The sequence below is a fragment of the Oerskovia turbata genome, assembly GCF_000718325.1.
GTDB classification, from domain to species: domain Bacteria; phylum Actinomycetota; class Actinomycetes; order Actinomycetales; family Cellulomonadaceae; genus Oerskovia; species Oerskovia turbata.
Genome location: NZ_JOFV01000001.1, coordinates 113449 through 171119 on the forward strand (window position 1 = coordinate 113449; position 57671 = coordinate 171119).

Annotated in this window: 44 protein-coding genes and 1 pseudogene (2 of these 45 only partly in view); 33 read left to right on the plus strand and 12 right to left on the minus strand. The window is 73.7% G+C overall.

Annotated elements, in window-relative coordinates; translation table 11 throughout:
• Window positions 1-2421, plus strand: the 3' portion of a protein-coding gene (locus tag IE95_RS0100545; protein WP_206053273.1) for a glycosyl hydrolase family 18 protein. Its footprint begins 249 nt before the window's first position; only the last 2421 of its 2670 coding nucleotides appear in the window; its start codon lies beyond the left edge, outside the window; its stop codon occupies window positions 2419-2421.
• Between the two features lie 230 nt (window positions 2422-2651).
• Window positions 2652-3353 (plus strand): hypothetical protein, encoded by a 702-nt coding sequence (locus tag IE95_RS0100550; RefSeq protein ID WP_129429452.1) that lies wholly within the window; start codon window positions 2652-2654, stop codon window positions 3351-3353.
• Between the two features lie 105 nt (window positions 3354-3458).
• Here IE95_RS0100550 and IE95_RS0100555 read toward each other — a convergent pair whose 3' ends face one another.
• Window positions 3459-4160 (minus strand): hypothetical protein, encoded by a 702-nt coding sequence (locus IE95_RS0100555; RefSeq protein ID WP_030144020.1) that lies wholly within the window; start codon window positions 4158-4160, stop codon window positions 3459-3461.
• Between the two features lie 183 nt (window positions 4161-4343).
• Entirely contained in the window at window positions 4344-6173 is a 1830-nt protein-coding gene (locus IE95_RS0100560; protein WP_051702532.1) for a DUF4012 domain-containing protein, read from the minus strand.
• Window positions 6174-6317: 144 nt separating this feature from the next.
• Here IE95_RS0100560 and IE95_RS0100565 point away from each other — a divergent pair, with 144 nt between their 5' ends.
• The 9 genes from IE95_RS0100565 (at window position 6318) to IE95_RS0100605 (ending at window position 16502) form a co-directional block, all read left to right on the plus strand.
• Window positions 6318-6923 carry an RNA polymerase sigma factor gene (locus IE95_RS0100565; RefSeq protein ID WP_129429451.1) on the plus strand — a complete coding sequence of 202 codons (606 nt, stop codon included), beginning with the start codon at window positions 6318-6320 and terminating at the stop codon, window positions 6921-6923.
• Between the two features lie 56 nt (window positions 6924-6979).
• On the plus strand, window positions 6980-8452 hold the full coding sequence (locus IE95_RS0100570) for a hypothetical protein (protein ID WP_030144023.1): 1473 nt from the start codon (window positions 6980-6982) through the stop codon (window positions 8450-8452).
• A 436-nt stretch (window positions 8453-8888) separates the two neighbouring features.
• On the plus strand, window positions 8889-10109 hold the full coding sequence (locus tag IE95_RS0100575) for an inositol-3-phosphate synthase (RefSeq protein ID WP_051702533.1): 1221 nt from the start codon (window positions 8889-8891) through the stop codon (window positions 10107-10109).
• Window positions 10106-11092, plus strand: a complete 987-nt coding sequence (locus IE95_RS0100580; protein WP_030144025.1) for an SCO3242 family prenyltransferase — start codon at window positions 10106-10108, stop codon at window positions 11090-11092. The genes IE95_RS0100575 and IE95_RS0100580 overlap by 4 nt, the downstream gene beginning before the upstream one ends.
• The gene (locus IE95_RS0100585) at window positions 11089-12030 is read left to right on the plus strand and encodes a sugar phosphate isomerase/epimerase family protein (RefSeq protein WP_240666189.1); all 942 of its coding nucleotides are present in this window, start codon (window positions 11089-11091) and stop codon (window positions 12028-12030) included. Before IE95_RS0100580 ends, IE95_RS0100585 begins: the two co-directional genes overlap by 4 nt.
• Window positions 12027-12788 carry an EboA domain-containing protein gene (locus tag IE95_RS0100590; protein WP_051702535.1) on the plus strand — a complete coding sequence of 254 codons (762 nt, stop codon included), beginning with the start codon at window positions 12027-12029 and terminating at the stop codon, window positions 12786-12788. Before IE95_RS0100585 ends, IE95_RS0100590 begins: the two co-directional genes overlap by 4 nt.
• Window positions 12788-13666: a TatD family hydrolase gene (locus tag IE95_RS0100595; RefSeq protein ID WP_030144028.1), complete on the plus strand. Its 879-nt coding sequence runs from the start codon at window positions 12788-12790 to the stop codon at window positions 13664-13666. The genes IE95_RS0100590 and IE95_RS0100595 overlap by 1 nt, the downstream gene beginning before the upstream one ends.
• On the plus strand, window positions 13666-15099 hold the full coding sequence (gene eboE / locus IE95_RS0100600; RefSeq protein WP_051702536.1) for a metabolite traffic protein EboE: 1434 nt from the start codon (window positions 13666-13668) through the stop codon (window positions 15097-15099). The genes IE95_RS0100595 and eboE overlap by 1 nt, the downstream gene beginning before the upstream one ends.
• Window positions 15096-16502, plus strand: a complete 1407-nt coding sequence (locus IE95_RS0100605) for an alkaline phosphatase family protein (RefSeq protein WP_030144030.1) — start codon at window positions 15096-15098, stop codon at window positions 16500-16502. The genes eboE and IE95_RS0100605 overlap by 4 nt, the downstream gene beginning before the upstream one ends.
• Window positions 16503-16783: 281 nt before the next feature.
• Here IE95_RS0100605 and IE95_RS0100610 read toward each other — a convergent pair whose 3' ends face one another.
• Window positions 16784-20413 carry a S8 family peptidase gene (locus IE95_RS0100610; protein WP_084689648.1) on the minus strand — a complete coding sequence of 1210 codons (3630 nt, stop codon included), beginning with the start codon at window positions 20411-20413 and terminating at the stop codon, window positions 16784-16786.
• Between the two features lie 334 nt (window positions 20414-20747).
• Between IE95_RS0100610 and IE95_RS0100615 the strand changes: the two genes are divergently transcribed.
• Entirely contained in the window at window positions 20748-21437 is a 690-nt protein-coding gene (locus IE95_RS0100615; RefSeq protein ID WP_129429450.1) for a beta/gamma crystallin family protein, read from the plus strand.
• A gap of 86 nt (window positions 21438-21523) precedes the next feature.
• On the opposite strand, the gene IE95_RS0100620 is transcribed toward IE95_RS0100615, so the two are convergent.
• Window positions 21524-24259 (minus strand): cation-translocating P-type ATPase, encoded by a 2736-nt coding sequence (locus IE95_RS0100620; RefSeq protein ID WP_051702538.1) that lies wholly within the window; start codon window positions 24257-24259, stop codon window positions 21524-21526.
• A gap of 210 nt (window positions 24260-24469) precedes the next feature.
• On the opposite strand from IE95_RS0100620, the gene IE95_RS0100625 reads away from it, so the two are divergent.
• Together IE95_RS0100625 and IE95_RS0100635 are read left to right on the plus strand one after the other, a co-directional pair.
• Window positions 24470-24787, plus strand: a complete 318-nt coding sequence (locus IE95_RS0100625; protein ID WP_030144034.1) for a YbjQ family protein — start codon at window positions 24470-24472, stop codon at window positions 24785-24787.
• A gap of 239 nt (window positions 24788-25026) precedes the next feature.
• Window positions 25027-25467 carry an OsmC family peroxiredoxin gene (locus IE95_RS0100635; protein WP_030144035.1) on the plus strand — a complete coding sequence of 147 codons (441 nt, stop codon included), beginning with the start codon at window positions 25027-25029 and terminating at the stop codon, window positions 25465-25467.
• 28 nt (window positions 25468-25495) lie between these two features.
• On the opposite strand, the gene IE95_RS0100640 is transcribed toward IE95_RS0100635, so the two are convergent.
• Window positions 25496-26536, minus strand: a complete 1041-nt coding sequence (locus IE95_RS0100640) for an NAD-dependent epimerase/dehydratase family protein (protein ID WP_030144036.1) — start codon at window positions 26534-26536, stop codon at window positions 25496-25498.
• A 395-nt stretch (window positions 26537-26931) separates the two neighbouring features.
• Here IE95_RS0100640 and IE95_RS0100650 point away from each other — a divergent pair, with 395 nt between their 5' ends.
• Window positions 26932-27495: a dihydrofolate reductase family protein gene (locus IE95_RS0100650; protein ID WP_030144037.1), complete on the plus strand. Its 564-nt coding sequence runs from the start codon at window positions 26932-26934 to the stop codon at window positions 27493-27495.
• 279 nt (window positions 27496-27774) lie between these two features.
• Entirely contained in the window at window positions 27775-30627 is a 2853-nt protein-coding gene (locus tag IE95_RS0100655; protein WP_030144038.1) for an FAD-binding and (Fe-S)-binding domain-containing protein, read from the plus strand.
• Window positions 30628-30700: 73 nt separating this feature from the next.
• Here IE95_RS0100655 and gadC read toward each other — a convergent pair.
• Window positions 30701-32371: pseudogene (gene gadC, locus IE95_RS20950) on the minus strand (glutamine/gamma-aminobutyrate antiporter GadC); the annotation flags it as partial.
• Here gadC and IE95_RS0100665 point away from each other — a divergent pair.
• Window positions 32286-32993: a nitroreductase family protein gene (locus tag IE95_RS0100665; RefSeq protein WP_030144040.1), complete on the plus strand. Its 708-nt coding sequence runs from the start codon at window positions 32286-32288 to the stop codon at window positions 32991-32993. The pseudogene gadC and the gene IE95_RS0100665 overlap by 86 nt on opposite strands.
• A 151-nt stretch (window positions 32994-33144) precedes the next feature.
• On the opposite strand, the gene cofC is transcribed toward IE95_RS0100665, so the two are convergent.
• The 5 genes from cofC to IE95_RS0100690 all read right to left on the minus strand — a co-directional run bounded on the left by cofC (window position 33145) and on the right by IE95_RS0100690 (window position 38420).
• Window positions 33145-33981, minus strand: coding sequence for a 2-phospho-L-lactate guanylyltransferase (gene cofC, locus IE95_RS0100670; protein WP_084689650.1), 837 nt, complete (start codon window positions 33979-33981; stop codon window positions 33145-33147).
• On the minus strand, window positions 33978-34910 hold the full coding sequence (gene cofD, locus IE95_RS0100675) for a 2-phospho-L-lactate transferase (protein WP_240666190.1): 933 nt from the start codon (window positions 34908-34910) through the stop codon (window positions 33978-33980). Before cofD ends, cofC begins: the two co-directional genes overlap by 4 nt.
• 66 nt (window positions 34911-34976) lie before the next feature.
• Window positions 34977-35690, minus strand: a complete 714-nt coding sequence (locus tag IE95_RS0100680; RefSeq protein ID WP_030144043.1) for a maleylpyruvate isomerase N-terminal domain-containing protein — start codon at window positions 35688-35690, stop codon at window positions 34977-34979.
• Between the two features lie 80 nt (window positions 35691-35770).
• Window positions 35771-36982, minus strand: a complete 1212-nt coding sequence (gene metX / locus IE95_RS0100685) for a homoserine O-acetyltransferase MetX (protein ID WP_036570265.1) — start codon at window positions 36980-36982, stop codon at window positions 35771-35773.
• Between the two features lie 73 nt (window positions 36983-37055).
• Entirely contained in the window at window positions 37056-38420 is a 1365-nt protein-coding gene (locus IE95_RS0100690) for a bifunctional o-acetylhomoserine/o-acetylserine sulfhydrylase (RefSeq protein ID WP_030144045.1), read from the minus strand.
• 448 nt (window positions 38421-38868) lie between these two features.
• Between IE95_RS0100690 and IE95_RS0100695 the strand changes: the two genes are divergently transcribed.
• The gene (locus tag IE95_RS0100695; RefSeq protein ID WP_051702539.1) at window positions 38869-40335 is read left to right on the plus strand and encodes a C40 family peptidase; all 1467 of its coding nucleotides are present in this window, start codon (window positions 38869-38871) and stop codon (window positions 40333-40335) included.
• Window positions 40336-40458: 123 nt separating this feature from the next.
• Here the strand turns inward: IE95_RS0100695 and IE95_RS0100700 are convergent, their stop codons facing one another.
• Window positions 40459-40962 carry an inorganic diphosphatase gene (locus IE95_RS0100700; protein WP_030144047.1) on the minus strand — a complete coding sequence of 168 codons (504 nt, stop codon included), beginning with the start codon at window positions 40960-40962 and terminating at the stop codon, window positions 40459-40461.
• A gap of 224 nt (window positions 40963-41186) precedes the next feature.
• On the opposite strand from IE95_RS0100700, the gene dacB reads away from it, so the two are divergent.
• The 15 genes from dacB to IE95_RS0100785 all read left to right on the plus strand — a co-directional run.
• Complete coding sequence (dacB, locus tag IE95_RS0100705; protein WP_338068432.1) at window positions 41187-42641, plus strand: D-alanyl-D-alanine carboxypeptidase/D-alanyl-D-alanine endopeptidase; 1455 nt, start codon at window positions 41187-41189, stop codon at window positions 42639-42641.
• 94 nt (window positions 42642-42735) lie between these two features.
• Window positions 42736-43857: a zinc-dependent metalloprotease gene (locus tag IE95_RS0100710; protein ID WP_030144049.1), complete on the plus strand. Its 1122-nt coding sequence runs from the start codon at window positions 42736-42738 to the stop codon at window positions 43855-43857.
• Window positions 43858-43864: 7 nt separating this feature from the next.
• The gene (gene tilS / locus IE95_RS0100715; protein WP_030144050.1) at window positions 43865-45034 is read left to right on the plus strand and encodes a tRNA lysidine(34) synthetase TilS; all 1170 of its coding nucleotides are present in this window, start codon (window positions 43865-43867) and stop codon (window positions 45032-45034) included.
• A 5-nt stretch (window positions 45035-45039) separates the two neighbouring features.
• The gene (hpt, locus tag IE95_RS0100720) at window positions 45040-45594 is read left to right on the plus strand and encodes a hypoxanthine phosphoribosyltransferase (protein WP_030144051.1); all 555 of its coding nucleotides are present in this window, start codon (window positions 45040-45042) and stop codon (window positions 45592-45594) included.
• Between the two features lie 235 nt (window positions 45595-45829).
• Window positions 45830-47884, plus strand: a complete 2055-nt coding sequence (gene ftsH / locus IE95_RS0100725; protein WP_030144052.1) for an ATP-dependent zinc metalloprotease FtsH — start codon at window positions 45830-45832, stop codon at window positions 47882-47884.
• A 1-nt stretch (window position 47885) separates the two neighbouring features.
• Window positions 47886-48497 carry a GTP cyclohydrolase I FolE gene (gene folE / locus IE95_RS0100730; RefSeq protein WP_420819374.1) on the plus strand — a complete coding sequence of 204 codons (612 nt, stop codon included), beginning with the start codon at window positions 47886-47888 and terminating at the stop codon, window positions 48495-48497.
• A 79-nt stretch (window positions 48498-48576) separates the two neighbouring features.
• Window positions 48577-49542 (plus strand): dihydropteroate synthase, encoded by a 966-nt coding sequence (folP, locus tag IE95_RS0100735; RefSeq protein WP_084689685.1) that lies wholly within the window; start codon window positions 48577-48579, stop codon window positions 49540-49542.
• On the plus strand, window positions 49539-52154 hold the full coding sequence (gene folK, locus IE95_RS21205) for a 2-amino-4-hydroxy-6-hydroxymethyldihydropteridine diphosphokinase (RefSeq protein ID WP_276319044.1): 2616 nt from the start codon (window positions 49539-49541) through the stop codon (window positions 52152-52154). The genes folP and folK overlap by 4 nt, the downstream gene beginning before the upstream one ends.
• Entirely contained in the window at window positions 52154-52663 is a 510-nt protein-coding gene (locus IE95_RS0100750; protein ID WP_030144055.1) for a DUF3180 domain-containing protein, read from the plus strand. Before folK ends, IE95_RS0100750 begins: the two co-directional genes overlap by 1 nt.
• 57 nt (window positions 52664-52720) lie before the next feature.
• Window positions 52721-53341, plus strand: a complete 621-nt coding sequence (locus tag IE95_RS0100755) for a PH domain-containing protein (RefSeq protein WP_084689651.1) — start codon at window positions 52721-52723, stop codon at window positions 53339-53341.
• Window positions 53338-54999 (plus strand): PH domain-containing protein, encoded by a 1662-nt coding sequence (locus IE95_RS0100760; protein WP_084689652.1) that lies wholly within the window; start codon window positions 53338-53340, stop codon window positions 54997-54999. The genes IE95_RS0100755 and IE95_RS0100760 overlap by 4 nt, the downstream gene beginning before the upstream one ends.
• Complete coding sequence (locus tag IE95_RS0100770) at window positions 54992-55951, plus strand: Rossmann-like and DUF2520 domain-containing protein (RefSeq protein ID WP_030144058.1); 960 nt, start codon at window positions 54992-54994, stop codon at window positions 55949-55951. The genes IE95_RS0100760 and IE95_RS0100770 overlap by 8 nt, the downstream gene beginning before the upstream one ends.
• A 5-nt stretch (window positions 55952-55956) precedes the next feature.
• Complete coding sequence (gene panC, locus IE95_RS0100775) at window positions 55957-56982, plus strand: pantoate--beta-alanine ligase (protein ID WP_051702575.1); 1026 nt, start codon at window positions 55957-55959, stop codon at window positions 56980-56982.
• A gap of 53 nt (window positions 56983-57035) precedes the next feature.
• On the plus strand, window positions 57036-57464 hold the full coding sequence (gene panD / locus IE95_RS0100780; protein WP_030144060.1) for an aspartate 1-decarboxylase: 429 nt from the start codon (window positions 57036-57038) through the stop codon (window positions 57462-57464).
• Window positions 57461-57671: the start of an L-aspartate oxidase gene (locus IE95_RS0100785; protein WP_084689654.1), read on the plus strand. 1553 nt of this gene lie beyond the right edge of the window; 211 of the gene's 1764 nt are visible here — the first part of the coding sequence; the start codon lies at window positions 57461-57463; the stop codon falls past the right edge of the window. Before panD ends, IE95_RS0100785 begins: the two co-directional genes overlap by 4 nt.

Genomic DNA, 57671 nt, shown 5'->3' on the forward strand with positions numbered 1-57671 from the left:
TCCCAGGGGGCGTGCGGGACGACGGGTGGCACGACCGGCGGGACGACGGGTGGCACGACGGGTGGCACGACCGGCGGGACCACGGGTGGCACGACGGGTGGCACGACGGGTGGCGCGACCGGCGGGACCACGGGTGGCGCGACCGGCGGGACCACGGGTGGCACCACGAACCCGGAGACCCCTGCGACGGGCCACGAGGCGTGCCGTCCGGACGGCATGTACAAGACCCCGGGCGTCGACGTGCCCTACTGCGACGTCTACGACTCGGCGGGCCGTGAGAAGCTCCCCAACGGGCTGGACCGCCGGGTGATCGGCTACTTCTCGAACTGGCGCACGGGGGCCAACGGTCAGCCGCGCTACCTCGCGAGCGACATCCCCTGGAACAAGCTGTCGCACATCAACTACGCGTTCGCGCACGTTGGCCCCGACAACAAGATCTCGGTCAACGCCCAGGCCGCGGGCAACGCGTCGACCGACATGACGTGGCCCGGGGTCGCCGGGGCCGAGATGGACCCGACCCTGTCCTACGCGGGGCACTTCAACCTGCTCGCCAAGTACAAGAAGGCGAACCCGGGCGTGAAGGTGATCCCCGCCGTCGGGGGCTGGGCCGAGACCGGTGGCTACTTCGACGCCGACGGCAAGCGCGTCGCGTCGGGCGGCTTCTACACGATGACCGAGTCCCAGGCGAAGATCGACACGTTCGCCGACTCGACGGTCGCTTTCATCCGTCAGTACGGGTTCGACGGCATCGACATCGACTACGAGTACCCCACGTCCAACAAGGGCGCTGGCAACCCCGACGACTTCGCGTTCTCGGACGCCAAGCGCGGGCAGCACTTCCAGGGGTACGTGAACCTCCTCAAGACGCTCCGCGAGAAGCTCGACGAGGCGGGGGCCGAGGACGGCGAGTACTACATGCTGACGACCGCGACGCCGTCGTCCGGGTGGCTGCTGCGTGGCATGGAGGCCTTCCAGGTCGTCCAGTACCTCGACTACGTCAACCTCATGTCGTACGACCTGCACGGCGCATGGAACGAGCACGTCGGCGGCAACTCGCCGCTGTTCGACGACGGCAAGGACCCCGAGCTCACGGCCGCCGGCGTGTACACCGCGTACAAGGGCATGGGCTATCTCAACGGCGACTGGGCCGCGCACTACTTCCGCGGCGCCATGCCTGCGGGCCGCGTGAACCTCGGTGTCGGCTTCTACACGCGCGGGTTCCAGGGCGTCCAGGGTGGCACCGACGGCATGGGCGGCAAGGCCGTCCCGCCCGCGGGCTTCACGTGCCCGGCGGGGACCAACGGCAAGTGCGGCTACGGCGCCGAGGGCGTCGACAACCTCTGGTTCGACTCCGACCCCATGGGCAACGCCGTCCCGGCAGGCGTGAACCCGATCTGGCACGTGCTGAACCTGCAGAAGGGGATCGCGGGCGACTACGCGGCGTCGTACAAGGTCCCGACGACCGTCTCGGGCTCGTACGTGCACCACTTCGACCCGGTCACCAAGAACGAGTGGTGGTGGAACGCGAGCAAGAAGGTCTTCCTGTCCGGTGACACGACGCAGGCGATCGGCGCGAAGACGGACTACGTGGCCGACACGGGCCTCGGCGGCGTCATGATCTGGGAGCTCGCGGGCGACTACGGCTACAACCAGACGAAGGGCCAGTACGAGATCGGCCAGACCATGGTCGACCTCATGCACTCGAAGCTCAGCACGACGACCGCGTACGGCGCGACCAAGGCGAACGCCGACCGGGTCATGCCGAAGCAGGCGATCGACATGAGCATCGACTACACGCAGTTCGCGCTCGGCGACAGCAACTACCCGATCAACCCCAAGGTCGTGTTCACCAACAGGTCGAAGACCGCCATCCCGGCGGGCGCGACCATCTCGTTCCAGTACGGCACCACGGACACGGGCGAGATGAGCGACTGGTCGGGCATGAAGACGACGACGACCACGCAGGGCCACACGGGTCCGAACGTCGGCGGCCTCCAGGGCGACTTCCACACCGCCGAGTTCACGGTGCCCCTCGGCGGGATCCCCGCGGGCGGGAGCATCACGAACCAGCTCAAGTGGACCATGCCGATCGCGCAGTTCTCCAACGTGATCGTGACGATCGGCGGGGCGTCCTACTCGACGACCTACGACTTCCCGCGTGGCGTCACCGTCGTCGAGCCGACGGGTGGGACCGGCGGCACCACGGGTGGCACGACCGGCGGCACCACGGGTGGTACGACGGGCGGGACCACGGGCGGCACAGGTGTCTGCACCGCGACGGCCTGGTCCGCCACGGCGACGTACACCGGCGGCGCGCAGGTCAGCCACGCAGGGCGCACGTGGACGGCGAAGTACTGGAACCAGGGGGACACCCCGGGGGCTCAGCAGTGGGGGGCCTGGACCGACGGAGGTGCGTGCTGACGCCTCGTGACCACTGACCTCCGTGGGGTGGGCGGGCGGGCGCCTCGGCCGCCCGCCCGCCCCACGGACGTCGTCGGGTACGGGATTACCCGTACCTCCCCGGCAAGGATGTGGGATTCCCTCATCTCTCTTTCCGGCAGCCATCAGTAGCGTGAAATCGTCCGAGGCCCCGGCGCGACCCTCCCCAGTGGGTCACGTCGGGGCCGACCTACATGAGTGAGGCAGTACCCGTGCACCAGCACCGTGTGATCCTTTCTTCGGCCGCAGCAGCGGCGGATTCCCCGCAGGCCCGACGGCGTGGCGCCGCACGTGCGCGTCTGGTCCCGTTCGTCGGGGTCGTCCTGGGAGTGGGGCTCCTGGCCTCGGCGTGCTCCGGTGGTGGAGCGACGGACAAGGGCACCGCGAGCACCGACCCGTCCGGTTCCGGACCGGCGGCCGCCGACACCCACGACGAGCACGAGGGGCAGCACACGAACACCGTGGACGTCGGCCCCCTGGCTCTCTTCGCAGCCGACTACTGGTCGGTCGTGCAGCCCTCCGAGGGGCTCACGCAGGTGCGTGCGGGCGGGTGCCCCGAGTCGGAGGCGTGCCCGAGCTTCGACGTCCTGAACGGCGACCCGGTCGCCGACGTCGACACGACCCAGGCCTACGTCCCCGAGGGGGCCTTCTGCCCCGGGACCGGCAAGTTCACGGTCGGCGCGTCCACGGAGACGAGCAAGCTGGACGTCGAGATCGACGGGCAGCCCGCGACCCTCACGCGCTTCGAGCTGAGCTGCGTCGACGCGTCGGGTGCCGAGCAGATGACGGTCGAGCAGATGCAGTGGTTCGTGCCGGACTCACCCAACGGGCCCACGCTCATCGCGGACCGCTGGGCCTTCGAGGGGCTCGAGCAGCGCCTCTACGCCGCGACGTGGGCGACCGCCTCGGCCTAGCGTTCGTGGTGCCGCGCGGAATGACCGGCGCGTGAGCTCCGCCGCACAGCACGAAGGCCCCGGTGATCCTCACCGGGGCCTTCGTGCTGTACGGGGCGCAGTCCGTCAGGCGTTGCTCTTGCGGCCACGACGCGCGACCAGCACGAGCCCGCCACCGACCAGCAGGAGCGCGGCGCCGACGCCGACGAACGTGCCGACCGTCGCGCCCGTCGCGGCGAGCCCGCTCTCCTCGGCGCCTGCCTTGTTGGAGACGGTCGTGGCCTTGCCCGGAGGCGTCGTCTTGCCCGGAGGGTTCGTGGCGCAGCTGGGGGTCGACGGCGGGTAGTCCACCGTGACCGTGGCCTCGGGGTTGACCTGGAAGAGGACGTCCACGGTCGGGCGGACCCAGCCGAAGGTGCCACCCTCGACCCACTCGCCGTCCTCGAAGACCCAGCCGGGCCAGCCCGTGGGGTTGCCGGCGGCGTCCACCGTGGCTCCGGGCCACAGGACACGACCGGAGAGCGGCAGCCCGGCCTGGACGACGTTCGCGCCCGACGGGTTGAGCCACGTGATGGTGACGGTGTCGTTCGGGGTGCCCGTCACGTCGACGTCGTACTCGAGGTAGGGCACGTCGCCGTCGCACACGGGCTGGAGCACCGTGAGCTCGATCGTGGGGGGAGGCGTGGTGGGGACGTAGTCCCCGCTCGTCTCGGTCGGTTCGGGGGTGTCGACGGTGGCGGTCGCCGCGGGGCCGACGAGAGCCGTCGCGCCCACGAGCCCTGCGACGAGGAGCCCCCGCGCCCAGAGTGTGGTCCTTGAAGTGCTCATGGCGTCTTCACCAGTCTTGGTCGTGGCGGTCGATGAACGGGAGGGTCGAAGCCTCGGCGTGCCTTCGTACCGTCACTGGACCCTGAACTTTTGAGGGTAGCGACTATCGGTCGCGATGTGGACGGTTGTCCGGGTGAAAAGACATTCCTGGGAAATCGTTGTCTCGCCGTGATTCTTCGGCGGTCATCCGCAGGCGGGGACCTCGAACGTCGTGAGCCCCGGCTGGTCGACGGTCGGGGTCGACCAGAGGTCGATCCACCGGGTGCCCGACGGGTCGCCGTCGCCCGTGGTCGCGACCGTGAACGTCACGCTCGTGCTCTGCCCCGGGGCGAGCTCTCGCGGGAGCGTCGCGACGGCCCGGCCCTGGTTCTCGACGACCTCGCTGCCCGTGAGCGTCCCGTCGGCCGTCACGTTCAGGATGCGCCCACCGCGGGGTGGGTACAGGAACAGGTCGGTGCGGATGTTCCCCGGCGGGGTCCCGGCGATCCCGCCACCGGTCACGTACCAGGGCAGGTCGGTCGCGGCGTCTGCGGGGGCCGTCGACGTGAGGTCGACGCGGAAGGTGTCGGCGCGTCCTGACGCCGTGCACTGGCTCCCCTCGTGCGTCACGGCCGTGTCCAGGTAGTAGCTCATCTTGCCGGCGGTCGCGTCGTTGAAGAAGACGCCGACGGCGTCCGCGGCGCGCTCGGACGACGAGATGTCCCCCGAGACGACGGTGTCGGCGAGCATCGACTGCTCGTCCTCGTGCCTCGACCACACCAGGGCGCGGTGCTCGCTCGTCGCACGCTGGACCGCGCCGAGCAAGCTCTGCGGGTCCGTGTCGCCCGACAGCGCGGTGGTGAGGACCTGCGCGGCCACCGCGGCGAAGAACGTGTCCGTCTCGGGACCGGGCTCGAGCTCCGCATAGGCGTCGGAGAGCAGGACGTCGACCGCGTTGCCGGCGTCGATCGGCACGCCGGCGACGTCGATCGGGCCGGTGGCCTCGAGCAGGTACGAGAGCGCGACGGGGTCGAGCGTCAGGACCCCGTCGACCCCCTGCCCCTTCGAGGCCTCCCACATCGCGGCGGCCAGGGGGGCTGCGGTGGGGAAGTCGGGCGTGTACACGGTGTCCTGGACGTAGACGGCCATGTTCGGGCCGAAGAGCTCCTCGTCGGCCGGGGCCAGGGGGGAGATGCCCTCCGGGAACGGGCCCACGTCCTGCGTCGAGGCCTGGTCGAGCAGCGTGATGCGCCCCGCGTCGGTGCCGATCACGGCGAACGACCCGGGGATACCACCGGGGGAGCGGAGCTCGGCGCTGTTGAGCGCCATGACGAGGTACGTCCGTGGCCCGTCTGCCCCGAGCATCGCGGGCAGGAGCGTCGTCGCGCGGTCTGCGGTCGCCACGAGGCCCTCGAGCGTCCAGACCTTGTCCTGGAGGTCGGAGACCGGGCCGGCGAGCGCGTCCTGCAGCGCGGTCACGTCGATGTCGCCGACGCGCCCGACGACGGTCGACATGGTGTCGGCGGCCTCGGCGACCGCCGGCGCGGCCGCGGTGAGGGGGGCGAGGTCGACCGTCCCGCCCTGGACCTGGATCCCGCCCTCCGAGACGAGCGTCGCGGCCCCGGTGAGGGGAGGCAGGACGTCCTGCGTGATCTCGTCGACCGCCCAGGCCGCGGTCGAGAACGCGCTCACGTCGGCGCCGACGAACGGCAGACGGCCAGCCACCCACCACAGGGGGCCGTCGGTGTGCCTGCGAGCGTCGGCCGTGAGGGGCTGGACCTCGGCCAGCGCGGCCTCCGCGGCGGCGCCGTCACCGGCGCGCAGCGCCTCCTCGACCGCGGGCAGCCGGTCGATCGCGTCGGTCAAGGACGAGCGGGCGGCGAGCGCGTCGCGCACCAGGAGGCCCGCGCACACCAGCAGACCGACCAGGACCAGGAAGATCGTGAGGACGATCCAGCCGGCGCGACGCCCCGTGCGACGCGGACGGCGCGAGGTCGGTGGCGTCGTCGGGCCTGCGTCGTCGGTGGCGCTCATGGCATCAGGGTAGAGGCATGATCGGAGCAGCACGCGCAGGCGCGGGCCGCGCGGGCCGACGGTGGTCCGCGGCGCTCCTGCAAGGATCGACGGTGCCACGACACAGGGAGGTTGACGATGCCGGCCATCCCACCTGGAGCCTCAGTGACGCCCCCGACCCGCGACGACGCCTGGTTCGAGGCGCTCTTCACCGCGCACACGACCGCCGTCTACCGCTACTTCCGGCGCAGGCTCCCCGCAGGTGCGGGAGGCGCGGCCCCCGACACGGAGGACCTCACCGCCGAGGTCTTCGCGACGGCCTGGCGGCGCCGGGAGGACGTCCCCGAAGGAGCCGAGCTGCCGTGGCTCTACCGCACGGCCGGCTTCGTCCTCGCCAACCACCGGCGCAAGATGCGCCCCGTCCTCGTGGCCGACGTGCCCGAGGAGGCCGACGACGTCGACCCGCAGTCCCTCGCGCTGTCCGACGACCACGTGCGCCGCGTGCTCGGCGTGCTCGCCCCGCGCGACCGGCGCATCCTGCTCCTCAACGCCTGGGACGGCCTCACGGGCGACCAGCTCGCGCAGGTGCTGGGCGTGAGCCGCGGCGGCGCGGACGCAGCCCTGTCCCGGGCGCGCTCCCGCCTGCGGGACGCCTGGGCTGCGCAGGCGCGCGCCGGCGACACGGGCGAGGTACCCGTCGCCCAGGTCCGCGCCCGCGCCGTCGTGCAGCCCGTACCTCCGTCGCGGCCCGTGCAAGAGACCGGGCCGTGACGACACAGACGGGGTAGAGGATCCGGGCCCCCGGATCGACGAGCTGGAGGCTCCCGATGAGCACCGACGACCAGGCCCCTGGAACCGCACCCGACGCCGGTCGGACCCCGGACGAGGCGTACGAGCGCGTCCGTGACGCGGACCCGGCCGCGACCGTGACCCCCGACCTCGCGGCCATCGCCGCGAGGGACGCGACCGTGCGGGCGCACCTGGGCGCCGCCGTGGCCCCCGTCACCGACGACGGGGGAGAGCACGCCCTCGCGACCGGAGCGACGCCGTCGGGCCAGGACGAGGACGGGCCCGACGAGCTCGCCGTGCACCGCGAGCGCAGGCGACGCCGCGTACCACTGGTCGGCGCCGTCGCGGCGGGTGTCGCGGGCGTCCTCGCGTTCGGCGTCGGCGGGTACGCGCTCGGGAGCGCGGGCGGCTCAGGAGGTGGGGCCTCGGTCGCGACCGCGGACGCGCCCATCACCCTCCAGGACTTCTCGGCGGGCAGCCAGGGGGGCGCACCCGAAGGGGTGACCATGGGAGCCGCCGACGCGAGGATGTCCAGCATGCCCGGTTTCTGGGGGCGGACCGTGTTCACGTCCGCAGGGCTCGGGACCGAGGGCACGTCGGCCCCCGCGTGGGCGTACGACGCCGCAGGCACCTTCTCGGCCGAGACAGCGGCGAAGGTCGCCGCGGCGCTGGGCGTCGCGGGAGAGCCGCGGCAGGAGTACGGGTCGTGGACGGTCGGACCGAACGACGGGCAGGGGCCGACCGTGAGCCTCCAGCCCGACGGGACGACGAGCGTCTCGTTCAACGACCCGGGCAAGGACCCGTGGGCGTGCACGGTCGTCGCGACCCCCGGGAGCGACACGGCGACCACCGAGGAGATGGCGATCGACCCGCAGGCCGGGTGCGGTCAGCCGGACCTCGGGCCGGCGCCCTCGCCCGACGCCGCGATCGCGACGAGCAAGGACGTGCTCGGCTCGCTGGGCCTCGAACCGGCCGGCTACGAGTACGCGACCGAGTCGTACGACGACGCCGCCGCGATCCTCGCGGTCAGCGCGTCCCAGGTGGTCGACGGCCAGCGGACCGGGGTCGTGTGGAGCCTGACCTACTCGGGCGCGGGACTGTCGTCGCTCTACGGGTCGCTCGCGCCGGCCGTGCCCATCGGCGACTACGACGTGGTGAGCCCCACCGCGGCCGTCGAACGCCTGGGCGACCCGCGCTTCGGGAGCCCGGGGGTCATCGCGTACGCGCGCGACGGGCACGCGATGACGATGCTGGAGGGGGCCACGACGGACGTCGCCCCGGTCGAGCCCGAGGTGCCGACCGTCCCGCCGACCGTCGGCGAGGGCGCGGCCGTCTCGTGGCCCGTGGACGAGGTGACCATCACCTCGGCCCGCCTCGGCTGGGCCGTGCACCACCAGGCCGACGGCGGAGCGGTGCTCGTGCCGTCGTACGAGCTGAGCGACGCCGAGGGCAGCACGTGGTCGGTCATCGCGGTGGCCGACGACGAGCTGGACTTCTCCCCGGCCGGCTGACGCCCGGCCCGGCCCTGCCCCGCCCGGCCCTGCCCCGCCCCGCCGAGGGTGACGTCCCGCCCCGCCGAGGGTGACGTCCCGCCCCGCCGAGGGTGACGTACCGGGGTGCCGAGGGTGACGTACCGGGGTGCCGAGGGTGACGTACCGGGGTGCCGAGGGTGACGTACCGGGGTGCCGAGGGTGACGCGTGAGCGTTGCCCTCGGCACCTTTCTTTTGTCGTCGATCCCGAGAGTCGGAGTAAACCCCCTCCGGCTTTTGATTGACCATCGACAGAAGGGCGGTTAGGGTCGCTGCACGGCCACCAGCCCGGCGGGACCGGGCACGCCTCGTTCACGCGAGCGTGCCCGCCACGGGACGGAGCCCGTCGAGGGCGACGAGGCCCCCGACTCCGCACTTCGGTCCTGCCAGCGGGGACCGACGGGACCAGGAGCGACGATGCACCTTTCACCCCACCAGCCCACCTGGGACCACGGCCGCACCGGCATCTGGTTCGTCGGGGCACGAGGATCCGTCGCGACGACCGCCACGCTCGGCCTGGCCGCGATCGCCTCAGGGCTCAGCGCCCCCACGGGCTGCGTCACCGTGCAGCCGCCGCTCGACACGGTCGCCCTCCCGGCGTTCACGGACCTCGTCGTCGGCGGACACGACATCAGCGACACCCCGCTCGGCAAGCGTGCCGAGATGCTCGTCGAGGCAGGCATGATCCCGTACCGCCTCCTCGAGGCCGTACGCCCCCAGCTCGACGCGGCCGACGCCGAGATCAGGCCCGGCTACGACCCCGCCCACCGCACGGGCTCCCAGGCCGCCGCGGCGCAGCGCCTCGCCGCCGACATCGTCGACTTCCGCGAGCGCCACGGCCTGGCCCGCGTCGTCGTGGTCGACCTCGCCTCGACCGAGCCCCTGCCGGACCCGTCCGCCGAGCTCGACGACCTGGAGCTGCTGCGTGCCGCGATCGAGGACCCCGAGCGCGAGGTCCTGCCCGCGAGCTCGGTCACCGCGTACGCGGCGCTCCTCGCGGGGGCACCGTACGCAGGCTTCACGCCCTCGGCGAGCATGAACCTGCCCGCGCTGCACGCCCTCGCGGCCGAGCGCGGCGTGCCGTTCGCGGGGCAGGACGGCAAGACCGGTCAGACGTGGCTCCGCTCGGTCCTGGCCCCGGCGCTCGCGGCCCGCGGGCTGCGCGTGCTGTCCTGGGCCGGGTCGAACCTCCTCGGTGGTGGCGACGGCGCGACTCTCGCGGACCCGCACGCGGTCCAGAGCAAGCTCGTCTCGAAGAACCGCGGTCTGCAGGACCTGACGGGGACGAGCGTGACCCCGCTGCACATCGACAACGTCCCCGACCTGGGTGACGTCAAGGTCGCGTGGGACCACATCCACGTCGAGGGCTTCCTGGGGTCGCGCCTGACCCTGCAGACCACGTGGACCGCGTACGACTCGATGCTGGCTGCCCCGCTCGTGCTGGACCTGGCGCGTCTGCTGGCGCTCGCGGACGCGGCGGGCCTGTCCGGTCCCGTGCCGGAGATGGGCTTCTTCTTCAAGGACCCGTGGGGTTCGCACGTGCACGCGTTCGCGGAGCAGACGCGCGAGCTGGGGGTGTGGGCGCACCGGACGAGCGCGCAGGCCGACCAGGCACGGGCCGGGGTCGACGAGCCGTGACGCTGCGCGACTACCTCGACCTGGTCCGGGCGCCGGCGGTCCTGTCGGTCCTGGGGGACACTCTCGCCGGCGCGGCGGCTGGCGGGCGGCTCGGCCCCGCACGCCGCTCGGCCGGGCCCGGGGCCGACGTGAGGCCGTGGCGCCTCGCCCTCCTGCCGTTGTCGTCCGCGTGCCTGTACGCGGGCGGGATGGCCCTCAACGACTACGCGGACCGTGAGCTCGACGCGCTCGAGCGCCCGGAGCGCCCGCTGCCCTCGGGGCGGGTCTCGCCCGCGCAGGCGCTCGGGGTCGCGTCAGGGCTCACGGTCGCGGGGCTCGCGCTCGCTGGGGTCGGGGGCGGGCGTCGTTCGTTCGCGCTCGCCGTCCCGCTCGCGGCGAGCGTGTGGACGTACGACCTGGTCGCGAAGAACCATGCGACCGGTCCTGTCGTCATGGCGGCCTGCCGGGGACTGGACGTGCTCATGGGGGCGGGTGCGGGACGGGTGCGCGCGGCGCTCCCGGCGGCGGCAGCCCTCACGGTGCACACGGCCGGGGTCACGGTCCTCTCGCGCGGCGAGGTCCACGGCACGACGCAGCCCGTCGCGGCCGCGGTGGCCGCGGGCACGGTGGGCGTGGCGGTCTCGGTCACGGTGGGTGCGCTGCGTTCGCTGCGCCCGCGCCCGACGGCGGGTGGCACGCCGGTCCCGGCAGGCCGGGCACGCGCCGTCGTCCCGGCGGCGGCCGCGCTGGTCTCTGCGGGGGTCTACGTGGCGTCGTGCCTGCCGAAGCAGGTCTCGGCCGTCGCGCTGCCAGACGCGGCCGGCGCGTTCACGGCGACCAAGGCCGGCATCCGGGCGATGGTGCCGCTCCAGGCCGCTCTCGCGGCGCGGGGCGGCAGCATGGGGGTGGTCGCGGTCCTCGCTGGCGTCGAGGTCGCAGGCCGTGCTCTGCGAGCCCGAGGGCGGCGCAGGGTGAGCCCGAACCCGGGCCTGAGCGAGTCATGACCGAGCCCCTTGCGCCGTCCCAGCCGGTCACCTCCGCCCCTCGCATGCCGTTCACCCTCGGCTACGGCACCAACGGCTTCACCGACCACCCGCTCGACGTGACGCTCGACGTCCTCGCGCACGAGGGGTACGGCGCGGTGGCGCTGACGCTCGGGCACCCGCACCTGGACCCGTTCGCGGACGACGCGGACGTGCAGGTCGCCCGCCTGCGCGGTCGGCTCCAGGACCTGGGGATGCGGGTGGTCGTCGAGACGGGCACGCGCTTCCTGCTCGACCCGTTCCGCAAGCACCACCCGACGTTCCTCGACCCCGACGAGGCGCTCGCGGACCTGCGGGTCCGCTTCCTGTGCCGCGCGGTCGAGGTCGCGGCGGGCCTTGGCGCGGAGTGCGTGTCCTTCTTCTCGGGCGTCCTGCCCGCGGGCACGACGGCGGAGCAGGGGTGGGATCGTCTGCTCGCCCGGGTGCCGCGCGTCGTGGCCCACGCCCGCGACCACGGCGTCCGGCTCGCGCTCGAGCCCGAGCCGGGGATGCTCGTCGAGACCGTCGCCGACGCGCTGCGGCTGCGCGAGGACGTCGGGTCCCCCGCCGAGCTGGGGGTGACGGTCGACCTGGGGCACTGCGTCGTCGTCGAGCCCGACGGGGTGCGCGGCGCGCTGCTCGCCGCGGCCCCGCACCTGCTCAACGTGCAGGTCGACGACATGCGTCCCGCCGCGCACGAGCACCTGCCCTTCGGGGACGGCGAGCTCGACCTGGCGCTGGCGCTGGGCACGCTCGGCGAGATCGGGTACGCGGGGGTCGCGGCCGTCGAGCTGCCCCGGCACTCGTACGACGCCCCCGGGCTCGCGCACCGCAGCATGGCCGCGATGACGGGTGCCTGGGCCGCGTGGCACCAGACCACCGCAGGTTCCGCATCCACACCCCAGGAGGCACTCCGATGACCACCCCCGACCTGACCGACGCGCCGGGCGCCGCAGCGACGACGAGCCCGCCCGCCGCCGGCCACCCCGGTGCCCTCGTGGGCCTGCTCACCGACGAGCAGGCCGCCTGGCTGGCCACGGCCTGCGGCGAGATCGCCGCGGACCCGGGCTCCGCCGTCGGGCACCTGGCACGCGCCGGGCGGGCCGTGGGGCGCACGTCCCTCGACCCCGTCGCGGACCCCGCCGGGGTCCTGCACGGGACGCTCGACGACGCCGCGCGCGCCCGCCTCGTCGTGGCGCTCGCGGGCGCCCTGCCCGCCGACGGCGAGTCCCTCGCGACGCGGCTGACCGAGACCTACCAGCGCGGGGACACACCCGAGCGGCGGGGTGTGCTGCGCGGGCTCGACGCGCTGACCCTCGCCGGGCCGCCCGGAGAAGCCCTGCCGCCTCCCGTGGCCCGCGCCGGGACAGCGCTCGCGGCCGACGCGCTGCGCGCCAACGACCAGAGCCTCGTGGCCGCCGCGGTCGGACCGTTCGCGGCCGCGCACCTCGACGACCACGCGTGGCGCCACGCGGTGCTCAAGCTCGTGTTCATGGGCGTGAGCCTCGGCGCGGTCGCCGGGCTCGACGACCGCGCCGACGACGAGCTCGCGCGCATGGCCCGCGACTTCGCGGCCGAGCGCCGGGCGGCGGGGCGCGTCGTGCCCGACGACGTCGCGCGCATCGCGCCGGGCCCCCCGTCCGCAGAATCCCCGACCATCGACGGCAAGGACGCCTGATGCGCATCTTCGACCCCCACATCCACATGACCTCCCGCACGACCGACGACTACGAGGTCATGTACGCCGCGGGCGTCCGCGCGCTCGTCGAGCCCGCGTTCTGGCTCGGGCAGCCGCGCACGACCGTCGGGTCGTTCCTCGACTACTTCGACGCGCTGCTGGGGTGGGAGCGGTTCCGGGCCACGCAGTTCGGGATCCGCCACCACGCGACCATCGCGCTCAACCCCAAGGAGGCCAACGACCCGCGCTGCACCCCGGTGCTCGACGAGATCCCGCGCTACCTCGCCAAGGACGGTGTGGTCGCGGTCGGCGAGGTCGGCTACGACTCCATGACGCCCGCCGAGGACGAGGCGTTCACGCGCCAGCTCGCGATGGCGATCGACGCCGAGCTGCCCGTCATGGTCCACACCCCGCACCGCGACAAGCTCGTGGGGACCCGCCGCACGCTCGACGTCGTGCGCGAGTCGGGGATCGCCCCCGGGATGGTCGTGGTCGACCACCTCAACGAGACCAACGTCGCGCTCGTCAAGGACGCCGGAGCCTGGATGGGCTTCTCGGTCTACCCCGACACCAAGATGGACGAGCACCGCATGGTCGCGATCCTGCTCGAGCACGGCACCGAGCGCGTGCTCGTCAACTCGGCCGCGGACTGGGGACGCTCCGACCCGCTCAAGACGCTCAAGACCGGGCGGGCCATGCTCGCGGCCGGGTTCAGCGACGACGAGGTCGACCAGGTCCTGTGGCGCAACCCCGTGGCGTTCTACGGGCAGTCGGGGAACCTGCTGCTCGACCCCGTGCCCGGGTTCGTCGAGGGCGAGGCCCCCGCCGCGACCGCGAGCTACGAGGGCAGCTCGGTGCTGCGCGGGGCCCGGGTCTGATGCAGCTCTCGTACTGCACCAACGTCCACCCCGCCGAGGACCTCGACGGCGTGGTCGACCAGCTCGCCCGGTACGCCGGGCCCGTGCGCGAGGCCGCCGGGCTCGACGTGCTCGGGGTCGGGCTGTGGCTGCCGGCGTCGCTCGCGCACCGCCTCTCGGCGTCGCCGCGCGCAGCCGAGGACATGGCCCGGCTGCGGGCGGCGCTCGACGAGCACGGCCTCCAGGTGCACACGCTCAACGCGTTCCCCTACGGCGGGTTCCACGACGACGTCGTCAAGCTCGCGGTCTACTCGCCCACCTGGGCCGACGCCGAGCGCCTCGCCTACACGCTCGAGTGCGCCGAGGTCCTCGCGGCCCTCCTGCCCGACGGCGTGGACGGGTCCATCTCGACGCTCCCGCTCGCCTGGCGCGAGCCGGACGGGGTCGCGTGGTCGCCCGCCCAGGACGCCGCGGCGACGCGCGCGTTCGAGGACCTCTCCGCGGGGCTGCGCGACCTCGCCGCCCGTACGGGCAAGGTCGTGCGCGTCGCGGTCGAGCCCGAGCCCGGCTGCGTGCTCGACACCGTCGAGGACGTCGTGACGTGGCTCGAGTCGCGGCTCGCGTCCGACCCGGCCGGTCGGGGCGACGACCCGGCCGGTCGGGGCGACGACCCGGCGAGGGAGCAGGTCGGCGGCGGCATCGATCCCGCGTTCGTGGGCGTCTGCCTCGACACGTGCCACCTCGCGGTCTCGTTCGCCGACCCGGCCGCCGCCGTCGAGCGGATCACGGGGGCCGGCCTGCGCGTCGTCAAGGTGCAGGCCTCGGCCGCGCTGCACCTCGCCGAGCCGTCCGCGCGGGGGGCGCGCGACGCCGTCGGGCAGTTCGTCGAGAAGCGCTACATCCACCAGGTGCGCGAGCTCGCGCCGGGCGGTGACGTGCTGCCCGCCGACGACCTGCCCGACGCCCTGGGCGCGGGCGCGGCACCCGGGCTACCGGGGGAGGGGCCGTGGCGCGTGCACTTCCACGTGCCCCTGCACCACGAGCCCGCCCCGCCGCTGACCGCGACGACCGACGTGCTGCGCGACGCCGTCGCGGCCGTGCGCGCCGCCCCGCACGGCGACGAGGCCCACCTCGACGTCGAGACGTACACGTGGGCCGTGCTGCCGCCCGGGTCGCCGGCATTCCCGGCCCCGTCGCCCTCGGCGGACGAGGCGTCGCCCTCGTCGGGCGAGTCCGTCACCCTCGGCGGGCCGGGGCGTCACCCTCGGCGGGCAGAGGCGTCACCGTCGGCGGACCGGCCGGGGCCGCCGGGGTGGCAGGCCGAGCCGCTCGTCGCCGGGATCGCCGCCGAGCTGCGGTGGGCCACCGAGAACCTGCTCGGGACCGTGCCCGCCGCAGGGCCCGCCGCCGTGCCCTTCACCCGCACCCCTCAGACCTCAGGAGTCCCCGCATGAAGCCCGTGCTGCTGCTCGACGTCGTCGGGCTCACCGCCAAGGCCCTCGCCCACATGCCCCGCCTGCGCCAGATGGCCGCGGGCGGCTGGCAGACCCAGCTCGCGACCGTCCTGCCCGCGGTCACGTGCACCGTCCAGGCGACCATGACGACGGGCCTCGCCCCCGCCCAGCACGGCGCCGTGGGCAACGGCTGGTACTTCCGCGAGCTCGGCGAGGTGTTCCTCTGGCGCCAGCACGACAAGCTCGTCTCGGGCGAGAAGATCTGGGAGGCCGCCCGGCGCGCGAACCCCGACCACCGCACCGCGAACGTCTGCTGGTGGTACGCCATGGGCGCCACGACCGACGTCACCGTCACGCCCCGCCCGATCTACCACGCCGACGGGCGCAAGTCGCCCGACGCGTACATCCGCCCGCCCGCCCTGCACGACGAGCTCACCGGGCGGTTCGGCGAGTTCCCCCTGTTCACCTACTGGGGTCCGACCGCGGCGATCACGTCCTCGGCCTGGATCGTCGAGGCGACCAGGCACGTCCTGCGCACCCACTCGCCCGAGCTCACCATGGCCTACGTGCCGCACCTCGACTACGACCTCCAGCGGTTCGGCCCCGACGCCCCCGAGGCCGACGCCGCCGCGGCCGAGCTCGACGCCGTCCTCGCCCCGCTGCTCGACGACGCGGCCAACAACGGCGTCGCGGTCGTCGTGGTCTCCGAGTACGGCATCGCCGAGGCGAACCGGCCCGTGCACCTCAACCGCATCCTCCGCCGCGAGGGCCTGCTCGAGGTCTACGTGCAGGACGGCAAGGAACAGCTCGACCCCTGGACGTCCAAGGCGTTCGCGGTCGCCGACCACCAGGTCGCGCACGTGTACCTCGACGACCCGTCCCGCCTCGCGCGCGTGCAGGACCTGCTGCGCAGCGTGCCCGGCGTCGACGAGGTCCTCGACCGCGAGGCGCAGGCCCGCTACGGCCTCGACCACCAACGCTCGGGCGATCTCGTCGTGGTCGCCGAGCCCGGCGCCTGGTTCACCTACTACTACTGGCTCGACGACGCCCGCGCCCCCGAGCACGCACGCGGCGTCGACATCCACCGCAAGCCCGGCTACGACCCCGCCGAGCTCTTCTTCGACCCCGCCGACCCGCTCGCCAAGGCCAAGGCCGGCATGAACCTCGTCAAGAAGAAGCTCGGGCTGCGCTACGCCATGAGCACCGTCCCGCTCGACGCGTCCCACGTGCGCGGCACGCACGGTCGGCTGCCCGACTCCTCGGCCGACACGCCCCTGATCCTGTGCTCGGAGGCCCAGATCCCGGCGTCGGTCGCCGCCCTCGTCGAGCGCGGGGGACAGGTGCCCGCCGCGGCGATCAAGGGCCTGGTGCTCGAGATGCAGAACCTCGGAGCGAGGGTCTAGGTCGGCCGCCCGCCCGGGCGGCACAGAGCTGTCAGAACGAGCGTGAACATGGGGCCACGCTCGCTCTGACACGGTTCCCCCGGTGCCCCGCGGGCATCCGGGGAAGCCAGAAGGGCGCGACCCGTGGGTCGCGCCCTTCGTCGTCCCGTTCGACCCGTGGGTTGTCAGAACGAGCGTGATCTCCGGACCACGCTGGTTCTGACAGCCCCAGGCCCCAGGAGTGGTGTCAGAACGAGCGTGGCCCCATGCTCACGCTCGTTCTGACACGTCTTGCCGAGGCGTCAGCCGCAGCTGATCGCCTCGTACCCGGCTTCGTAGGGCGTCGTGACCGTGATGCCGTCGACGACCGCGGTGCCCGTGACCGTCGCCGCACCGGCGTCGACCGCGGTCGTCCGCGCGCTGAACGACTGCGAGGCCGACCTGCCCGGCGCGACGTTCTTGAACGTCTTGGACCCGAACGGTGTCTCGACCACGACGTCGGCCTTCACGTCGCCGTCGTTGACCGCCCGGACCGCGACCTGCGCCTTGCCCGCGACGCAGCGCGACTGCGCCGTGACCGTGAGCTCGACCGACGCGTCCAGGGTCGACACCCCGACCGTCTGCCAGCGCTTGCCCGCGCTCGCGTTGTGCAGGTGCAGGACGAGCAGCTCGCCCGTCCCGGCCTCGGCCGCGGCAGCGGACCGGTTGACCGTGACCGGGGCGTCGTCGGCGCCCACGAACAAGAGCTGACCACCGCCGCTGAACCAGTACGCGGGGTCGTACGGGTCGCCCGTGAACGGGCCGACCCGGTCGATCGACTGGTCGGGCTGGATGCCGTAGTACGAGTACGTCGCGACCGTGAACGACGGCACCGTGCCCGGCTCGATGCCGAGCTCGCCGATCGCGACCGGCACCACGAGCACGTTGCTGTCGAAGACCGACGTGTCGACGTCCGCCCAGACCGAGTTGACCGGCTCGAGCAGCACGCCCTCGCCCGCCCCGTACTCCTCGCCGTCCGGACCGGTCCAGTCCTTGAGCGTGTACGTGGTCGCCAGGGTCAGGTCCGACTCGTTGTACTTGCGGACCACGGTCTCGAACTCGGCCGACCCGTCGCCGTCCACGTCGGTCTCGACCGACGGGAACATCACGGCGCCGAGCGAGGCCCAGTCGCCGTCCACGGCCACGCCGATGCCGATCCGACCGTCGCCCGGATCAGCGCCTGCGGCCGCGTACTGCGGCGCGCTCGACGTGAAGCCGACCGCGCGGATGTCACCCGACGCGACCGCCGAGGCCGACGAGCCCTCGGCAGCGTCCGCCTCGAGCCGCGGGCTCGTCGCCTTGAGCTCGAACGGCGCCACGAGCGACGTCCAGCCACCCGAGGCCACGCCGCGTCCGTCGAGGTCGAGCTCGGCCGACGTGTCCTGGTTCAGGAAGGTGACGTCCTTGCCCGTCAGGTCGCTCACGAGCCTCGGCGCGGCCTGGACCGGGACGCGCAGCTCGCTGCCCGAGTCCGGCGTCAGGACCAGGCGCCCCGTGAGCATGCCGACGAAGTCGCGCGGCACGCCCGAGGTGGTCTCGGCCGACGTCGGGTCGAGCTGCTTCGCGAGCGTCGCCGGGTCGGCCGTGAGGGTCAGCGTGACCGTCCGGGTCTGCCCCGCGGGGATCGTGAGGTTCGCGGGCGAGACCGTGATGCTCGCGCCCCCCGCGGAGCTCGACGTCGTGAACGCCGCCGCGTACTTCACGGTCTGCGAACCCGTGTTCTGCACGTCGACCGTGCGGCGCTCCTTGACGGTCTTGTCCGCCACGGGCACGAGCCCGTACGACACCGAGACGAGCTCGGAGTCCTGCGCCGAGAAGGCGAGGGTCGAGTTCTTCACCGCGTCGACCGCGTCCACGCGACCCGACCCGACCCGCTCGGGGCCGTACGCCGTGCCCGTGCCGCCCTGGCCCGTCCACACGTCGTGCGAGGCCGTGTTCATGACGGCCGTCTTGACCTGCTGCGCGCTCCAGCCCGGGTGGGCCTCCTTGACGAGCGCCGCGATGCCCGCGACGTGCGGGGTGGCCATCGACGTGCCCGACTTGATGCCGGGCTGCGTCAGACGACCCGAGGCCACGGAGGAGATCCCCGTGCCCGGTGCGGCGACGTCGGGCTTCACGACGCCCAGCGAGCCGTGCACCCCGCGCGACGACCCCGCGTTGAGCGTGTCCCCGATCGCGGGGATCTCGACGAACGACGAGTTCGCGAGCGACGGGCCGAGCGTCAGGACGACGCCGCCCGCCTCGATCGCCGGACGCAGCGCGTCGTGGCTCGGGCCCGTGAGCTGCGCGCCCGGGATGCCCGCGTTGCCCGCGATCCCGGCCGCGAAGACCTCGAGCTCGGACGACAGCAGGACGCCGACCGCGCCCGCGGCCTGCGCGTTGTTGAAGCGCGTCGCGCTCCCGCACGCCCGCGTGGCGTCGTCGTCGTCCCAGTAGAGGAATGCGATCCTGCCCGCCGTGGCGGAGGCCTGGGCCGGCGTCAGGGGCGTGCACCCGCTGACCGTGGCGCCCAGGAACGCGACCTCCGCGGTCACGTCGGTCGAACCCGTGTAGCTCTGCGAGTTCTGCGCGGGGTAGGAGCCCGCGACGCCGGCAGGGGCCGTGACCTCGACGCCGTCGAACGTCTGGGTGTTGCCCACCGAGTTCGCGACCGTGAGAGCGGTGCGCGCGTTGCCGGGCGAGCCGCCGACGTCGGTCACGTCGCCCGCGTTGCCCGACGCGACCACCGCGAGCGTGCCCAGCCGCGAGAGCTGGTCGATGAACAGGTTCTCCGGGTCGTCGGCCGGGCTGTTGTCCGAACCGAGCGACAGGTTGACGATGTCGAGACGGTCGGACAGGTCGCCGTCACCGTCGGGGTCGGCCGCGAACTCCAGCGCGTCGACCACGACGCTCGTCGAGCCGCCCAGGTCACCGAAGACCTTGAGCGCGTACAGGCCCGACTCCGGGGCCGAGCCCGGCCCGACCGTCCAGTCGGAGATGTCCGTGAGGGTCGTGTAGTCGCCGTCGAACGTCGTCCCGTCGGCCAGGACGCCGTAGCCGCCCGTCGTGCCGGCGACGTGCGAGCCGTGACCCGAGCCGATCGAGTCGAGCGAGTCGATCGGGTTCTCGTCCGGCGTCGGGATCAGCGACGTGCCCGGCACGGTGCCCGACGCGTCGTAGTCGTACCCCGCGAAGTCGTACCCGCCGAGGTACTTGGCGTCGTCGAACGTCCCCGCCGGGACAGGGCCCTGACCCTTGACGCCGTACGCCTCGTCGTACGCGGCCTGCGTACCCGGGCCGCCGAACCCGGCGTGCGTGTAGTCGATGCCCGTGTCGATGATCCCGATCCGGACGCCCTGCCCCGTGTGGCCCGTGCTCTGCCACGCCTCGAGGGTGCGCGTGAACGCGTCGGTGCCCTTGTTCGACGGCTTCTTGGGGATGATGCGGTAGACCGTGACGACCTTGTCGTCGGCGGCCAGGGCCCGCACCTGCTCGGCGTCACCCGTCACGACGACGCCCGGTACGAGCCTGCTCGTGACCGACACCTGCTGGGGTGCGCCCGCGGCGCGAGCACTGCGGGCGTTCGTCTGCGCGGGGACGACGGTGTCCGCGAGGCGCTCGACGACGGCCTGGTTGTCCTCGACCTGGGCCGGGCTCGCGCCCTGGTCCGCGAGGTCCGCACCGGACGGGGTGTCGAGCTGGACGAACGCGGTCACGGTCCCCGAGGACTCGGCGAGCGACGGGGCGACCTTGCCCGCCTCGCTCTCCGTGGGGGACAACGAGGTCGCGGACCTCGACGTGAGGTCTGGGCCGGACGGGCCGGCGGGATCGGACGGCAAGGACGCGGCGGGCAGCGTCGATGCTGCGACCACCGCCAGTCCTGAGAGAGCAGCTAACAACGAACGGCGCTTCATCGACACTCATTTCCCCGGTACGGACCGGTGGCGTTGAAGGTGCGTGGTGGTTCCCCCCGTGGTGGTCGCCGACGGCTGTGTGCAGACGACCGTGCCTGCACGCTATAGGTGAAGTCCGACGCCCGCGCGCTGCGCGAACGTCATCGAACCAGGACCGACCGGTCAGGGGCCCCGGACCGAGGCAGCCGGGACAAACCAGGACAGGGCGCGCTGCGCCCCCTACGATCGGTCCGGGGGCGCGGAACACCGGGGTTTCGCAGACGGTCCTCACCCACGTGTCGACGTCGTCCGCGGGGCAGCGGTCGACCCGGCCCACGCTGTGAAGGAGCACCACATGTCACGTCGAACGACCCGTATCGCAGCCGTCTCCGCGGCGATCCTCGTCGCCGGGGCGTTGAGCGCGACGCCCGCGCTCGCCGACGGCCCCGAGGGCCCCGACCTCACCTCGAAGTCGTTCACGGCCGAGGAGGAGGTCTGCTCGGTCATCGCCCAGCCCACCCCCGCGGGCCAGGACGTCGCCTTCACGCCCGCACCGACGGTCCAGTGCTTCGACACGTTCGGCGAGGCCATCGAGTCCGCCACGGGAGTGCCCGTGACCGACCCCGCCGTCGAGGCCGGGGAGCCCGAGGCCCTGCGCGCCTTCGCCCAGGACCTGGCGGACCAGGCGCAGTCCCGCGTCGCCGACCCGGGGGCCAAGGCCGCCGCACCGGGCACCACCATGATGCTGGGGGTCGCGTACAAGGGCGCCAACCACACCGGGGGGAACAAGGTCTTCTGGAGCAACGGCGGCTACGGCTGCATGACGGGCAACACGTACGGGTTCCCCAGGCTGTCGCCCTACCTGATGAACAACAACATCAGCTCGCTGAACGCCTACGCCGGGTGCTGGGCGACCCTCTACGACCTCGAGAACTACGTCAAGGGCACCTCGACGAACTGCGTCCCCTTCTGCGCCACGCTCGGCTCGATGAACGACCGCGCGTCCTCGATCGTCTTCCGCCCCGCAGGCAGCGGCATCGACTGACCCCTGCTGGCTCGCGCCGGCTCTCGCCCGCGCCGGCCGTCGGGCACGTCGCTCCTCGAACGGCGTGCCCGACGGCGCGTCAGGCCTCAGCGCTGTCGGGTCCGGCCGAGCGCCTTGGCGGCCTCGACCAGCAGGAAGACCACGATCGCCAGCCCGAGCGTGATGCCCCACTCACGCAGCCCGATCGGCGCGGAGCCGAACCACGAGTGCATGAAGGGCGCGTAGACGAACACGGCCTGGAGAGCGAGCAGCGAGCCGGCCGAGTACCAGATCGCCCGGTTGCCCTGGAGCACCGCGGGCGTGATCGACGAACGGTCCAGGAACCGGCAGTTGAACAGGTACGCGAGCTGGCCGAGGGCCAGCATCGTCACGGCCGTCGTCTGCGCCTCGGCCACGCCCATGCCCTGGTCGCGCTCGATGAAGTACACCGCCATGGTCGCGCCGCCGATCAGGACCGAGACCAGCAGGATGCGACGCAGGTAGGCCGCGGTGAGGATCGAGGCCTTGGCGTCACGAGGAGCACGGGACATGACGTCGGGCTCGGCACGCTCGTTCGCCAGGGCGAGCGACAACGTCACGGCCGTGACCATGTTGATCCACAGCACCTGCACCGGCTGGAGGGGCAACGCCCACCCGAGCAGCACCGCGACCAGGATCACGAGCGACTGCGCCCCGTTGGTCGGCAGCAGGAACAGCACCGACTTGCGCAGGTTGTCGTAGATCCGCCGCCCCTCCTCGACCGCACGCTCGATCGTGGCGAAGTTGTCGTCGGCGAGGACGACCTCGGCGGCCTCCTTGGTCGCCTCGGTGCCCTTGATCCCCATCGCGACCCCCACGTCGGCCTGCGTCAGCGCCGGGGCGTCGTTCACGCCGTCCCCCGTCATCGCCACGACCTGCCCGTGCGACTGGAGCGCCGAGACGATCCTGATCTTGTGCTCGGGGCTCGTGCGCGCGTAGACGTCGACGTCCTCGACGACCGCGCGCAGCTCCTCGGTGCTCATGGCCTCGAGCTCGGAGCCCGTGAGGACCTTGGTGGCAGCGGGTGCGTCCCCGTCGCGGACGATGCCCATCTCCCGCGCGATCGCGAGCGCGGTGCCCGAGTGGTCGCCCGTGATCATCTTGACCGTGATCCCGGCGTCCTGGCACTGCGCGATGGCCTCGACGGCCTCGGGTCGAGGAGGGTCGACGATCCCGACCAGGCCGACCATCTCGAGGCCCGCGTCGACGTCCTCCGGTGCCAGGTCCGTGCTTCCCGGTGCCGCCGACGTCCGTGCCGCGGCCAGCACGCGCAGGCCCTGTGCGCCGATCTCGTCGACCTGGGCCGACCAGAAGTCACGGTCGAGCGGCTCGGGAGCCCCGTCAGGACCCGTCTGGGTCGAGCAGCGGTCGAGCACCCGGTCGGGGGCTCCCTTGACGAGCACGTGAAGACCCCCCTCGGGGTCCTCGGTGAGCGTCGCCATGTACTTGTTCTCGGACTCGAACGGGACGAGCGCGACACGCCGCCACCCGGCCGGGTCGAGGCCGGCCTTGAGGCCCAGGGTCCGCAGCGCGCCCTCGGTCGGTTCGCCCACGAGGCGCCAGCCGTCGCCCTCCCCGGCGGGATCGTGGACGATGCGTGCGTCGTTGCACAGCATCATGACCTCGGTCAGGCGCCGCAGGTCCGGGTGCTCGGGGAGCGGTGCGGGGGACCCGTCGAGGCTGACCTCGCCGTCCGGGGCGTAGCCGATCCCGGTCACCGCGAACTCGTGCCCGGCGGTGCGCACGGTGCGGGCCGTCATCTCGTTCTTGGTCAGCGTCCCGGTCTTGTCCGAGCAGATCGTGGTCACCGAGCCGAGCGTCTCGACGGCGGGCAGGCGACGCGTGATCGCCCGCCGTCGGGCCATCTGCTGCACACCCAGGGCGAGCGTGATCGTCACGAGGGCCGGCAGGCCCTCGGGGACGGCCGCGACCGCGAACCCGATCGCCGCGGACACGAGCTCGGGGGTCTCGAACCCGTGGAACACGCGCCCGATCACGACCATGACCACGGCCATGACGAGGATGATGACCGCGAGCTTCTTCCCGAACGCGTCGAGCGTGCGCGACAGCGGGGTCTCGAGCGAGTGGACCTCGGAGATGAGGGTCTGGATGCGGCCGATCTCGGTCGTCTCGCCCGTCTCGACGACGACCCCCGTCCCGGTGCCGGCCGAGACGAGCGTGCCCGAGAACAGCATGCTCGACCGGTCGCCCACGCCGGCCTCGGCGGGTACCGCGTCGACCGACTTGGACGCGGGCACGGACTCGCCCGTGAGGGCCGACTCGTCGACCCGGAGATTGACCCCCGTGAGCAGGCGCAGGTCGGCGGGGACGCGGTCACCCGAGCGCACCCGCACGACGTCACCGGGAACGAGGTCGTCCGCGTCGACCTGGGCCCACGCCCCGTCGCGGCGGACCTGGGCGTGGACCGAGAGCATGCCCCGGATGCCGTCGAGGGCCTTCTCGGCGCGCCCCTCCTGGATCAGCCCGATCGCCGCGTTGATGACCGCGACGGCGAGGATCACGGTGAAGTCGATCCAGTCGCCCACGATCGCCTTCAGGACCGCGGACACGAGCAGGATGTAGATGAGGACGTCGTCGAACTGCGAGAGCACGCGACGCCACCACGGGGTGCGTGCGGCCGGGGCCAACCGGTTGGGGCCGACCTCGGCGAGCCGGGTCCGTGCCTGCTCGGCCGTGAGGCCGGCGTCGCTCGACCCGACCTCGTCGAGCACGGACTGAGGCGGGAGCGCCCAGGGTGTCTGGTCGGCAGTCGCGGGGACGAGAGGGGTGTCCGAGGCTGTCATGCCTCTCATTCAACGCCCGCTCGTGGTCGAGCACCCGGCGAGGCGCCGAGGTGGGACGAACCGTTCCATCCTGACCGAGCGCCGTGCGGTCGCGGTGCGGTTGCCGCGCGGTCCGGCGCGGCCGGGCCGCGTACGCCGGGCGCGGGCACCGAGGTCCTCCTACCGTGAGGAGTGGCCGCGCAGGGTGTGCGACCGTGAGGAGGACGTACCGTGCTGGTCTCCACCATGAACGATGTCCCGGGCCGGACCGTGCAGCAGGTCGTCGGCGAGGTGACCGGCCTGACCGTCCGGTCGCGCAACGTCGGCGCCCAGATCGGCGCGGGGCTCAAGTCGATCGTCGGCGGCGAGCTCAAGGGGCTCACCAAGCAGCTGCAGCAGTCCCGAGACGAGGCCGTGGCCCGCATGGTCGAGGAGGCCACCGCGCAGGGGGCCAACGCGATCCTCGCGATGCGCTACGACAGCGACGAGGTCGGCAACGGCTACCAGGAGATCGTGGCGTACGGGACGGCCGTGGTGCTCGCGCCCTGACGGGCCCGGGCCGGCGGGGCCTCGGCAGCGCAGTGGCCCGGCGCCCGGTGCTCGACGACGCCTGGACGCTCGCCGCACGGCTCACGGCCGAGGTCGGGTTCCCGGTCGAGGTGGAGGTCGTCGCGTCGCGCTGAGCGTCGTGGGACGCCGCTGCGGGCCCGCGACCTCCGGGTTACGGTCGAGAAGGTAGCCGACGGCTACCTTCTCGAACCCCCGAACCCGCACGAAGGAGCCACATCATGGCAGTCCGCACCGCCCGCACCGCGTGGAACGGCACGCTCATGGAGGGCACCGGTCAGGTCGAGCTCACGAGCTCGGGGACCGGCACGTTCGACGTCAGCTTCCCGCGCCGTACGGCTGACGAGGCCGAGGGCATCACGAGCCCCGAGGAGCTCATCGGCGCCGCGCACTCCTCCTGCTACGCGATGCAGCTCTCCGGGGTCATCGGCGAGGCGGGCGGCACGCCGGTCGCGCTCGAGGTCAAGGCCGACGTCACGCTGTCACCGGACCCGGCCGGTGGCCTGCGCATCTCGGCGGTCGCGCTCACGGTCCGCGGCGAGGTCGAAGGCCTCGACGAGGCCGGCTTCCTCGCGGCGGCCGAGAACGCCAAGGCGACGTGCCCGGTGTCCAAGGCGCTGACCGGCGCGACGATCACGCTGGACGCCGCCCTGGAGTCGTAGCGGTCCGGAGGGCCGTCCGGCTTCCGTGTCAGGCCGGCAGCAGCGGTGGGCTCTGCGCGCCCGCGCCCTCGACGAGGCCACCGACGACCTCGGTGACCGTGGCCCGGGCGTCGTGCACCGGGGCCCACCGCAGCAACCTCCTGGCCCGCGCCGTGTCGAGCACCGGCACGGCGAGCGCGACGTCGAACCAGCCCGGGTCGAGCGGGACCAGCCTGGCCGTCCAGGCCAGGGCGACGACGCGCCGCAGGGACCCGGGCGACACCTCGCGCAGGCTTCCCTGCGACACGATCGCGGCGACGTCGGGCCCTGTGAGGACGTCCGGTGCGGCGACGTTGAACGTGCCCGGGTGCCGGCCCACGAGGATCTCGCAGTAGGCGTCCGCGAGGTCGTCGGCGTGGACGACCTGCAGGCGCATGCCGCGCGGCCACACGAGCGTCGGCAGGTGCCCCTTGCGACGCAGCGGCGCCGGCAGCAGCCTGCCGAAGAACAGCCGCGCCACCTCGCTCGCCGCGTCGCGCTGGAACGTGAACGGCGCACGCACGCGCGTCACCACGACCCCCGGGTGCTCGGCCGAGAACCGGTCGAGGAACCCCTCGACCTCGGCCTTCTGCGCGCTCGACACGGACCCCGCGATCCCCGCGGTCGGCCAGTACTCGTCCCGGGGCGTGTCGTCGAACGCGGGCGAGCACGCGCTCGCGCACGACGCGACCACCAGGTGCCCGACGCCGGCCCGCGCCGCCGCCGCAGCCACACGCCGCGTCCCCTCGACGTTGACGCGCGCGAGCTCCTCGCGGTCGTGCGCGGGGTCGATCGCCCACGCGAGGTGGACCACCGCGTCGGCACCCACGAACGCGCCCGCGAGACGCGACGCCACGACCTCCTCGGGGTCCGTGAGGTCGCAGCGCGCCCACTCGGCGGTGTCGAACGGCGGCACGACGGTGCTCGACCCGTCCGCGCGCGGCACCCGGCTCGCGACCCCGACGACCGACGTGACCACAGGGTCACCCGCGAGCCTGCGCAGCAGGGCCGAGCCCACGTTCCCGCTCGCCCCGACGACCACGACACGCATGAAGTCTCCTCTCGACGTCCGCTTCCCCAGGCTACCGACCCGCCGCCCGCCCGGCCGGGGGAGCGCCCGCCTTCACCCTCTGCGCCGGGGACCTTGCGACGGTCGCGCGCGACGTCGGGGTGCTGCTCGTGGTCCTTGGGGTCGCGCTCGCGGCCACGACGTTCGCCGCGCACCGGCAGCGGGTGCGGAGCCCGACGAGGCTGCAGCCGGAGCTGGTGCTCTAGGGACGTGTCAGAACGAGCGTGGCCTGGAGTGCTCGCTCGTTCTGACACCGAGCGGCGACCTTGCGTCGGGTTCGTCAGACCGGGACAGGTTCGTGGCGCGGACGTCGATGACTTCTCCACGCCGTGATGGTCTGTAGTACACCGAGCACCGACTCCTGGAAGGACGACACCATGGGGAAGCTGACGTTCGCCATGAGCACGAGCCTGGACGGATACGTCGCCGCGCCCGGCGGCGACCTCGGCTGGAGCGTGCCGAGCGACGAGCTCTTCCAGTGGTGGTCCGACCGCGTGGGAGCGACGGGCCTGTCGCTGTACGGACGCGTCCTGTGGGAGGTCATGAGCCCCCACTGGTCGACCGCTGACCAGCAGCCCGGCGTCACGCCGGCGCACGCCGAGTTCGCCCGTCGCTGGCGGGACGTGCCGAAGGTGGTGTTCTCCTCGACGATCAGCGAGGTCGACGGGAACACCCGTCTGTTCAGCGGCGACGCCGTCACCGAGATCGCCCGGCTCAAGGCCGAGGCAGACGGTCCCCTGGACGTCGGCGGGGCCACCCTCGCCGCGGCGGTCATGCGGGCCGGGCTGGTCGACGAGTACGTAATCGTCACCCACCCGGTCCTGGTGGGCGGCGGCACACCGTTCTTCACGCCCTTGGACGCCTGGGTGGACCTTGACCTCGTGGAGACCCGGACGTTCCCCGGCGGTGTGCTCCTGACCAGGTACGAGACCAGGCGGTAGGTTCGGCCGTCGGGCATCCTGCCCCAGCCCCGTCCCACGCGGGACCCCCGATCCCTGACACTCCCCGGACGCGCGTCCGCGGCCTGCGGGAGTGGTGGGAGAATCGCCGACGTGACTGCTGAACTCGACGCCGCAGGAGCCCCCGTCCCGCCCGAGCGCACGGAGGCGGACGCCCAGCACGCCGCGAAGGCGGCGGCCGCCGAGGAGGCCGCGCGGTCCGCGGCCCTCCGGGAGGCGGAGCGTGAGGCCGAGCGCGCGGCGGACGCGGCGCGCGAGGCGATCGCGGCCGCGGTGCGCACCACGACGCGCGGCATCGTCGACTCCTCGACGCGGCGCCGGGCCGAGTACTCGACCGACGCGTCGAACTACCGCGTCGTCCCCGAGATGGTCGTCTTCCCGGTCTCGACCGACGACGTCGTGGCGACGCTCGACGTGACGCGCGAGCTGGGTGTGCCGCTCACGGCGCGCGGCGCGGGCACGTCGGTCGCGGGCAACTCGATCGGCCCGGGCGTCGTGATCGACTTCTCGCGGCACGTGAACCGGGTCCTGTCGGTCGACCCGCAGGCGCGCACGGCACGCATCGAGCCGGGTGTCGTCATGTCGACGCTCCAGAAGGCCGCAGCCCCGCACGGTCTGCGCTTCGGCCCCGACCCGTCGACGCAGAACCGCGCGACGCTCGGCGGCATGATCGGCAACAACGCGTGCGGTCCGCACGCGGTCGCGTACGGGCGCACCGCGGACAACGTGGTCGAGCTCGACGTGGTCGACGGCACGGGCCGGCGCTTCACCGCAGGCAAGGGCGACCCGACGTTCGCCGCGGTCCCGGGCCTCGCGAAGCTCGTCCAGGACAACCTCGCGCTCATCCGCACCGAGTTCGGGCGGTTCGGTCGCCAGGTCTCGGGGTACTCGGTCGAGCACCTGCTGCCGGAGAACGGCTCGGACCTCGCGAAGTTCCTCGTGGGCAGCGAGGGCACGCTCGTGACGATCCTCGAGGCCACGGTCGCCCTGGTCCCGGTGCCGAGCGCGCCCACGCTCGTCGTCCTCGCCTACGAGGACATGCCGACGGCGGCCGACGACGTCCCCGCCCTCCTGTCGCTGAGCCCGCTCGCGGTCGAAGGGCTCGATGCGCGCCTCGTCGACGTGGTGCGCCGCGCCAAGGGCGCCGGCTCGGTCCCGGAGCTCCCGCCGGGCGGTGGCTGGATGATGGTCGAGGTCGGGGGAGCGACCCCCGAGGAGGCGTACGCGAACGCCGAGGCGATCGTCGCGGCCTCCGCGTCGACGTCGACGCGCATCCTGCCCGCCGGTCCCGACGCCACCGCCATGTGGCAGATCCGGGCCGACGGCGCCGGGCTGGCCGGGCGCACGCCTGCGGGCGAGCAGGCGTGGCCGGGGTGGGAGGACTCCGCGGTCCCCCCGGAGAAGCTGGGCGCCTACCTGCGCGACCTCGACGCGCTCATGGCGCGCTACGGCGTCGACGGCCTGCCGTACGGGCACTTCGGTGACGGGTGCGTGCACCTTCGCATCGACATCCCGCTCGAGTCGTCGGGCTCGGTGCTGCGCACCTTCATGACCGAGGCCGCCGAGCTCGTGGCCAAGTACGGCGGCTCGCTGTCCGGTGAGCACGGCGACGGCCGCGCACGCTCGGAGCTGCTGCCCGTCATGTACTCGGCCGGCGCCATCTCGCTGTTCGAGCAGGTCAAGGCGCTGTTCGACCCGCAGGACGTCCTCAACCCCGGGGTGATCGTGCGGCCCGACGCGGTCGACGCGGACCTGCGCCGCCCCCAGGCGCTGCCCGTGCTGCCGACCAGGGGCGGCTTCTCGTTCAGCCACGACCACGGCGACATGACCCAGGCCGTGCACCGCTGCGTCGGCGTCGGCAAGTGCCGTGCGGACTCGTCGGCGTCGGGCGGGTTCATGTGCCCCTCATACCAGGCGACCAAGGACGAGAAGGACGTCACGCGCGGACGGGCGCGCGTGCTGCAGGACGCGATCAACGGCACGCTCGTGGGCGGCCTCACGTCGCCCGAGGTCCGTGACTCGCTCGACCTGTGCCTGTCGTGCAAGGCCTGCTCGGCCGACTGCCCCGCAGGCGTCGACATGGCCCAGTACAAGGCCGAGGTCCTGCACCGCACCTACCAGGGCAAGCTGCGCCCCATGAACCACTACGCGCTGGGCTGGCTGCCGCGCTGGGCGCGCCTCGCAGGCATGATGCCGCGCGTCGTCAACGCGGTGCTCGGCATCCGGCCGCTCGCGAAGCTCGTGCTCAGCCTCGGCGGCATGGACCCGCGCCGTGAGGTGCCGAAGTTCGCCGAGGTCCCCTTCCGCACGTGGTGGAAGCGCGGGGGCGCGACGAACGGGGTACCGGGGCTCGCCGTCGGGCAGACGCCCGGGCGGCCCCAGGCCGGCAAGCGGCCGCAGGTCGTGCTGTGGACCGACTCGTTCAGCGACGCGCTCGCCCCCTCGGTGCCGCAGTCCGCGGTCGCGGTGCTCGACGCCGCGGGCTACGACGTGATCGTGCCCGACCAGCAGGCCTGCTGCGGCCTCACCTGGATCAGCACGGGCCAGCTCGACGGCGCCCGCAAGCGCCTCGAGAACCTGCTCCAGGTCCTGGGGCCGTTCGCGGTCAACGGGATCCCGATCGTCGGGCTCGAGCCCTCGTGCACCGCGGTGCTGCGCTCCGACCTGCTCGACCTCTTCCCCGACGACCCGCGCGCGAAGGCCGTCGCGGGCGCCACCCACACGGTCGCCGAGCTCCTCACGCGCCCCGAGACCCGGCCCGCGCCCGAGACCTGGCAGGTCCCCGACCTGTCCGACGTCACGGCCGTCGTCCAGCCGCACTGCCACCAGCACTCCGTCATGGGCTTCCAGGCCGACGAGAAGCTGCTGCGCGGCGCCGGCGCCACGATCGACACGCTCGCCGGGTGCTGCGGCCTCGCCGGGAACTTCGGCATGGAGAAGGGCCACTACGACGTGTCCGTGGCGGTCGCGGAGAACGCGCTCCTGCCCGCGCTGCGGGCCGCCGGGCCCAACGACATCTTCCTCGCCGACGGGTTCTCGTGCCGCACCCAGGCCGACCAGCTCGGCGGCGTGCAGGGCAAGGCGCTCGTCGAGCTGCTCGCCGAGCGGCTCTAGGACAACCCCTCGGGGGCGTGGCCTGCGTCCCCGCGCTGCGGGTCCCCGACCCCCGGGCCCCGACCTGCCACGTGAACGGCGCGAAGTCGGCGGACTCGTCGCGCCACGAGGGCCTGCGCGCGGCGTACGCCCAGAACGGCAGCGCGACGAAGACCACGCTGAGGCCGACGAGCAGACCCACGTACGTCGTCGGGCTGCCCACCTCGACCTGCGCGGGCGGCACGAAGCTCACGACCAGGGCGAGCGTCGCCGCGAGCAGCCCGCACCCGCCGATGACCCATACGCCCACGATGCCGCCGGGCACGCGGTAGCGCCGCGGTCGGCCCGGCTGGGAGTAGCGCAGGGCGATCACGGCCGCGAACATCAGCACGTACGCGACGAGGTACAGGATCACGGTGAGCTGGCTCAGGAGCTGGTACGCGGCCTGCACCGACGGCAGGATCACGAACATGACCGACAGGACCGTCACGACCGCAGCCTGGACGAGCAGGATGCGCGACGGCATGCCCGCCCGGTTCGTGCGGTGGAACCAGCGCGGCAGGTAGCCCGCACGCGCGACCGACAGCAGACCCGTCGCAGGGCCCGCGACCCAGGTCACGACGCCCGCGAGGACCCCGACGGCGAGCATCGCCGCGAGGACCGGCCCGGCCCACCCGATGCCCGCCCAGGCGAGCAGCGTGTTGAAGGCCGTGAGCAGGCTCTGCGTCAGGTCGATCTGCCCCGTCGGGATCACCACGGCGATCGCGAGCGTCCCCAGCACGAGCACGACGACGGCCCCCAGCGCCGCCACGAGGATCGCGATCGGGTAGTTGCGGACCGGGTTCCGGATCGAGCGCACGTGCACCGCGTTCATCTCCATGCCCGCGTAGAACAGGAAGATGCCCGCGGCCAGCACGATGTTGGAGAACTTCGACAGGTCCGGCACGAACGCGCCCCACGAGAGCTCGACCTGCGACGGGTTGCCGCCCGCCAGGTACGCGGCGGCCAGCCCGATCAGCAGCGCGGCCGGCACGAGCGTCCCCACGATGCCGCCCCACTTCGCGACCTGGGAGAACGACGCCACGCCGCGCAGCGCGATGAGCGTCGCGAGCCAGAACACCCCGAGCACGACCGCGAGCACGAACACCTTGTCGCTCGACACCTGCGGGGCCGCCGCGGCGTCCCCCGTGTAGGCGAGCGTGACCGCGGCGAACGTGAGGATCGTGGGGAACCAGATGCAGCCCTCGATGAACACCATGAAGATCGCGAGGAACCCCCACCGGCTGCCGAACGCCTCCCCGACCCAGCGGAACATGCCCCCCTCCTCGGGCCAGCCCGTCGCGAGCTCGGCCGCGACCAGCCCCACGGGGGCCAGGAAGAACAGCGCCGCGAACAGGTAGTAGAACGTCGACGTGAGCCCGTACTCGGCCTCGGCCGGCAGCCCGCGCAGGCTCACGACCGCGACGATGTTCATGACGGCGAGAGCGGCGACCGTGATGGTCCCCGCGCCGGGCGTCCTGCGTGCTTCGCTCACGTGCTGGGCCTCTCCTGCGACGGGCTGGTGCCGGGGGTGTGGTGCGAGGTCGTGGCCGACGGCGCGACTCACGCATCGTGGCACCGGGGGAGCGGAGGCGCGCGGGGAGGGCGCGGCTGCGCTGCGGGCTGGCAGCATGGTCGGCATGGAGTTCCAGGACGTCGTCCGCCGCCGCCGCATGGTCCGACGCTTCACGGACGAGCCCGTCCCGCCGCAGGCCGTGGACCGCATGCTGCGCAACGCGGTCCGTGCGCCCAACGCGGGCTTCACGCAGGGGTGGGCGTTCGTCGTCCTCGACACGCCCGACGGCGTCGCGCGCTTCTGGTCCGCGACCTCGCCGCGCGCAGTGGTCGGGCCGGGCGACGGCGGCGAGGGGGCTGACGGGGCCGCGCGCGGGGCCCGCGAGAGCCGGTGGCTCGCAGGGATGCGGACGGCCCCCGTGGTCGTCGTGGTCCTGACGTCGCGCGAGGCGTACCTGCGGCGGTACGCCGAGGACGACAAGGCGCGCGCGGCGGCGCAGGCCGCGGGCGAGGGGGACGCGCCGTGGGACGTGCCGTACTGGCACGTCGACGCGGGCATGGCGTCGCTGCTCATGCTCCAGACGGCGGTCGACGAGGGGCTGGGCGCGTGCTTCTTCGGGGTGCCGCCGGGACAGGTCGAGGCGCTGCGGGAGACGTTCGAGGTGCCTGCCGAGTTCCTGGTGACCGGGGTGGTCGCCGTCGGGCATGCGGCGGACCCGGCACCCCGGGAGGGCGCGGGGGGACCTGGGACGGGCGTTGCGCCGTCGGGCGGGTCGCCGACGCGGCGCCCGCGCCGACCGCTCGAGGACGTGGTGCACCGCGGCGGATGGTGAGCCCGCGGTGCACCTGTCGCCGGGGTGCACCTGTCAGAACGAGCGTGACCTGGAGTGCTCGCTCGTTCTGACACGTCGGCACCCTGCGAGGAGTTGTCAGAACGAGCGTGACCTCTGGTGCTCGCGTGTTCTGACAACCGGGTTGACGGGGTCAGGCCCTGTGGGACCGGTCGATCGCGCGGTGCAGGTCCGCGAGCTCGTCGCGGGCTCGTACGTCCGCGGGGAGCTCGGACCAGTCGTCGAGCGTGTCGAGGTCCACCGCGGTCCCGGTCCGCTGCACGACGGCGGCGCGCACGCCCCGGCGCTCGGCCTCGGCCAGGTGCGCCTCGAGGCTCTCGACACCGAAGCGGAACGTGAACGGTGCGTCGGCGTCGAGCACCAGGAGGTTGGTGCCCGACCGGGTTCGGTCGGTCGCGACGACGACCGGTGCGTCCTCGGCGAGCAGGGCCTCGACGTCGTCGGTCGCGAGCGCCGGGAGGTCGGCGTGGGCGACGAGGAGCCGGACGGGTCGCACAGCCGTGGCGCAGGCAGCCTCGCCCGCCGGGTCGGCCACGAGGCTCGCGACGATCTCCCGCCCGACGTCGAGGGCGGCGTTCAACCCCGGACGGCTCGCGGGCTGCAGGACGATCTGGAGGCGACCGGGAGCGTCACCCTCGGCGTTGTCGCCGTCGCCCTCGGCAGGTGGGTCGGTCACCCTCGGCAGGGGAACCGGCTCGGCCAGGTTGCCCAGCGCGCGCCACGTAAAACGAGGGTCCGACGTCACCACGAGCACCCGCTCCACCGACTCGCTCGCGAGCAGCGTCCCGACCACGTACCGCGCGAGCACCCCGATCAGCCGGCTGCGCTCGGCCGGGTCGAGCACGGTCGCGAGCCGCGACTTGCCCGAGGAACCGTCGCGCAGCGGCACCACGGCCACCACCCGCTGCCGGGCCGGGGACGCACCCGCCGCACCCGTACCGGTGGGGTGAGCGGCGCCGTCGGGCGTCATGCCGATGCCGCGAGCAGCTCGCGCGCCAGGCGCTCGCGGCCCTGCGCCCCACCCATGACCGTGTCCGTCACGAGGACCTCGAGGCCCAGGGCCTCGATCGCGGGCGCGAGGTCGCGGTCGGCCTCGTCGATGCACATGACGTCGACCAGCCCCACGTACAGGCGCGCGACGCCGAGCGCCGAGACGTCGTGCCCGAGGCTCGCGAGGACCGACGCCGCGGGGCCCTTGAGCGCGCGCCCGCCGACGATCGGGCTCACCGCGACGCGGCGGGCCGCCGAGGCCGCGAGGGCGTCGCGCACGCCCGGCACGCTCAGGATCGGCTCGATCGACAGGAACGGGTTCGACGGCGCGATCACCAGCAGGTCCGCACCGGAGACCGCGTCGAGCACGCCCGGTGCGGGGGACGCGTGCTCGGCCCCGACGAACGTCAGGCCCAGGACCTCGTCGCGGTGCTGGCGGGCGACGAAGTACTCCTGGAAGCCCAGCGACCCGTCGGCCGTCTCGACGACGGTCGCGACGAGGTCGTCCGTCATGGGGAGCAGGCGCGAGCGGACCCCGAGCGAGCCCGTGATCTGCGCGGTGACCTCGGTCAGCGTCGCCCCGGCGCGCAAGCGGGCCGTGCGTGCGACGTGCGTCGCGAGATCCTTGTCGCCCAGCGTGAACCACGTGTCCTCGCCCAGGCGCCGCAGGGCGTCGAGCGTCGCGTAGGTCTCCCCGGCCAGTCCCCAGCCGCGCACGTCGTCGGCGAGGCCCGCGAGCGTGTACGTCACGGTGTCGAGGTCCGGGCTGATCGCGAGGCCGTGCAGCTCGACGTCGTCGGCCGTGTTGACCACGACCGTGAGGTCGGCCCCCGCGAGCTCCATGCCGTGAGCGAGCTTCGCGCCACCCACACCGCCTGCCAGGACCGTCACCCGCACGTCGTTCACCACCGGTCGAGCATAGTTCGGTCGCTTGGGGCGGCGGCCCCGTCTCGCGCCTGTGGCGCGGCGGCGTGGTCAGAGCAGCGGCAGCATGCGCCCCAGGTCAGGGACCGAGTCCGAGGTGTGGAGCGGTGCGAGCGCACGGGCCAGGTCGTCGACGTCGTAGGGGATGCGGCCCGTCGCGAGGCGCACCCACAGGCGCGGGTCGACGACCTCGAGGCTCCAGCCGCCGCGCGCCACGACGATGCGCAGCAGCTCCGCGGCGACCAGGTCCAGCGCGCCGCGGTCGACGGCCTTCTCGGCGACGCCCGGCAGGCTGCGCTCCAGGTCGTCGGCGTGCACGACGAGCTCGACGAGGCGCGAGACCACCATGTCGCGCAGCGTGATGGGGCCGCGGCGGGCCTGGACCACGGTCTCGGTCGGGGCGAGCTCGTCGAGACGTGCGAACGCGCGCCGCGCGTACCCCGACACGGCGGTCAGCCGGTCCGCCGCGATCTCCTCGTCGAGGGCGCGGGTGACCTGGGCGATCTGCTCGGCGCGCTCGGGGTAGGTGCCGAGGTACTCGGCGAGCGTGAGCGGGTTGGTGCCGGGGGCGACCGGGCCCGCGGCCACGAGCGCGTCCATGGCACGGCCGAGGTGGGACACGAGCTCGCCCACGGTCCAGCCCGCCAGGACGCTGGGCTGGTCGACCGCGTCGTCCAGGGTGTCGTCGAGCGACCCGAGCCACCTCTCGAGGCGGTCCCACTGGGTACGGAGGGCTGCGGTGGCCTCGGCCAGGTCTGCGGTCATGGGGACATCGTGCCGGGTGCGGGGCGCGGCGTCACGTGCGGTGCGAGGGGTGGACGTCCGGGGCGGGGCGCACATCGTCCTCAGACCTGCGCGCGCTCCCCGAGGAACTGCGTGACCATGGGCCCGAGCTGGTCGAACTCGATGAGGAACCCGTCGTGCCCGAACTCCGAGTGCAGAAGACGCAGCGGCTGCGCGCCCGGGATGCCCTGGGCGATCCGTGCGGAGTGCTCGGGGAGGAACAGGCGGTCGGTGTCGACGGCCACGACGAGCGCGCGGGCCGTGATCTGCCCCAGGGCGGCGTCGACGCCGCCGCGGTCGCGACCCAGGTCGTGCGTCAGCATGGACTCGGTCAGCACGACGTAGGAGTTCGCGTCGAAGCGGCGCGAGAGCTTGTCGCCGTGGTGGTCCAGGTAGGACTGGACGGCGTAGCGGCCGTCGGTGAACGGGTCCTCGCCGCCCTGCGGCAGGCGGCCGAAGCGCTCGTCGAGCTCGCGGGCGCTGCGGTAGGTCGCGTGCGCGATCTGCCGGGCGATGCCGAGGCCCACGTGGGGGCCCTGGTCGTCGGGCACGTCGTAGTAGTCGCCGCCGCGGTACTGCGGGTCGGCGCGGATCGCGCCGAGCTGGGGGTGCGCCCACGCGATCTGGTCGGCAGACGTCTGGGCGCCCGACGCGATGACCGCGACCGACTCGACCGTGATACCGGCCTCGGGGCCGAGGATCGCCCACTCGAGCACGCGCAGCCCGCCCATGGACGCCCCGATCACGAGCTCCCACGACGAGATGCCGAGGGCGCGTGCGAGCTCGATCTCGACGGCGACCTGGTCGCGGGTCGTCACGCGCGGGAAGCGCCCGCCCCAGGGGCGGCCGTCCGGCCCGTCCGACGCCGGGCCCGTGGTGCCCTGGCAACCGCCGAGCACGTTGGGCGCGACGACGAAGTACCGGTCGGTGTCGATGGGGGCGCCCGGCCCGACCATCGCCTCCCACCAGCCCGCGGACAGGTGGCCGGGTCCGGCCGGGCCGACGACGTGCGAGTCCCCGGTCAGCGCGTGCAGCACGAGCACGGCGTTGGACCCGTCGGGGGCGAGCGTGCCCCAGGTCTCGTACGCCACGCGCACGTCCGGGAGCCGTCCACCGGCTTCGAGGTCGAACGTGCCGACGTCGGCGAAGCGACGGTCCCCGGCGTCGTCCCCCTCGCGCCACGCGGCCGAGGCCGGGACGGGCGCCTTGGCCCGGGCGCGCGAGTCCGACCCGCGCAGCGGGCGCGGGGACGCGGGGGGAGCCGGAGGAGTCATCGTCGCCCACTGTACGGCCGGGGCACCGGGCGCGCCCCGGCCGTCCAGAATCGTCATCGCGTGTCCCGGTGCCCTACTCCGCCGCGACCGAGGCAGCGGTCGCGGCGTCGGACCCCAGTGCGGCCTTCGCGGCGGTGAACCCTGCCTCGAGGTCCGCGAGGATGTCGTCGACGTGCTCGATCCCGACGGACAGGCGGACGAGGCCCGGCGTGACGCCGGCCTTGACCTGCTCCTCGGGGCTGAGCTGCGCGTGCGTCGTGGACGCCGGGTGGATGACGAGCGAGCGGACGTCGCCGATGTTGGCGACGTTCGAGTGGAGCGTGAGCGCGGACACGAACGCCTGCCCGGCGTCGGCGCCGCCGTCGAGCTCGAACGTGACGATCGCGCCCGCGCCGCGCGGCGTGTACTTCTGCGCGTTGGCGTACCAGGGGCTCGACGGGAGGCCTGCGTAGCCCACGGACACGACGTCGTCGCGCGACTCGAGCCACGCCGCGACGGTCTTGGCGTTCTCGACGTGGCGCTCGACGCGCAGCGACAGGGTCTCGATGCCCTGGGCGATGAGGAACGCGTTGAACGGCGAGATCGCCGATCCGAGGTCCCGCAGGAGCTGGACGCGTGCCTTGAGGATGTAGGCGAGGTTCGCGCCGAGGATGCCGTCGACGCCGAGGTCGCGGGCGTACACGATCCCGTTGTAGCTGGGGTCGGGGGTGTTGAAGTTCGTGAACCGCTCGGGGTCCTTCGAGAAGTCGAAGTTCCCGGAGTCGACGATCACGCCGCCGATCGCCGAGCCGTGCCCGCCGAGGTACTTGGTCGCGGAGTGGATGACGATGTCCGCGCCGAACTCGATGGGGCGCAGCAGGTAGGGCGTCGCGACGGTGTTGTCGACGATGAGCGGGACGCCGACCTCGTGCGCCGCGGCGGCGACGGCCTCGATGTCGAGGACGTCGGCCTTCGGGTTGGGGATGGTCTCGGCGAAGAACGCCTTGGTGTTCGGGCGGGCCGCGTCGCGCCATGCCTGCGGGTCGTGCGGGTCGCTCACCCACGTGGTCTCGACGCCGAGCTTGGCGAGCGAGTACTGGAGCAGGTTGTACGTGCCGCCGTACAGCGACGGGCTCGCCACGACGTGGTCGCCTGCCTCGGCGACGTTGAGGATCGCGAACGTCGTCGCGGCCTGGCCCGACGCGAGGAGCAGGGCACCGACGCCGCCCTCGAGGTTGGCGATGCGGTTCTCCACGACCTCGGCCGTCGGGTTGCCGATGCGCGTGTAGATGGGGCCGAGGTCCTTGAGGGCGAAGCGGTCGGCGGCGACGCCCGCGTCGGGGAAGACGAACGACGTGGTCTGGTAGATCGGCAGCGCGCGGGCCCCGGTGGTGGGGTCGGGCGTCTGGCCGGCGTGGATCTGGCGGGTCTCGAAGGACCAGCGGGGCTCGGTGCTCATGGTGGCTCCTTGGGGGTGCGGGGGAGGGAGCCGCAGGTGCGTCCGGTGGCCTGGTTCCGGGGCGGTCCGCGGCGGGGCAGTGGGGGACTGGTGCGCACGCGGTGGGCGGGTCCGGCCGGACGTCGGGGGCTGCGGCTGACGGTCGTCGTCAGGTCGCCGGTCCGAGGTGCGTCCGGGTGCCGCCCGCAGGGCAGGCGAACGTGCGCTGGGGGTCAGCTACACATTCGGCGGCAGGTCATGTCCCGAGAGTAGGTCGGCATCTCATCCGGCGATACCCCCATCTCGCCATGCGAGACTCAAGAGGTCGATCTTCACCCAGGGGCACCCCCTGTTCACCCGTGTGCCGGGTCGCCTCCCCGGGGGCCGCCGGAGAGACTGGACGTCGGCCGCGATCGTGGCCCGCGGCCACCGGTCCGGCCGACTCGTCCCGACGACGCATAGGAGGAGCGTGACGATCTCACACCCTTCCCCCCAGCAGGCAGCACCCGCCCGACGGCGTCGCTCACCCCAGGAGACCGGTGCACCCCGTGTTGCGGGTCGGCTCGCGGTCGTCGCGGCCCTGACCGTCACGCTCACCGGCGGGGTCGCCCCGATCGCGGTGGCCGATCCTGCCGACGACGGCTCCGGTTCGACCCAGCAGGACGAACGCTCGGTCAACCAGCGCGTGGCCCAGATCGAGGCCGACCTCGCGGTCCTCGCCGGGCAGCGGGACGACGCCTGGATGCGCGCGGGGCTCGCCGCCGAGGACGCCACCGACGCGCAGATGGAGCTCGAGGCCGCGAAGGCCGAGGTCGAGGCCGCGCAGGCCGCGCTCGACGAGGCCGAGGCCGGAGAGGCCGGAGCGCGGTCCGCCATGGGGGCCACGTACCGCGCGTCGCGTCAGTCCGGCGGCTCCCTCGACGCGCTGCGTGTCGTGCTCGACGCCGACGAGCTCGACCAGATCGTCGCGTCCGAGCAGGCCGGGCGGCTCACGGGCCGCAAGGTCCAGGCCGTCGCCGACGGGCACCGCACCGCACGCGCCCTCGCGGACGCCGCACGGGCCCGGTCGGTCGCGGCCCAGGAGGAACGGGCCGCCGCCAGCGAGCGTGCCGACCAGACCCTGACCACCGCCCTCGAGGCACAGCAGGGGATCGACGGAGCGGTGCGTGCCGCCACCGCGCGCCGTGACGAGCTCCTCGCGGACCTCGCGGCAGCACGGGCCACGACCGTCGAGGAGGAACGCGCGCGCCAGGACGCCCTGGACGCCGAGCGCCGGGCGGCGGCCGAGGCGCAGGCGCAGGGCGACCGTGGTGGCCAGAGCGTGCCGTCGCCCGGTGCGGGCGGGTCGGGGACGACCGCTCCGCCGTCGGGCGGGGGCAGCGTCGCGCCGCCGGTGAGCCCGCCGGTGACTCCGCCCGTGACGCCGCCGGTGACCCCGCCCGTGACTCCGCCCGTCACACCACCTGTGACGCCCCCGGTGACACCGCCGGTCACTCCGCCCGTGACCCCGCCGGTCACTCCGCCCGTGACCCCGCCGGTCACTCCGCCCGTGACGCCCCCGGGGTCGGGGGCGGCCAAGGGCCAGGCCGCGGTCGACTGGGCTCGTTCCAAGATCGGCGCCGACTACCTCTGGGGCGGCAACGGCCCCGCGTACGACTGCTCGGGGCTCACGTCGCAGGCGTGGTCGAGCGCGGGCGTCAACATCACCCGGACCTCCCGCTCGCAGTACGCGAAGGTGGCGAAGGTCGGCTACGACCAGCTCCGCCCCGGGGACCTCATCTTCTACGGCCGGAACACTCAGGACCCGAGCACGATCTGGCACGTCGCGATCTACGCGGGCGGCGGCCAGATGATCGAGGCCTCGCAGCCCGGGGTGCCCGTCCGGATCACAGCGGTGCGCTGGACGAACACCATGCCGTACGCGGGTCGCCCCTGACCTGTGCCTGACCGTGGCCCCTGACCGGGGCCCGCACGAGCCACCACGGACGAAGGCCCGGTCCCCCTGAGGGGACCGGGCCTTCGTCCGCCGTCGGTGCGGTGCGTCCGACGAGAAGCGTCGTCAGTGACCGGGGGTGTGGTACCCGCTGTCGATCGCGCGCTGGATGGAGCGCTCGATCTCGGCCTCGGCCTCGGCGCGACCGGTCCAGTGGGCGCCCTCGACGGACTTGCCCGGCTCGAGGTCCTTGTAGACCTCGAAGAAGTGCTGGATCTCGAGACGGTGGAAGTCCGACACGTCGTCGATGTCCTGGCGCCAGGCCGCACGCTGGTCGCCCGTGGGGACGCACAGGACCTTGTCGTCGCCGCCGGCCTCGTCGCGCATGCGGAACATGCCGAGCGCGCGGCAGCGGATCAGGCAGCCGGGGAACGTGGGCTCCTCGAGGAGGACCAGGGCGTCCAGCGGGTCGCCGTCCTCACCCAGGGTGCCCTCGATGAAGCCGTAGTCGTCCGGGTAGCGCGTCGAGGTGAACAGCATGCGGTCAAGACGGATGCGACCGGTCGCGTGGTCGACCTCGTACTTGTTGCGCTGGCCCTTCGGGATCTCGATCGTGACGTCGAACTCCACTGTTCTCCTCCAGTTGAACCGGCTCACCCGCTCGGTCGCGGTGTGGCGGTCGTGAATCGGCTGTCGTGCGCACGCGGCCCCGGCCGTCGCGGCCGGTGAACCCGGCCGGGTGGTGTGGACCACGAGGTTCCAGGCCAGCATGCGCCCTCTAGTGTGACACGAACGGCCCGGGTCGGCGGTGGCCGGACCCCGAGGACTCCGCGCTTCTGGGTGATAATGCGCACGTGAGCGACGCCCTCCGGGCGTCGACGGCAGGCGGGAAGAGGGACGAGATGGGCTGGGCTGCACGCACCGGGATCACCGCGGGGATCGTGGTGGTCCTCGCGGGCGGCTACCTGACGGCGGACGCGTACGACGTCGTTCCCGGTGTCCTGACGACGGCCCCCGCTGTGGCCCCCGCCGCGCCCTTCCCGAGCCCTCCCGGTGCCGTCGACTCGGCGTCACCTGCACAGACGCTCCCGGTCCTGGACGAGTCGGCCCCGTTGCCCGACGCCGCGGAGATCTCCGCCTCGCTCGACGCGCTGGTCGAGGACCCGCGGCTCGGCAGCCGGGTGGGCGGTGTCGTGATGGACCGGATCACGGGCGAGGTGCTCGCGCAGAACGGCGCCGACACCCTCATGGTCCCGGCCTCGACCCAGAAGGTCCTCACGGCGGCCGCGGCCCTCGCCTCCCCGGGGCCCGAGGTGACGCTCACCACGAAGGTCGTCGAGGTCGACCCCGGCACGATCGCCCTCGTCGGTGGCGGCGACATGATGCTCGCGGCCGGTGCGGGCGATCCGTTGGCCGTCAACGGCCGGGCAGGGATGGCGGACCTGGCGACGCAGGTCGCGGGCGAGCTCACGCTCACCGGGCGGACGACCGTGCGCCTCGTGGTCGACGACCGCTACTTCACCGGCCCCCCGGTCAGCCCCGCGGTGTTCCCCGGCAACGTGACGGCGGGCTACATCGCCCCCGTGACCTCGGTCGCGGTCGACATCGCCCGCCTCAGCGACGCGGAGTACGCCAGGCGCAGCGCCGACCCGTCGCTCGCCGCGGCGGAGGTGCTCGCGGCGCGCCTCACCGAGCTGGGCATCACGGTCGAGGGCGCTCCCGTCCGTGGTGAGTCCGCCTCGGCGGCCAGGGTGATCGGGTCGGTCGAGTCCGCACCGCTGAGCGAGATCGTCGCGTACTTCCTCGAGCACTCGGACAACACCATCACCGAGGTCGTGGGTCGCCTCGTCGCGATCGACGCGGGGCTGCCCGCGACGTCCGACGGCGCCACGCAGGCCGTGGCCGCGAGCGTGTCGCGCCTCGGGGTGGACCTGACGGGCGCCGTCCTCGCGGACTGCTCGGGGCTCGGGGACGGGTCCGCGGTCTCGGCCGCGCAGCTCGCCGCGGTGGTCGACCTCCTGGCCGACCCGGAGCAGCCGGGACTGCGCGCCGGTGCGGTCGGGCTGCCTGTCGCCGGGCTGTCCGGCACGCTCGACGACCGCTACCTCTCCTCACCCGGCCGGGGCGTGGTCCGGGCCAAGACGGGGAGCCTGCCGAACGTCACGTCGCTCGCGGGGACGGTCGTCACGGCGCAGGACCGCCAGCTCGTGTTCGTGCTGCTCGCGGACGCCGTGCCCGACGGCGCCACGTACGGCGCGCGCCTGCTCATGGACGGGTTCGTCGGGAGCCTGGTGGGCGCGGAGGACTGACGCCCGCCCGCCGAGGGTGACGTTCCCGCCCGCCGACGGTGACGCTCCCGCACCCCGACGGTGACCGTTCGCGCTCACCGGCTACGGTGGGGCGATGACGTCTTCCGTGGTCGGCGCGCCGCTCGTCGACTGGACCTCTGCCGCGCAGATCGCCGCCCGGGTCGCGCCCCCCGGGCCGACCGCCTCGCGCGACGAGCTCGCTGCGCTCGTGGAGGGCCTGCGCGAGGCGGCGTCGGCCGCGGTGCCGCACGTCCTGCGCGTCACGCGCATGGTGCCGAGCGGGAGCGTCTCGCGCGCCGAGGCGACCGGTGACCCGACCGCGGCCCTCTCGCAGGTCTTCGTCGTCGACCGGTCGCGGTGGGCGAGGGCCAACACCGAGGTCATGGCGAGCCTGACGGACGGTGTCGCGGAGTCGCTCACCGGCGCCGGCGACAAGCCCGTCTCGGCGACCACGGCGCTCGTCGGGGCGGCCCAGGTGGGAGCGGTCCTGGCGGCGCTCTCGAGCCGCGTCCTGGGTCAGTTCGACCCGTACAGCGCGCACGGTCCGGCTGACCCCGGACGCCTGCTCCTGGTCGCCCCGAACGTCCTGCAGCTCGAGCGCGACCTCGACCTGGTCCCGGCGGACTTCCGTCTGTGGGTGTGCCTGCACGAGCAGACGCATGCGCTCCAGTTCGCGGCGGCCCCGTGGCTCGCGGAGCATCTTCGGGCCTCGGCCCGCGAGCTGCTCGTCGGTCTCTCGGAGTCCTCGCGGCAGCTCGCCGAGGCGCGTCTGCGCGACAAGCTCGCGACGGCCGGCCGGGTCGTCCTGCGGGCCGTGCGCGGGCAGGAGGGCGGGGTCGCCCACGGGCTGCTCACGTCCGACCAGCAGCGTTCGCTCGCGGAGGTGTCTGCGGTCATGGCCCTCCTGGAAGGGCACGCCGACGTCATGATGGACGCCGTCGGGCGTGCGACCGTCCCCACCGTGCGCCGGATCCGGGCGCAGTTCGAGGCGCGCCGCGACGGGCAGGGCAGCAGCACGCTCGACACGGTGCTGCGCCGCTTCCTCGGGATGGACGCCAAGCTCGCCCAGTACCGCGACGGTGCGGCGTTCGTGCGCGCGGTCGAGAGGCAGGTGGGGCGCGACGGGCTCAACGCGGTGTGGTCGACCCCCGAGCACCTGCCTGCCGCCCGCGAGATCGCCGACCCCGGGGCCTGGGTGCGCCGGGTCCACGGCTGACGCGCCCGTGGTCGGTCCTCGTCCTGCCGAGGCGGCGGCGCGTCGCGCGGTGCGCAGCGCGGTCCACGACCTCGGGCCCGGTGCGTTCGTGCTCGTGGCCTGCTCGGGCGGTGCGGACTCGCTCGCGCTCGCGGCCGCGACGGCCTTCGTCGCCTCGCGCGACGGGTTGCGTGCGGGGGCCGTCGTGGTCGACCACGGGCTCCAGCACGGCAGCGCGGAGGTCGCTGCCGTCGCGGCGGCGCAGTGCAGCGCGCTCGGGCTCGACCCGGTCGAGGTCCGGCGGGTCGAGGTCACGGGCGCTGGCGGGCTGGAGGCGGCGGCGCGCCGCGCGCGCTACGCCGTGCTCGACGACGTCGCTCACCGGACGGGTGCCGCGGCGGTCCTGCTGGGGCACACCCTGGACGACCAGGCCGAGTCCGTCCTGCTGGGGCTCGCGCGCGGGTCGGGGGCCCGGTCCCTCGCGGGCATGGCCGCCGTCCGCGGGACGTACCGGCGTCCGTTCCTGGGGCTGCGGCGGACCGACACCGAGGACGTGTGCACCGCGAACGGGCTGGCCTGGTGGACCGATCCGACGAACGGAGCGCCCGACGTCGCCCCGTCCCAGGGTCCCGTCCGGTCCCAGGGCGCCACGCCGGTCGCGAGCGCGGCGGACCCGGGCGGCCCGGCCACGCTGCCCGCCGTGGCCCTGCCCCTGCGCTCGCAGGTGCGTGCACGTGTCCTCCCCGTCCTCGAGGACGTGCTCGGACCGGGCGTCGCGGTCACCCTCGCCCGGACCGCCGACCTGCTCCGCGAGGACGCCGACCTGCTCGACGAGCTCGCGGGCCGGCTGCTCGACGACGCGCGCGTCGTCGAGCCTGCCGACGCGGGGCCGCGCCCGCGCGTCGCTCCTGTGGTGCTCGACACCGAGGTGCTGCGGTCCGCCCCGGCCGCGCTCCGCCGTCGGGCGCTGCGACGGGCCGCGGCCGAGGCCGGGAGCCCTGCCGGATCTCTCTTCGCGAGCCACGTCGCGGCGCTCGACGCGATGATCACCGACTGGCGCGGCCAGGGACCCGCACACCTGCCGGGAGACCTTCGGGCACTGCGGACCCGTGGGAGACTCTTCCTACGGCCCGCGCGTACCCCCTCGCCCGAGCGAACCGTGCCCGCCGAGACCCCAGCAGAACCAGCACAGGAGTGAAACCCGTGGACTCATCCGACGTCGGCAACGACCTCGAGAACATCCTCCTCACCGAGGACCAGCTCCGCGGGAGGCTGGTGGAGCTCGCCGAGCAGATCGACCGCGACTACGCGGGCAAGGACCTCCTGCTCGTCGGCGTGCTCAAGGGCGCCGTCATGGTCATGGCGGACCTCGCGCGCCTGCTGCACCACGACGTCGAGATGGACTGGATGGCCGTCTCGTCGTACGGGTCGGGCACCAAGTCCTCGGGCGTCGTGCGCATCCTCAAGGACCTCGACGCCGACCTGACGGGCCGTCACGTGCTCATCGTCGAGGACATCATCGACTCGGGCCTGACGCTGTCGTGGCTGCTGTCGAACCTGCGCAGCCGCGGCCCGGCCTCGGTCGAGGTCGCCGCGATGCTCCGCAAGCCCGACGCCGCGAAGACCGAGGTCGACGTGCGCTACATCGGCTTCGACATCCCCAACGAGTTCGTCGTGGGCTACGGCCTGGACTACGCGGAGAAGTACCGCAACCTGCCGTTCGTGGGCACGCTCGCCCCGCACGTCTACTCGTCCTGACGCGCTCCACCGTGCCCGCGCGGGGACGGGGGGAGGGGGCCACGGCACGTCGTCGTGCGCCCTCCTCGCGTCACGCGCGGGCCGCCCGCGGCCCCGGCCGCCACCCGTTGCGGACGTCGCTCGTCGACGCAACGCCCTGGGCGAACAGACCAGCCAACTGCCAGGTTGTGCGTGTAACTTCACTGGCGGAACCATTGCGCGAGTGGAGGGATACGGGGAATCGTCCCCGTCGCCGATGAACATCAAGAAGATTCTCAGCGGACCGATCATCTGGATCGTCGTGGGCCTGGCGATCCTCGGGATCGCCTTCATGGCGTTGTCCGGGCCCAGCGTCCACCGTGTCGACACCTCGACGGGCCTCGAGCTCCTCCAGGACGGCAAGGTCGAGCAGGCCCTCATCGTCGACGGCGACCAGCGCGTCCAGCTGACGCTCACCGAGGACTACGAGGTCGACGGCACGTCCCAGGGCAAGAGCGTGGAGTTCTTCTACGTCGCACCCCAGGGCGAGGCCGTCGTGAACGCCGTCACGGAGGCGGACCCCCCGAAGGGCTACAACTCCGAGATCGCGCGTCCCTCGTTCCTCGCGTCGGCCCTCTCGCTCATCCTGCCGTTCCTCATCATCGGTCTCGTCTTCTGGTTCCTGCTGTCCCGCATGCAGGGCGGCGGCTCCAAGGTCATGGGCTTCGGCAAGTCCAAGGCCAAGCTCGCGTCCAAGGACACCCCGCAGGTGACGTTCGCCGACGTCGCAGGTGCGGACGAGGCCGTCGAGGAGCTCCACGAGATCAAGGAGTTCCTCGCCGAGCCCGACAAGTTCCAGGCCGTGGGCGCGAAGATCCCCAAGGGGGTGCTGCTGTACGGGCCTCCCGGGACCGGCAAGACGCTCCTGGCGCGCGCCGTCGCGGGCGAGGCCGGCGTGCCGTTCTACACGATCTCGGGCTCCGACTTCGTCGAGATGTTCGTCGGCGTCGGTGCGAGCCGGGTGCGCGACCTGTTCCAGCAGGCCAAGGAGAACTCCCCGGCGATCATCTTCGTCGACGAGATCGACGCCGTGGGCCGTCACCGCGGTGCCGGCATGGGCGGCGGGCACGACGAGCGCGAGCAGACGCTGAACCAGCTCCTCGTCGAGATGGACGGGTTCGACGTCAAGACCAACGTCATCCTCATCGCCGCGACGAACCGCCCCGACATCCTCGACCCCGCGCTGCTGCGCCCGGGCCGCTTCGACCGGCAGATCGCGGTCGAGGCCCCCGACCTCAAGGGCCGTGAGGCGATCCTCGCGGTGCACGCGCTGGGCAAGCCGATCGTCCCCGAGATCGACCTGGCCGCCGTCGCCCGCCGCACCCCCGGCTTCACGGGCGCCGACCTGGCCAACGTCCTCAACGAGGCCGCGCTGCTCACCGCGCGCTCGGGCGCCCAGCTCATCGACGACCGCGCCCTCGACGAGGCGATCGACCGCGTCATCGCCGGCCCGCAGAAGCGGACCCGCGTGATGAACGTCAAGGAGCAGAAGATCACGGCGTACCACGAGGGCGGTCACGCCCTGGTCGCCGCGGCCATGCGCTACACGGACCCCGTGACCAAGGTGACGATCCTGCCGCGCGGTCGCGCCCTGGGGTACACCATGGTCATGCCGCTCGAGGACAAGTACTCCACGACGCGCAACGAGCTGCTCGACCAGCTCGCCTACGCGATGGGTGGCCGCGTCGCCGAGGAGCTCGTGTTCCACGACCCGACCACGGGCGCCTCGAACGACATCGAGAAGGCGACCGCGATCGCCAAGAAGATGGTCACCGAGTACGGCATGAGCGAGCGCGTCGGGGCGATCAAGCTCGGCACCGGCGCGGGGGAGCCCTTCATGGGCCGCGACATGGGCCACACGCGCGACTACTCCGAGTCGGTCGCGGGCACGGTCGACCACGAGGTGCGCCGGTTCGTCGAGGCCGCGCACGACGAGGCCTGGGAGGTGCTCGTCCAGTACCGCGACGTGCTGGACCACCTGGTCCTGGAGCTTCTCGAGAAGGAGACCCTGAACCAGGCCGAGCTCGCGCAGATCTTCGCCCCGGTCGTCAAGCGTGACCCTCGTGAGGTCTGGCTCTCGAGCGAGCAGCGCGCCGTCTCGCACCGTCCTCCGGTCCTGACCGACGCCGAGAAGGCCGCCATGCCCAAGGACCCGTCGGGCGAGCCGATCGTCGTCCCGCAGGACGAGGCCGCGGCCGCGAACGACGAGCTCCCGCCCGAGCGCATCAGCGAGGTCCCTGCGGACCGCCTGGTCGACGACGGGCAGGTCTGACGTGACCGCACGGGTCGAGCAGGGCCTGCGGGCCGCGGCGGACGTCCCCGAGTACGACGAGGAGCGGGCGCGCGCCGCAGTGCGCGAGCTTCTCCTGGCCGTGGGGGAGGACCCGGACCGCGAGGGCCTCCAGGAGACCCCCGCACGGGTCGCCCGCGCCTACCGCGAGATCTTCGGGGGACTGCGCCAGGAGCCCGCCGACGTCCTGACCACCATGTTCGACCTCGGCCACGAGGAGATGGTGCTGGTCAAGGACATCGAGGTGTACTCGACGTGCGAGCACCACCTGGTGCCGTTCCACGGGGTCGCTCACGTGGGGTACATCCCGAACGCCGACGGCCGCATCACGGGGCTGTCCAAGCTGGCCCGGCTGGTCGACGTCTACGCGCGCCGCCCCCAGGTCCAGGAGCGGCTCACGACGCAGATCGCCGACGCCCTGGTCGAGCACCTCGAGCCGCGCGGTGTGATCGTCGTGGTCGAGTGCGAGCACCTGTGCATGTCCATGCGCGGCGTCCGCAAGCCGGGTTCGCGGACCGTGACGTCGGCGGTGCGCGGCCAGATGCGTGACGGCGCCACGCGTGCCGAGGCCATGAGCCTGATCCTCGGACGGTAGGCACGCAGCAGTGCGGTACACACAGCACGACGGCGAGCTCCCCGGCCTGCCCTTCGCGGGGGCCGGCCGGACGCTCGTGATGGGAGTCGTCAACGTCACGCCCGACTCCTTCTCCGACGGTGGTGAGTGGTTCGAGCCGCGTGCGGCGATCGAGCACGGCCTCGAGCTGCTCGCCGAGGGGGCGGACGTCCTCGACGTCGGGGGCGAGTCCACGCGTCCGGGTGCGGGGCGCGTGCCCGTCGAGGAGGAGCTCGCCCGGGTCCTGCCCGTGATCTCGGCCCTCGCGGACCGGGGAGCCGTGGTGAGCGTCGACACGACGCGGGCCACGGTCGCCGAGCAGGCGGTCGCGGCAGGCGCCCGGATCATCAACGACGTCTCGGGGGGGCTCGCGGACCCGGAGATGGCCGCGGTCGCGGCCCGCACCGGGGCGGTGTTCGTGGCCATGCACTGGCGCGGTCACGCGGACGTCATGGACGACCTCGAGGTGTACGACGACGTCGTGACCGACGTCCGGGACGAGCTCGCCGTGCGCGTCGAGGCGCTGCGCGCGGCCGGGGTGCGCGACGACCGGATCGTCCTGGACCCGGGCCTCGGCTTCTCCAAGGCGGGCTCCACGAACTGGCCCCTCCTGACGCACCTGGGCACGCTGCGCGGACTCGGGTTCCCCGTGCTGGTGGGCGCGTCCCGCAAGCGCTTCCTCGGGCACCTGCTCGCCGGGCCGGACGGCACGCCCGCCCCGCCGCTCGAGCGGGACGCGGCGACCGCCGCGATCACGGCCCTGGCTGCCGCAGAAGGGGCCTGGTGCGTGCGAGTGCACGCGGTCCGGGCCTCGGCGGATGCCGTACGTGTCGCCGCCGCGTGGACTCGGGCCGGTCGGACAGGGGAGGATGCGAGCGGGGGATCGGTCGTCTCGGCGCCAGCCCCCCGGGCCTTCGCGGGGGCAGGCGGTGCCGGTCACGGCTCCCTGCCTGCGACGACGGACAGCGCGGGGCAGGGCACGGACGACCACGGAACGAACGACAGCGACGACAGGAGTACGACGTGAGCACAGCGTTCGCAGGGGCGGTGCAGGGGACCGACGGGCGCCCGCTCGACCAGATCCGGCTCACGGGGCTCAGCGCGACGGGCCACCACGGCGTGTTCGAGCACGAGCGCCTCGACGGGCAGCTGTTCCGCGCGGACGTGGTGCTGCACCTGGACACGCGCCCGGCTGCGGCAGGTGACGACCTGGCGGACACCGTGAGCTACGCGGTCGTCGCCGAGGACGTCGTCGCGGTGCTCGCCGGTTCGCCCGTCGACCTCATCGAGACGGTCGCCGAGCGGGTCGCCGCGGCTGCGCTGCGCCACCCGGCGGTCGTCGCGGTCGACGTCGCGGTCCACAAGCCGCAGGCGCCCATCGCCGTGCCCTTCGACGACGTCGAGGTCGTCGTCCGTCGTGACCGCGTCAAGGTGCCGGTCGTGCCCGACGTGGCCCCCCGCGTCGTGCCCATCCCGGTCGGGTCGATCACCCCGGCCGTGCTCGGGAACGTCGCCGTCACGGAGCCGGCCGCGCCGCAGGACCAGCACGTCGTCATGCCGCCGTCGATCCCGCCGGTCTCTCCCGCACCGGCGCCGGACCGCTCGCCCGACCAGGGCGTCTTCGCCGCCACCGCCGAGGACCTCGGTCCGGCAGCCGACGACGTGCCGCACACCGGCGGGGTGTCCGACCAGGAGTTCGTCGACGCCCTCGACTCGTTCTACAGCGCCCCCCAGGACGCGCTGAGCGCCCCTGCGGAGAGCTTCGAGCCCGTGGTGGACGAGCCCGGCCCGGTCGCGCAGACCGACCGGACCGACCAGCCGGTCCCCGAGGTCGCGGCAGAGCCCACGCCCCTCGCGGAGGCGACCGTCCCCGAGGCGGTCGTGGCGCCGTCGGACGTCGGGGAGCCGGCCAGCGCGCCCGTCGCGGAGACTTCCGTCGCACCGCCTGCGGCGTCGGACGCCCCCGCGGTCCCCGCCACCCTCGCGGAGCACGAGGTCCCGGCGCCGGGCACGCTCGCGGAGCGCGCGGCACCCGTGGTCGACGGACCGGACGCGTCCGGTGGGCACCCCCTGCCCGACGACGTCGCACCCGTCCCGCACCAGGGCGCCGCCGAGAACTTCCCGGGCGAGCAGGCGCAGCCGATCGCCGCACCGGTCCCGGCCGAGCCCTCCCCGGCGTCGGAGCCGGGCGCCGTCGCACCGCCCCCGGCAGCGTCCTTCGCCGCCGCGGCGTCGAGCGGCGAGACGGGCCCCGTCCCGCCGCTGCCGGAGCCAGGACCGCTCGCCGTCCCGGCACCCTTGCCCGTGCGCGCGGCCCCCGAGGTCGCCGCGGCGCCGGCCGAGCCGACGCCCGCCGCGGCGCCGGCCGCTCCCGAACCGGAGCCCGTGCCGGCCCCCGTGCTCGACCGTCTCGACGAGGCCCCCGCGGGCTTCGTGCCCGTCGTGCTGGCCCTGGGCGCCAACCTGGGCGACGCCCAGCAGACGTTGCGCGACGCCGTGACCGACCTCGACCGGATCTCGGGCCTCGAGATCACCGACGTGTCGCCGCTCGCGCGGACCGCGGCCGTCGGCGGCCCCGAGCAGCCCGACTACCTCAACGCGATCCTGCTGGCTCGCACCACGCTCGCGCCTCGTGCGCTCCTGCACGCCATCCAGGGGGTCGAGAACGCCCACGGGCGGGTCCGCGCCGAGCGCAACGGACCGCGCACGCTCGACGTCGACCTGATCGTCTTCGGCACCGTCACCGAGTTCACGGAGGACCTCGAGCTGCCCCACCCGCGGGCGCACGAGCGTGCCTTCGTGCTCGAGCCGTGGTCGCAGATCGCGCCGGACGCGGTGCTGCCGGGCCTGGGGGGTGGGCCCGTCGCCGCGCTGGCGGCGACCGCACCGGACCGCGGCGGCATCCGTTGGCTGGCCCTCGACTGGCTGACCGACGCCGAGCCCGAGCCCGAGGCCGCCCCGGTCACGGTCCGCACCGACGAGGCCCCGGCGGCTCCTGCGGTTCCCCCGGCGGCTCCCGCCGTGGCGGCTCCGACACCCCAAGCGGCAGCGACCCCCGAGGCGCAGGATGCCGCGGTGGTGCCCGAGCAGGAGCGGACCACGGCCGCCACGCAGCCGCCCGCTCCCGACGGCGCGGCACCCCCCACGACCCCGCAGGACGCCGTCACACCCGTCACACCCGCCGCGCCCGCGCCCGCGCAGGCCCCGGCGCACCCGTTCGTGCCGGAGCAGCCGGCCGCTGCGCCGGTCCAGGCACCCACCCCGCAAGCCCCGGCCCCGACGCCCGAGCGGGCGGCGGAGGAGGCGGGCCCGTTCGTCCCGGCCTTCCACCCCGTGCACCCGCAGGACGGGCAGGAACCGCCGCATGCCCAGGTGCCGCCGCTGTGGGCCGACGTCTCCCAGTCGGCCCCTGCGGTCGAGCAGCGAGCCCAGGTGGCACAGGCGCCGGCAGCCCCCGAAGAGCCGGTGACCCCGCAGTTCCACCCTGTGCACCAGACCCCCGCGAGCCCGTTCGAGCCGCAGCCGGACCCGGTGGCCGCTGAGCAGCAGGGCTCGCAGCCTGTCCCGCCGTCGCCGCAGGCTCCCATCACGGGTGTGCCCATGTCCTTCCCGGCCGAGCTGCGCGGTCCGTCGAGCTGATGCAGCGCACCAAGGTCACGACGCTCCTGCTCGTCTCGGTCGTCACGACCCTGATCGGGTGGCTCGTCGTCGTCGGGCTCGAGCGTCGGGGCACGTACCTGCCGCACGTGCCCTGGATCGTCGACGTGGCCCTGGTCGGGCTCGCCGCCGGGGTGTTCTGGGCAGGCTGGGCCGTGCGGTCCTACCTCAAGGGGCGGCGCCCGTCGCTCGATGCCTTGCGGGCGGCCCGGACGCTCGTGCTCGCCAAGGCGGCGGCCCTCACCGGTGCGCTGCTCGCGGGCTGGTACCTCGCGCAGGTCGTCGCCGTGCTGGGGGACCTCGCGATCGAGGCGCGGCGCGACCGTGCGATCGCGGCGGGGGTCGCGGCCCTGTGCGCCGTGGTGCTCGCCGTCGTCGGGCTCGTCGTGGAGACGTTCTGCCAGGTCCCGCCCGACGACACCGACCCCGCGAGCGACGGACGGTCGCGCGCCGGCGGCGAGGCCGATCCCGAGGCCGGCACCACGGCCTGACGCGAGGTCGGTCTTCCGGCCGACGCGCGGGCCGTGCCCGGATGGGAAGATGGGGACATGACGGACCACGCCTTCGACCTGGCCTCCGCACCGGACCAGGACCCAGCACCGGGCCAGACCCCAGCGACCGAGCCCGCCCCCCAGGCCCAGACCGGCCAGGCCCCGACCGGCCAGGCCCCGACCCGCGAGGCGGCCAGCGGCCCCTTCGACCCGCCGGGCGTGCACTGGCAGGGCGTGTCGAGCCGGTTGATCTCGGCGCGGCTGATCACGGTCGGCATCTTCCTGCTCGTGCCCTTCGTGCTGGGGGCGGTCTTCGCACTCGTGTTCAGCCTGGTCTGGCTGTGGGTCGTGCCGGCCGTCGCGCTCGTGATCGGGATCTGGTGCGTGGCCGTGGTGCCGCGCCAGGTCCGGGCCATCGGCTACGCCGAGCGTGACGACGACCTGCTGATCCGCAAGGGCGTCATGTTCCGTTCGCTCGTCGTCGTGCCGTACGGCCGAATGCAGTACGTGGACGTCCAGGCAGGCCCGCTCGCGCGCAAGTTCCGCATCGCCCAGGTCCAGCTCCACACGGCGTCGCCCGCGACGGACGCGTCGATCGACGGCCTGGAGCCGGCCGAGGCCGAGCGCCTGCGCGACCGGCTCGCCTCTCGTGGAGAGGCACGGTTGGCCGGGCTATGAGCGAGAGCACCACGCAGCCCGACGCCCCACCGACCGACCTCACCTGGCACCGCGTCCACCCCGTGACCCCGGTGGTCCGGGGCTGGACCGTCATCGCGGTCCTCCTCGTCGTCGTCGGCAACCAGACCCTGGACGGCCTGCCTGCGGGGCAGAACATGCTGGCCGGCAACCGCTGGTGGCAGATCCTGGGCGGGATAGTCGTCGTCGGTCTCATCGGCCTCGGCTACTCCGCGCTCGCCTGGCGCATGACGACGTACGCGATCGACGACGAGTCGGTCCGCCTCCACACGGGGGTCCTGTTCCGTCAGCAGCGCAAGGCGCGGCTCGACCGGCTCCAGGCCGTGGACATCGTGCAGCCGCTCGTCGCCCGCCTGTTCGGGCTGGCCGAGCTCAACCTGGAGGTCGCGGGCGGCTCGGACTCGGGCATCAAGCTGGGCTTCCTCAAGCTCGACGACGCCAACCACCTGCGTGCCGAGCTCCTCGCACGCGCGGCAGGGCTCCGTGTCGGTGGCGCACCCGCGCGGACGGCCGTCCCGGGGGCCGGACCCGCCGGCGCGCCGGTCGGCCCGGGCGAGCCGTCGGCCGGTGAGGGGCCGGGAGAGCCGGGCGCCGTCGTCGGGCCTGCCGACCTCGGAGCGCCCGAGGCGCCCGAGCAGCCAGTCCTGGAGGTCCCGCCGGGCCGCCTCGTCTGGTCGCTGGTCCGCACCGCCGCGATGATCGTCCTGGTCCTCGCCGTGCTGGGCCTCGTCGGGGTCGCGATCGGCACGCGCGAGATCGGCACGCTCTTCACGGCGCTGCCGCTGGTCCTGGGCGTCGGCGGCTACCTGTTCGGCCGGTTCACGCGCGAGTTCAACTTCCGCAGCGCGATCTCGCCCGACGGCATCCGGTTGCGCCACGGCCTGCTCGAGACACGCTCGCAGACCATCCCGCCGGGCCGTGTGCAGGCCATCCGGCTCACGCAGGGTCTCCTGTGGCGCAGCGCCGACTGGTGGCGCGTCGAGGTCAACGTCGCGGGCTACGGCCTGAGCGCGGACGGCACGACCAACAACAGCGTCCTGCTGCCCGTCGGGACGCGGGACGAGGCGCTGGGCGCCGTGTGGCTCGTCCTGCCGGACCTCGGCACGGCCGACCCGCGCGCCCTGCTCGACGAGGCCCTGTCCGGGATCGACGCCGGTGATCACTTCACCACGGCGCCGCGCCGGACCCGCGTCCTCGACCCGATCGCGTGGCGCCGCAACGGGTTCACCGTCACGGGGCGGGCCCTGGTCCTGCGGCGCGGGCGCCTCGTGCGCCGCGTCGAGATCGTGCCGCACGAGCGCACGCAGTCGCTCGGCCTGCAGCAGGGGCCGTGGCAGCGGCGCCTGGGCGTCGCGACGTTCGCCGTGCACTCGGTGCCCGGCCCGGTCACGCCGACCGTTCCGCACCTCGACCAGCACGTCGCGGGAGCGCTCATGGACGAGCAGGCGCGCCGCGCCCGCGAGGCCCGCGCGCACGCCGGGCCGGAGCTGTGGATGCGGCGGGAGGAGGTCGCGGCCGTCGTCGAGACGATCGAGGACGACGACGCGGAGACCGCGCCGTACGCGGAGACCCTGCCGTCCGCAGCGACCTCGACGCCCGCACCAGCGCCGGACGACCAGCGCGGGGACGCACGTGAGTGACGGCCGGCGGCGCCCGGGGCGCCTGGGCGTGGGCGTGGTCGGCGCGGGCCGCGTCGGCGCCGTCCTGGGCAGCGCGCTGCGCGCCACGGGCCACGCGGTCGTCGGCGCGAGCGGCATCTCCGAGGCGTCGCGCGAACGCATCGAGCTCCTCCTGCCCGGCGTGCCCGTCCTGGAGGTCGAGGACGTCGTCCGGCGCTCCGAGCTGGTCCTCCTCGCCGTGCCCGACGACGCCCTCCCGGGCCTGGTCTCGGGCCTCGCCGAGGTCGGGGCGTGGCAGGGCGGGCAGATCGTCGTGCACACGTCGGGCCGCTACGGCGCGCGCGTGCTCGACCCGGCGCGCGCCCAGGGCGCCATCCCGCTCGCGATCCACCCCGCCATGACGTTCTCCGGGACGTCGCTCGACCTGTCGCGCCTCGAGGGCACGACGTTCGCGGTCACGGGACCGGCGCCCGTCCAGCCCATCGGGCAGGCCCTCGTCGTCGAGATCGGTGGCGAGCCCGTCGTGGTCGAGGAGGAGGCGCGGGGGCTCTACCACGCGGCCCTCGCGCACGGTGCGAACCACCTCGTGGTCCTTGTCGCGCAGGCCGCGCAGGCCCTCGAGGCGGCGGGCATCGAGCAGCCGGGGCGCGTGCTGGCCCCGCTGCTGTCCGCGGCGCTCGACGGCGCGACCCGGTCGGCCGACGCCGCCGGAGGGGCAGGTCCCGGTGCCATCGCGGCGCTCACGGGCCCCGTGTCCCGCGGAGACGTCGGGACCGTCGCGGAGCACCTGGAGGTGCTGCGCGTCCTGGCCGTGACCTCGGCCCAGGAGATCGCGCCGCGCGTCGCCGCGACCGACGTCCCCGCGTCCTACCGCGAGCTCAGCCGCGGAGCCACCAGTCGCGCCCTGGCCGCCGGGCGCATCGACGCCCGCCAGGCCCAGGAGCTGCTCGACGTCCTCGAGGAAGGCCAGTGATGTCCGTGCCCACACCCCCCGCGCCGGGCGGGCCGCGTGTCGTGCGCACGCGCGACGAGCTGCGCGCGGCCCTGACGACCCCGGCCGGGGCTGCCGCCGACGCGCCTGCCGGTGCGACGCCGTCGGGCAGCGGGGGCGAGCGCCCCGTCGGGGAGCCCGGTGCCACGGCCCGCGAGCGGGCCGTCGTCATGACCATGGGTGCGCTCCACGACGGCCACCTGCAGCTCGTGCGCGCGGCACGCGAGCGCGTGGGACCGACCGGGCACGTCGTCGTGACCGTCTTCGTGAACCCGCTGCAGTTCGGGCCCGGCGAGGACCTCGACCGGTACCCGCGCGACCTCGACGCCGACGTGGCGCTCCTCGCGGGGCTCCCTGAGCCCGCGCCGGGCCGCCCCGCCGTGGACCTCGTGTTCGCGCCCCCCGTCGAGGAGATGTACCCCGGCGGCGACCCGATCGTGCGCGTCACGTCCGGACGCATCGGCACCGTGCTCGAGGGCGCGTTCCGCCCCGGCCACTTCGACGGGGTGCTGACCGTCGTGCTCAAGCTCATGCACCTGACCAGGCCCGACGTCGCGTTCTACGGCGAGAAGGACGCGCAGCAGCTCCTCGCGATCCGCCGCATGGTCGCCGACCTGGACGTCGACGTCGAGGTCGTCGGCGTCCCGATCGTGCGCGACGACGACGGCCTCGCGCTGTCCTCGCGCAACGCCTACCTCTCCGAGGCCGAGCGCGCCGACGCCCTCGCGCTGAGCCGGGCACTGCGGGCCGGAGCGGCCGCAGCGGCCGCCGGTCAGGGCGCCGCAGCAGCCATCGAGGTGGCCTCGGGAATGCTCAACGAGCACCCCGGCGTTGTGGTCGATTACCTCGCACTGGTCGACCCGACTACCGTGGACGACCTGGAACCGGAGTACGTGGGACCCGCACTGCTGCTCGTCGCGGCACGCGTGGGCACCACCCGACTGATCGACAACCTGGCCGTGGACGTGGCAGACCCCGCCGCGTGCACGGCCCGCCCAGGAGGCACGCAGTGACCCAGACGGGACCGCAGGCCGGCACGCGCCGCCCCGCTTCCTTGCAACGACCCATGATGATCGGGAAGATCCACCGCGCGACCGTGACGCAGGCGGACCTCCACTACGTCGGGTCAGTGACCGTCGACGTGGACCTCCTCGAGGCCGCCGACATCATCTCCGGCCAGCAGGTCGACATCGTCGACGTCACCAACGGCTCACGCCTGACGACGTACGCGATCCCCGGCGAGCGCGGCTCCGGCAAGATCTGCATCAACGGTGCCGCCGCGCACCTCGTGCACCCCGGCGACACCGTGATCCTCATCGCCTACGGCATGATCGCCGACCACGAGGCGCGCCACTTCCTGCCGAACGTCGTGTTCGTCGACGGGGACAACCGCATCGTCGAGGTCAGCGAGGAGCCCGGCCTCGTGCCCGAGGGGTACGACCTCGAGCCGAGCGGCCTGCCCATCGCTCCGTTCCAGTCCGCCACGGCCGAATGACCCAGGCCGCGGAGGCGCACGTCTCCACCGAGGGTGCGCCCGCCGCAGCCCCCGGCACCGCTCCCGTCGAGGCAGCGACCAGGGCGCGTGCGCCCCGCCGCCTGGCCCGACGGCTCGCCGCCCCCGCCCCTGGCTGGACGACCACGGTCGACGCGATCGTCGTCGGCTCCGGCATCGCCGGCCTCACGGCCGCGCTCGAGCTGCGCA

What these genes read in the sequence shown, in the direction of transcription:
- IE95_RS0100555 (WP_030144020.1), bottom strand. Translation starts at nt 4,160, where the DNA reads ATGAGCACTTCAAGGACCACACTCTGGGCGCGGGGGCTCCTCGTCGCA.
- IE95_RS0100560 (WP_051702532.1), bottom strand. Translation starts at nt 6,173, where the DNA reads ATGAGCGCCACCGACGACGCAGGCCCGACGACGCCACCGACCTCGCGC.
- IE95_RS0100570 (WP_030144023.1), top strand. Translation starts at nt 6,980, where the DNA reads ATGAGCACCGACGACCAGGCCCCTGGAACCGCACCCGACGCCGGTCGG.
- IE95_RS0100575 (WP_051702533.1), top strand. Translation starts at nt 8,889, where the DNA reads ATGCACCTTTCACCCCACCAGCCCACCTGGGACCACGGCCGCACCGGC.
- IE95_RS0100585 (WP_240666189.1), top strand. Translation starts at nt 11,089, where the DNA reads ATGACCGAGCCCCTTGCGCCGTCCCAGCCGGTCACCTCCGCCCCTCGC.
- IE95_RS0100590 (WP_051702535.1), top strand. Translation starts at nt 12,027, where the DNA reads ATGACCACCCCCGACCTGACCGACGCGCCGGGCGCCGCAGCGACGACG.
- IE95_RS0100595 (WP_030144028.1), top strand. Translation starts at nt 12,788, where the DNA reads ATGCGCATCTTCGACCCCCACATCCACATGACCTCCCGCACGACCGAC.
- eboE (WP_051702536.1), top strand. Translation starts at nt 13,666, where the DNA reads ATGCAGCTCTCGTACTGCACCAACGTCCACCCCGCCGAGGACCTCGAC.
- IE95_RS0100605 (WP_030144030.1), top strand. Translation starts at nt 15,096, where the DNA reads ATGAAGCCCGTGCTGCTGCTCGACGTCGTCGGGCTCACCGCCAAGGCC.
- IE95_RS0100610 (WP_084689648.1), bottom strand. Translation starts at nt 20,413, where the DNA reads ATGAAGCGCCGTTCGTTGTTAGCTGCTCTCTCAGGACTGGCGGTGGTC.
- IE95_RS0100615 (WP_129429450.1), top strand. Translation starts at nt 20,748, where the DNA reads ATGTCACGTCGAACGACCCGTATCGCAGCCGTCTCCGCGGCGATCCTC.
- IE95_RS0100620 (WP_051702538.1), bottom strand. Translation starts at nt 24,259, where the DNA reads ATGACAGCCTCGGACACCCCTCTCGTCCCCGCGACTGCCGACCAGACA.
- IE95_RS0100635 (WP_030144035.1), top strand. Translation starts at nt 25,027, where the DNA reads ATGGCAGTCCGCACCGCCCGCACCGCGTGGAACGGCACGCTCATGGAG.
- IE95_RS0100640 (WP_030144036.1), bottom strand. Translation starts at nt 26,536, where the DNA reads ATGCGTGTCGTGGTCGTCGGGGCGAGCGGGAACGTGGGCTCGGCCCTG.
- IE95_RS0100650 (WP_030144037.1), top strand. Translation starts at nt 26,932, where the DNA reads ATGGGGAAGCTGACGTTCGCCATGAGCACGAGCCTGGACGGATACGTC.
- IE95_RS0100665 (WP_030144040.1), top strand. Translation starts at nt 32,286, where the DNA reads ATGGAGTTCCAGGACGTCGTCCGCCGCCGCCGCATGGTCCGACGCTTC.
- cofC (WP_084689650.1), bottom strand. Translation starts at nt 33,981, where the DNA reads ATGACGCCCGACGGCGCCGCTCACCCCACCGGTACGGGTGCGGCGGGT.
- IE95_RS0100680 (WP_030144043.1), bottom strand. Translation starts at nt 35,690, where the DNA reads ATGACCGCAGACCTGGCCGAGGCCACCGCAGCCCTCCGTACCCAGTGG.
- metX (WP_036570265.1), bottom strand. Translation starts at nt 36,982, where the DNA reads ATGACTCCTCCGGCTCCCCCCGCGTCCCCGCGCCCGCTGCGCGGGTCG.
- IE95_RS0100690 (WP_030144045.1), bottom strand. Translation starts at nt 38,420, where the DNA reads ATGAGCACCGAGCCCCGCTGGTCCTTCGAGACCCGCCAGATCCACGCC.
- IE95_RS0100710 (WP_030144049.1), top strand. Translation starts at nt 42,736, where the DNA reads ATGACGTCTTCCGTGGTCGGCGCGCCGCTCGTCGACTGGACCTCTGCC.
- ftsH (WP_030144052.1), top strand. Translation starts at nt 45,830, where the DNA reads ATGAACATCAAGAAGATTCTCAGCGGACCGATCATCTGGATCGTCGTG.
- folP (WP_084689685.1), top strand. Translation starts at nt 48,577, where the DNA reads ATGGGAGTCGTCAACGTCACGCCCGACTCCTTCTCCGACGGTGGTGAG.
- IE95_RS0100750 (WP_030144055.1), top strand. Translation starts at nt 52,154, where the DNA reads ATGCAGCGCACCAAGGTCACGACGCTCCTGCTCGTCTCGGTCGTCACG.
- IE95_RS0100755 (WP_084689651.1), top strand. Translation starts at nt 52,721, where the DNA reads ATGACGGACCACGCCTTCGACCTGGCCTCCGCACCGGACCAGGACCCA.
- IE95_RS0100760 (WP_084689652.1), top strand. Translation starts at nt 53,338, where the DNA reads ATGAGCGAGAGCACCACGCAGCCCGACGCCCCACCGACCGACCTCACC.
- panD (WP_030144060.1), top strand. Translation starts at nt 57,036, where the DNA reads ATGATGATCGGGAAGATCCACCGCGCGACCGTGACGCAGGCGGACCTC.